The 48,780-nt window shown below is 38.2% G+C and carries 42 protein-coding genes and 1 pseudogene; 24 read left to right on the top strand and 19 right to left on the bottom strand.

Features of this window, described 5'->3' with window-relative positions; genetic code table 11:
* Positions 1 to 604: 604 nt before the first annotated feature.
* The gene (locus H6F39_RS13850; RefSeq protein WP_228036524.1) at positions 605 to 1,666 is read right to left on the bottom strand and encodes a LuxR C-terminal-related transcriptional regulator; all 1,062 of its coding nucleotides are present in this window, start codon (positions 1,664 to 1,666) and stop codon (positions 605 to 607) included.
* A gap of 351 nt (positions 1,667 to 2,017) precedes the next feature.
* Between H6F39_RS13850 and H6F39_RS13845 the strand changes: the two genes are divergently transcribed.
* From H6F39_RS13845 to H6F39_RS13835, 3 genes are all read left to right on the top strand, one after another.
* Positions 2,018 to 2,323 carry a hypothetical protein gene (locus H6F39_RS13845; RefSeq protein ID WP_137909645.1) on the top strand — a complete coding sequence of 102 codons (306 nt, stop codon included), beginning with the start codon at positions 2,018 to 2,020 and terminating at the stop codon, positions 2,321 to 2,323.
* 559 nt (positions 2,324 to 2,882) lie between these two features.
* Positions 2,883 to 3,194 (top strand): HetP family heterocyst commitment protein, encoded by a 312-nt coding sequence (locus tag H6F39_RS13840; RefSeq protein WP_137909646.1) that lies wholly within the window; start codon positions 2,883 to 2,885, stop codon positions 3,192 to 3,194.
* 23 nt (positions 3,195 to 3,217) lie between these two features.
* Positions 3,218 to 4,072 carry an indole-3-glycerol phosphate synthase TrpC gene (locus H6F39_RS13835; RefSeq protein ID WP_190396877.1) on the top strand — a complete coding sequence of 285 codons (855 nt, stop codon included), beginning with the start codon at positions 3,218 to 3,220 and terminating at the stop codon, positions 4,070 to 4,072.
* Positions 4,073 to 4,153: 81 nt separating this feature from the next.
* Here the strand turns inward: H6F39_RS13835 and rfbB are convergent, their stop codons facing one another.
* The 9 genes from rfbB to H6F39_RS13790 all read right to left on the bottom strand — a co-directional run bounded on the left by rfbB (position 4,154) and on the right by H6F39_RS13790 (position 13,247).
* Complete coding sequence (gene rfbB / locus H6F39_RS13830; protein WP_137909648.1) at positions 4,154 to 5,176, bottom strand: dTDP-glucose 4,6-dehydratase; 1,023 nt, start codon at positions 5,174 to 5,176, stop codon at positions 4,154 to 4,156.
* A gap of 17 nt (positions 5,177 to 5,193) precedes the next feature.
* The gene (locus H6F39_RS13825) at positions 5,194 to 6,195 is read right to left on the bottom strand and encodes a glycosyltransferase (RefSeq protein ID WP_137909649.1); all 1,002 of its coding nucleotides are present in this window, start codon (positions 6,193 to 6,195) and stop codon (positions 5,194 to 5,196) included.
* Positions 6,196 to 6,321: 126 nt separating this feature from the next.
* Positions 6,322 to 6,960 (bottom strand): DUF6391 domain-containing protein, encoded by a 639-nt coding sequence (locus H6F39_RS13820; protein WP_190396876.1) that lies wholly within the window; start codon positions 6,958 to 6,960, stop codon positions 6,322 to 6,324.
* A gap of 117 nt (positions 6,961 to 7,077) precedes the next feature.
* Positions 7,078 to 7,599: an FKBP-type peptidyl-prolyl cis-trans isomerase gene (locus H6F39_RS13815; protein ID WP_242028647.1), complete on the bottom strand. Its 522-nt coding sequence runs from the start codon at positions 7,597 to 7,599 to the stop codon at positions 7,078 to 7,080.
* Positions 7,600 to 7,677: 78 nt separating this feature from the next.
* Positions 7,678 to 8,001: a phasin family protein gene (locus H6F39_RS13810; RefSeq protein ID WP_137909651.1), complete on the bottom strand. Its 324-nt coding sequence runs from the start codon at positions 7,999 to 8,001 to the stop codon at positions 7,678 to 7,680.
* 148 nt (positions 8,002 to 8,149) lie between these two features.
* On the bottom strand, positions 8,150 to 8,704 hold the full coding sequence (locus H6F39_RS13805) for a methylmalonic aciduria and homocystinuria type D protein (RefSeq protein ID WP_137909652.1): 555 nt from the start codon (positions 8,702 to 8,704) through the stop codon (positions 8,150 to 8,152).
* 312 nt (positions 8,705 to 9,016) lie between these two features.
* Positions 9,017 to 11,359: a single-stranded-DNA-specific exonuclease RecJ gene (gene recJ / locus H6F39_RS13800; protein ID WP_190396874.1), complete on the bottom strand. Its 2,343-nt coding sequence runs from the start codon at positions 11,357 to 11,359 to the stop codon at positions 9,017 to 9,019.
* 55 nt (positions 11,360 to 11,414) lie between these two features.
* Entirely contained in the window at positions 11,415 to 12,227 is an 813-nt protein-coding gene (locus H6F39_RS13795; RefSeq protein ID WP_190396873.1) for a PD-(D/E)XK nuclease family protein, read from the bottom strand.
* Positions 12,228 to 12,266: 39 nt separating this feature from the next.
* Entirely contained in the window at positions 12,267 to 13,247 is a 981-nt protein-coding gene (locus H6F39_RS13790) for an aldo/keto reductase (RefSeq protein ID WP_190396872.1), read from the bottom strand.
* Between the two features lie 133 nt (positions 13,248 to 13,380).
* On the opposite strand from H6F39_RS13790, the gene H6F39_RS13785 reads away from it, so the two are divergent.
* From H6F39_RS13785 to rpsD, 9 genes are all read left to right on the top strand, one after another.
* Positions 13,381 to 13,953, top strand: a complete 573-nt coding sequence (locus H6F39_RS13785) for a hypothetical protein (protein ID WP_137909020.1) — start codon at positions 13,381 to 13,383, stop codon at positions 13,951 to 13,953.
* 147 nt (positions 13,954 to 14,100) lie between these two features.
* Positions 14,101 to 15,354 (top strand): MFS transporter, encoded by a 1,254-nt coding sequence (locus tag H6F39_RS13780; RefSeq protein WP_137909021.1) that lies wholly within the window; start codon positions 14,101 to 14,103, stop codon positions 15,352 to 15,354.
* Between the two features lie 126 nt (positions 15,355 to 15,480).
* Positions 15,481 to 17,373: a biosynthetic-type acetolactate synthase large subunit gene (gene ilvB / locus H6F39_RS13775; RefSeq protein ID WP_190396871.1), complete on the top strand. Its 1,893-nt coding sequence runs from the start codon at positions 15,481 to 15,483 to the stop codon at positions 17,371 to 17,373.
* A 370-nt stretch (positions 17,374 to 17,743) separates the two neighbouring features.
* A complete protein-coding gene (locus tag H6F39_RS13770) occupies positions 17,744 to 19,486 on the top strand; it encodes an FAD-dependent oxidoreductase (protein ID WP_137909023.1) in 1,743 nt (580 codons plus the stop codon).
* A 107-nt stretch (positions 19,487 to 19,593) separates the two neighbouring features.
* Positions 19,594 to 19,848, top strand: a complete 255-nt coding sequence (gene patX / locus H6F39_RS20775) for a heterocyst-inhibiting protein PatX (protein WP_137909024.1) — start codon at positions 19,594 to 19,596, stop codon at positions 19,846 to 19,848.
* A gap of 655 nt (positions 19,849 to 20,503) precedes the next feature.
* Entirely contained in the window at positions 20,504 to 21,736 is a 1,233-nt protein-coding gene (locus H6F39_RS13765) for an inorganic phosphate transporter (RefSeq protein WP_190372361.1), read from the top strand.
* Between the two features lie 380 nt (positions 21,737 to 22,116).
* Positions 22,117 to 24,456 carry an EamA family transporter gene (locus H6F39_RS13760; RefSeq protein WP_190396870.1) on the top strand — a complete coding sequence of 780 codons (2,340 nt, stop codon included), beginning with the start codon at positions 22,117 to 22,119 and terminating at the stop codon, positions 24,454 to 24,456.
* A gap of 494 nt (positions 24,457 to 24,950) precedes the next feature.
* Positions 24,951 to 25,850, top strand: a complete 900-nt coding sequence (gene hetR, locus H6F39_RS13755) for a heterocyst differentiation master regulator HetR (RefSeq protein ID WP_137909027.1) — start codon at positions 24,951 to 24,953, stop codon at positions 25,848 to 25,850.
* An 869-nt stretch (positions 25,851 to 26,719) separates the two neighbouring features.
* Complete coding sequence (gene rpsD / locus H6F39_RS13750; protein WP_028082312.1) at positions 26,720 to 27,328, top strand: 30S ribosomal protein S4; 609 nt, start codon at positions 26,720 to 26,722, stop codon at positions 27,326 to 27,328.
* 257 nt (positions 27,329 to 27,585) lie between these two features.
* Here rpsD and moaA read toward each other — a convergent pair whose 3' ends face one another.
* From moaA to rpe, 3 genes are all read right to left on the bottom strand, one after another.
* Positions 27,586 to 28,572, bottom strand: a complete 987-nt coding sequence (gene moaA / locus H6F39_RS13745; protein ID WP_168358868.1) for a GTP 3',8-cyclase MoaA — start codon at positions 28,570 to 28,572, stop codon at positions 27,586 to 27,588.
* Positions 28,573 to 29,050: 478 nt separating this feature from the next.
* Complete coding sequence (locus H6F39_RS13740) at positions 29,051 to 29,434, bottom strand: hypothetical protein (RefSeq protein ID WP_190396869.1); 384 nt, start codon at positions 29,432 to 29,434, stop codon at positions 29,051 to 29,053.
* 536 nt (positions 29,435 to 29,970) lie between these two features.
* On the bottom strand, positions 29,971 to 30,678 hold the full coding sequence (gene rpe / locus H6F39_RS13735) for a ribulose-phosphate 3-epimerase (RefSeq protein ID WP_137909028.1): 708 nt from the start codon (positions 30,676 to 30,678) through the stop codon (positions 29,971 to 29,973).
* A gap of 302 nt (positions 30,679 to 30,980) precedes the next feature.
* On the opposite strand from rpe, the gene H6F39_RS13730 reads away from it, so the two are divergent.
* Together H6F39_RS13730 and surE are read left to right on the top strand one after the other, a co-directional pair.
* Positions 30,981 to 32,573, top strand: a complete 1,593-nt coding sequence (locus H6F39_RS13730; protein ID WP_190396868.1) for a S8 family serine peptidase — start codon at positions 30,981 to 30,983, stop codon at positions 32,571 to 32,573.
* 403 nt (positions 32,574 to 32,976) lie between these two features.
* Positions 32,977 to 33,669, top strand: coding sequence for a 5'/3'-nucleotidase SurE (gene surE / locus H6F39_RS13725; protein WP_137909030.1), 693 nt, complete (start codon positions 32,977 to 32,979; stop codon positions 33,667 to 33,669).
* A 28-nt stretch (positions 33,670 to 33,697) separates the two neighbouring features.
* Here surE and H6F39_RS13720 read toward each other — a convergent pair whose 3' ends face one another.
* The 3 genes from H6F39_RS13720 to H6F39_RS13710 form a co-directional block, all read right to left on the bottom strand.
* Positions 33,698 to 34,030, bottom strand: a complete 333-nt coding sequence (locus tag H6F39_RS13720; protein ID WP_137909031.1) for a hypothetical protein — start codon at positions 34,028 to 34,030, stop codon at positions 33,698 to 33,700.
* 301 nt (positions 34,031 to 34,331) lie between these two features.
* Positions 34,332 to 36,089 (bottom strand): ABC transporter ATP-binding protein, encoded by a 1,758-nt coding sequence (locus H6F39_RS13715; protein ID WP_190396866.1) that lies wholly within the window; start codon positions 36,087 to 36,089, stop codon positions 34,332 to 34,334.
* Positions 36,090 to 36,162: 73 nt separating this feature from the next.
* On the bottom strand, positions 36,163 to 36,849 hold the full coding sequence (locus H6F39_RS13710) for a hypothetical protein (RefSeq protein WP_137909045.1): 687 nt from the start codon (positions 36,847 to 36,849) through the stop codon (positions 36,163 to 36,165).
* Positions 36,850 to 37,545: 696 nt separating this feature from the next.
* On the opposite strand from H6F39_RS13710, the gene H6F39_RS13705 reads away from it, so the two are divergent.
* From H6F39_RS13705 to H6F39_RS21180, 5 genes are all read left to right on the top strand, one after another.
* Positions 37,546 to 38,442, top strand: a complete 897-nt coding sequence (locus H6F39_RS13705) for a DUF2382 domain-containing protein (RefSeq protein WP_137909033.1) — start codon at positions 37,546 to 37,548, stop codon at positions 38,440 to 38,442.
* A gap of 66 nt (positions 38,443 to 38,508) precedes the next feature.
* The gene (locus H6F39_RS13700; RefSeq protein WP_190372365.1) at positions 38,509 to 38,691 is read left to right on the top strand and encodes a CsbD family protein; all 183 of its coding nucleotides are present in this window, start codon (positions 38,509 to 38,511) and stop codon (positions 38,689 to 38,691) included.
* 69 nt (positions 38,692 to 38,760) lie between these two features.
* Positions 38,761 to 39,357 carry a general stress protein gene (locus H6F39_RS13695; protein WP_190396865.1) on the top strand — a complete coding sequence of 199 codons (597 nt, stop codon included), beginning with the start codon at positions 38,761 to 38,763 and terminating at the stop codon, positions 39,355 to 39,357.
* Between the two features lie 289 nt (positions 39,358 to 39,646).
* Positions 39,647 to 40,108 carry a BON domain-containing protein gene (locus H6F39_RS13690; RefSeq protein ID WP_190372366.1) on the top strand — a complete coding sequence of 154 codons (462 nt, stop codon included), beginning with the start codon at positions 39,647 to 39,649 and terminating at the stop codon, positions 40,106 to 40,108.
* Positions 40,109 to 40,177: 69 nt separating this feature from the next.
* Positions 40,178 to 40,654, top strand: coding sequence for a CsbD family protein (locus tag H6F39_RS21180; RefSeq protein ID WP_137909037.1), 477 nt, complete (start codon positions 40,178 to 40,180; stop codon positions 40,652 to 40,654).
* A 251-nt stretch (positions 40,655 to 40,905) separates the two neighbouring features.
* On the opposite strand, the gene bchM is transcribed toward H6F39_RS21180, so the two are convergent.
* Both bchM and H6F39_RS13675 read right to left on the bottom strand, forming a co-directional pair.
* Positions 40,906 to 41,601, bottom strand: coding sequence for a magnesium protoporphyrin IX methyltransferase (gene bchM / locus H6F39_RS13680; RefSeq protein ID WP_137909038.1), 696 nt, complete (start codon positions 41,599 to 41,601; stop codon positions 40,906 to 40,908).
* A gap of 98 nt (positions 41,602 to 41,699) precedes the next feature.
* The gene (locus H6F39_RS13675) at positions 41,700 to 42,245 is read right to left on the bottom strand and encodes a hypothetical protein (protein WP_228036528.1); all 546 of its coding nucleotides are present in this window, start codon (positions 42,243 to 42,245) and stop codon (positions 41,700 to 41,702) included.
* A gap of 374 nt (positions 42,246 to 42,619) precedes the next feature.
* Here H6F39_RS13675 and H6F39_RS13670 point away from each other — a divergent pair, with 374 nt between their 5' ends.
* The 3 genes from H6F39_RS13670 to H6F39_RS13660 all read left to right on the top strand — a co-directional run bounded on the left by H6F39_RS13670 (position 42,620) and on the right by H6F39_RS13660 (position 46,353).
* A complete protein-coding gene (locus H6F39_RS13670) occupies positions 42,620 to 44,161 on the top strand; it encodes a YcjF family protein (RefSeq protein ID WP_137909039.1) in 1,542 nt (513 codons plus the stop codon).
* 364 nt (positions 44,162 to 44,525) lie between these two features.
* Positions 44,526 to 45,731, top strand: a complete 1,206-nt coding sequence (locus tag H6F39_RS13665) for a sulfite exporter TauE/SafE family protein (protein ID WP_190396864.1) — start codon at positions 44,526 to 44,528, stop codon at positions 45,729 to 45,731.
* The gene (locus H6F39_RS13660; protein ID WP_190396863.1) at positions 45,706 to 46,353 is read left to right on the top strand and encodes a hypothetical protein; all 648 of its coding nucleotides are present in this window, start codon (positions 45,706 to 45,708) and stop codon (positions 46,351 to 46,353) included. The genes H6F39_RS13665 and H6F39_RS13660 overlap by 26 nt, the downstream gene beginning before the upstream one ends.
* Before the next feature lie 64 nt (positions 46,354 to 46,417).
* Here H6F39_RS13660 and galE read toward each other — a convergent pair whose 3' ends face one another.
* Positions 46,418 to 47,416, bottom strand: a complete 999-nt coding sequence (gene galE, locus H6F39_RS13655) for a UDP-glucose 4-epimerase GalE (RefSeq protein ID WP_137909042.1) — start codon at positions 47,414 to 47,416, stop codon at positions 46,418 to 46,420.
* A gap of 126 nt (positions 47,417 to 47,542) precedes the next feature.
* Here galE and H6F39_RS13650 point away from each other — a divergent pair, with 126 nt between their 5' ends.
* Entirely contained in the window at positions 47,543 to 48,229 is a 687-nt protein-coding gene (locus H6F39_RS13650; RefSeq protein ID WP_190396862.1) for a Uma2 family endonuclease, read from the top strand.
* A 108-nt stretch (positions 48,230 to 48,337) separates the two neighbouring features.
* Positions 48,338 to 48,780 (top strand): annotated as a pseudogene (locus H6F39_RS13645) (type II restriction endonuclease); the annotation flags it as partial.

Genomic DNA, 48,780 nt, shown 5'->3' with positions numbered 1-48,780 from the left:
CTCTCATTTCTTGCTTTCTGAATAATAAATTTTTTAATCATCTTGAATTCGGACTCCTTAGGAAACTTTACTTTCTCACACCACCCCCCTTTTAATGATATGTATTCTCATTAAGCTTATTTCTCTTTAATTGATCGTTAGTTATTATGTACTACTATCTCTGCTTTTTTGATCTGTGACAGTTCAGGGTGCGGAATGTGGGTTTTATCATTACTGTACTTCATAATACCGGAAACTACTGAGGTACACTTTATGCGGGCAAGATGCCCGCACCACAAGAGTTTTATCATTACTGTACTTCATAATACCGGAAACTGCTGTATAGTCGGCTTGAGCCGACTTTTGCTATTAGACTGGGAATTTATTCCCAGATGAATGATTGCTTGATCATATTGATCATATTGATGTTGGGTAACATAGGTTAACCCAACCTCGACAGTAAATCACTCTTTATCGGAAGAATCTGGATCAATTCAATTCTGATACTTACAGCATTTCCCGGTGTTATGAGGTACATATCTAGCGGGCAAGATGCCCGCACCACAAGAGTTTCATGATTTAACTTTGTACCTCATCAGAGCGGAAAACGCTGTATCTCTTTGAATTACTCCCCTTGAGCATTAATAATTCTCATGGCTTCAAGTTTCCAAACTTCTAGTTCTGGTAATTGTCCACGAAATTTTTTTTCTTCCTGCTCATAGGCATAAAATTCTAGGAAAGTTTGCCATGATTCTCTGGAACTTTGATGATCTCCCTCTGCTGCTTGCACTTGTGCTAGTAAGCAATAAGCTGGAGTATAATTGCTTTCTAATTTCAAACAGATCAGTAAATTTTGTTTTGCTTTGTCAAAACAATTTTCCTGAAAATATGCCCAGCCAAGGTTTTTATACAATGTAACTTCTATGCTTTTATCTCTAACCTTGGGCAAAATTGATTCAATGATCTTCACCGCTGCTGCACTATTTCCTTGCAGAATTTGCAACCTAGCTAAATTATTCGCAGCAGCATCAGCAGCACGATTTTGATATTTACTCGCAATCTGATAGTGGTAACAAGCACCATCTAAATTCTCTAACTTTTCATAAGCTGCTCCTAAATTATAATGAGCCGCTCCATAGTTTGGGTTAAATTCAACTGCTAATTCTAAATAGGATGCTGCAATTGTAAAGTCGTTATTTAGGTAATTTTTATGCCCTATTTCATTTAGAGCTTTCGCAATTTGTTTCCTTTCTTGTTCATGAAACTTGATGCGATTTAGTATCTGTTGCAAATCCTCTGATATGGGCTGATTAAAGGATAACAAATGCAGGATATATTCAGTAATATTTGATTCATTTTCATCCGTCATTATTGTTAATTCTTTTGTCGAGCCAGTTTTACTTTCACTCAGTAATTCCGGTTTGTATTTGGCAAATAATGTCACCAACTCTGACCGTTTATAGCGACGGCTATCAGAAGGCTCATTATTCAGTCCAAATTCCAGACATATTCTTTCAACATATTTTCTTACGGACGATTCTCCAATCTTCATAGATTGAGCTATATCCGCATCTGTTTCGCCCGCTAGTATCTTCCTTAATACGTTTTTGCGTCGTTCTGTGAGATTGTCAAATACGCGCTCAAACTCTTGTTCATTCATTCTTGGTTTAAATTGCATCAGTTTCATATTCACTGCTGTGACTATTTTATTTCAGGGTTAGGTTGTTGATTTTGAGTCATAATTATGACTCGGATGAGAATGAAATCTACGTAAGTGTCAGAGAAATATAAATTTCTGGTTTGGGGTTGACACTTACAAGAAAATATGTCAGATTTATGATTATATTGTATATCACAAAATAAAATAAATTAAATTTTGTGACATACATGGGGGGGGAAAATGTTTCTATCACGAAAGTCAGTCAGATTCAAGATTCAGTAGAAGTTTTACTAGTATCGCAGATCAACTGGCTTTTGCATAGTCTCTAGCTTGAGATAATTTTCGTGTTTCAAATTGAAAATCAAGGTTGCCTACATCATGAATAAACACAAGTGCTTTTTAGGGTTAGCTATATTAGCTACTTTAGTCACGACTCCTGCTCAAGCGGAGTCAGTTTCTAGGAAAGCGGCCGACTTAATGGCTCAAAATTCTAACTCGACTGATTCAGTAGATCAAAACACTAATAATACTCAACCAGTCAACACCCCAGCATCCACATATAAGAGTAGTGATACTGATTCTAAGCTGTCTGCAAGTAACTATTTCGTAGCAGTTAATACATCGCTTGCTATAGAAAAAAATACTGTTTTTATTCCTCAGAATAGAACTATATCTCAGGATTAATCGGAGCTAGAGCCAAGGATGAATAACTACAGAAGCTGCTAATTTTTTCGATTCTTTTAGAATATATCCTAGTCGGATTATTAATGATAATTAGAGTGAGTATTGTCCTAGAATATCCTCATCAAAAATTAAGCAGACTTTACTCCTAAGTCCTGTAGAGAACTGTCGAAGAAATGTCTTGAGAAGCTGTTTTAAAATCCAAAGTATACATAAACCTCTCTTTACACTAGCATCTTTGATACCATTACCCACTCTATTCTTTCAATATTAAGCCTGTTGTTTAATTGTTAATAAAGATACAGGTAATGAATGGCTTGCTACGGTAATGGTGTATTTTATACCTTACTAAGTTGAAATTTGCTGTATATTTAAAAATCAAAATTCTGATAGTTAACAAAAATTCAAAAAAATAAGAGCAAAAAAATAGTCATGTTAATCAAAAAATAGTTTATGTATTGGGAACTTGGATTTGGATACTCTTAGTAAAGAAGCCGTTATTGATAAATGGCGGGAAAATCCTCAAAAACCATTGCATCGTTTGACAAACAGGAGCAAAATCATGAATCAAAATTTTACTGGGTATAATCCATCCATTAGCAAAAAGATCAAGACCGAGCAAATAGAACAAATAATTAAAGCGATTATAAGCGGAAAATATTCTTGGGCTTGTGTTTTGGTTTTACAATTTGCTGGCTACAACCCTACAGACTATATGCCCTATCGTACATATATCAGATTACTTAAAGATAACCGCTTGCTCGGTAATTCCCAGAAAAATCAGCCACCGGTGGAAAAAGTTGACAGGTTTGATGTCAAATCCTTGACTTTTTTTCAGACAAGAAAAGGGAAAGGTGAAATTTTACAAAAATAATTTATCACCCTCGTCCAGATTTTATTATCTATCCAATCACAATTTATCATCCTCAAATGCAAGAAATTCTCAAAGAAATTGTGTGGCATAAAAAACTGGAAGTTGTACAAATGCAACAAGATATGTCTTGGGCTTCCTTGCAACGTCAGTTAACTGCTGCTCCTACTGTGCGGGACTTTTTGACTGCTTTACAGCAGAGTGTTTATAAACCTAGTTTAATTGCAGAAGTGAGAAAAGTATCCCTTTATCAAGGTGTAATTAGACAAGATTTTGAACCAGTTACTATTGCTCAAGCTTATAAACGTGGAGGAGCATCTTGTATATCTGTTGTTACTGATCAAAAGTTTTTTCAAGGTGGTTTTGATCATTTGCGTGCTATCAGATATCGGGTAGCATTACCTTTACTCTGCAAAGATTTTATCATTGATCCTTGCCAAATTTATTTAGCGCGTTCTGCTGGTGCAGATGCGGTATTATTAATGGCTGCTATTCTTGCGGATAAAGACCTAAAAAACTTTTTACGAGTAATTCACTACTTAGGAATGAATGCCGTAATCCAAGTTCATAATTTAACTGATTTGGATAGAGTTCTCGAATTGGAAGATATACGGATAGTTTCCATTAATAATCAGAATTTAAGTGATTCAACCATCAATATTCACACCACTCAGGAACTATTAGCAGCGAGGAAATCCCAACTGCAAAAGTTAGGAATTTTAGTGATTAGTGAATCAGGAATAGAAACCCCTGATGATTTATCTTTAGTTGCTGAAGCTGGAGTGCAAACAGTAATTATGGGAGAATCTTTATTGAAAGAAAGTGATTTAGAAGTAGCTGTCAGAAATCTACTCCAATCTAAATTTCCCATTCATCATTAGGGTTTGCTAAGAGGTTGTTTTCAAAGCGGTCTAGGGGCGATGATAAATCGCTAATACACAAACTAAGTCCACTTGCGTGGACTATAACAAAGCTTTCCACCAATCACAATTACTAAGATACCATTCTACAGTTAAACGTAAACCTTGAGTAATGGTGACAGATGGATTCCAACCCAATTCTGTTTTTAACTTATTAGCATTAATAGCATATCTTCGATCATGTCCAGGTCTATCCTTAACAAAAGTAATTAATTTTTCCGCTGGATAGACTGGTAAATCTGGTGCTAACTCATTCATAATTTGACATAAATTTTGCACAAGGCTGATATTTTCAACTTCATTATTACCCCCAATATTGTAGTTTTCTCCTGGTTTTCCTTGATGAAGTACCAGATCTAAAGCTTGACAATGATCACCAACATATAACCAATCGCGGACATTTTTTCCATCCCCATAAACAGGTAATTTTTTACCAGTTAGAATATTAATACACATCAAAGGAATTAACTTTTCTGGAAATTGAAAAGCACCATAATTATTAGAGCAATTGGTGATAATTGTGGGTAATTTATAGGTATGATAATAAGCACGAACTAAATGATCACTTCCAGCTTTTGAAGCTGAATATGGACTATTGGGACTATAAGCTGTAGTTTCTGAAAATGCTGGTTCATCTGGGGTGAGACTACCATAAACTTCATCGGTAGAAACATGAAGAAATAGATAATTATGAGGTTGTGTTTTTGCTTCCCAATGTTGACGAAAAGCTTCCAAAAGAGTAAAAGTTCCCAGCACATTAGTTTGGACAAATGCAGCAGGTCCGGTAATTGAACGATCAACGTGAGATTCAGCCGCAAAATGAGCTATAGTATCTATATTTTCCTCTAAAAGTAGTTTTTCAACTAAAGAGCGATCGCATATATCTCCCTGGACAAAGCGGAAATTGTCTTTTGATGCAACCGAGGTCAAATTAGAGAGATTTCCAGCGTAGGTAAGAGCATCTAATACCACTAATCTATCATTTGGATAAGCTTGACACCAATGATGGACAAAATTCGTACCAATAAACCCAGCACCCCCAGTAACCAACAATCGTTTATTCATAAAATTTCCTAATTCCCTTATAAATACTTGCTTTTGACTTTAGCAAAAATTCTCTCTACAAATAATTTTGCTAATTGGATTTTTGTTAAATCTGGAATTTTAGTCGAGTAATTATTTTTATGATCAAAGAAATCATTGATTTCTGCTAAAATTACCTGTAAACGTTGAATAATATTGTCCTTTCTATATTCTGCTAAAACAGTTTCCGATAAAGTTGGTAATGTTGTTGCTTCTAGAACCTGTAAAATCTTGGCTAGATCATATTCTAAAGCATAACCAGCGATTTTATAACAATTAAAGCCCGGATCTAAATAATCAGATAATCCCCCATTGACACTAGAAAAGACGTGACAACCACAAGCTAAGGCTTCCATTGGTTGTAAACCAAATCCTTCACTAACTCCTTGTAATTGCCAATATTCCGCAGAATCATAAAGGTAAATTTTAGCACGATTAAATAAAACTGGTAAATTTTCCACATAACTATCAACAACCAAGACATCACATTTTTTTTTCAAAGCGGGAATTAACGACTTAATTAAATATTGAGAAGACTTCCGAGTTTGGACTAAAACATCAATATCTCGACTTTGATCTAAATTAGTAAATTCCTCACTAATTTGATTTGGTAAATAATAAATCAGAGAATTTGGTGATTTTTGTCCCCAATAACCCAGGGTATTTCTACTAACCGTAATGATCGGAATATTCGCTGGTAGATTCATCTTATAACCGGCACTATGAGCATGATAAATCACATTATACCTTTGCAACTTAGCAGCCAATTTAGCCACATCAAATCCCCAGCTAATCACAAAAATGACATCATCTAAATTTTTGAAAATTTTCTCCTCTAATAAATCATCTAAAAACAACTTACCAGATTCTTTCTGACGATAAGTAACCACTTCAGCAGAGCAAAATTGTCGAACCAAATTAACCGTTTTCAACTCTGCCCAAAGACCACCACAAGCAAAATTACCATCTGTTCCTGGAAGCAAAAAATAAAGCTTTCTCATAATACTAAATATCTAATTTTACATTTTATAAATAAGAGTGTAAGTCAAGAATTTTCTTCTTTCTTCTTGCTTCGTGTTCTTCATTCCTTCTTGGTTCATTAACTCCTAACTCCTAACTCTTAACTCCTATTCCTCCCAAGATACCTTAACAAAATGACCTTCCTTCCCCCAAAAATCACGAGCAATAGTGATATTTTCAACAGCTAAATTAAAAGGAATAGAAGTTGTAATATAACGCTGAGTAAGCATTCCCATATCTGGTGCAAGTTCCGTTGCTGCTGTTGCTGCTAAACCTAAACCAATAAGCTGTTCAATTGGTCGAAATGGTAGTAGAAAAGGTACAGATGCCGCCAAGACTAAATTTAAAAGCATAGTTACAGATAGATTTGTGCCGCAGCGGGGATGTACAGCTAAATCCCATTCTCCACTGATAAGACGATGTTGAGCTAATGTTACTGCGCGTCGTAAATCACTAATATTCACATCACCATAGAGAAAAAATCCCTGTTCGGTAGACAGGCCACCTAATAATTGATCATCTAATTGTACATTAGTAGTTATTCCTAATCGAGAATAGGAGTTTTTAGTTTCTCCTAATACCCAAACAGTAGCGTGTTCTAAAGCGTGAACTTGACGTAAAAGCAGGATTTCCTTCAACCCAGGGACAAAATATAGCAGTTGGAGTAAATCAGTGTCTTGACTGGGGTGAGGTGGGAGAAAATCAAAGCTAAAGGTAGAAGATTTGCCAAAATCAGAAGTATTCATCATCGAGTAATCTGAGTTTTTTTTTAGGACATTGACGGGACTGAATCCCACTTTGCAAAGGTGATAATCTATTGTAGATTCTGCCCGCCAATGTTATATTTAACTATCTCTACTTACTTATTTAATAGCTAACAATTCCACATCAAAAAGTAAAGTAGAGTGGGGGGGAATTACGTTACCAGCACCTCGCGCACCATAACCTAATTCTGAAGGGATGATTAATTGACGACGGCCACCTACTTTCATGGTGCTTAGTCCTTCGTCCCAACCTTTAATTACCTGTCCTATACCGATTTTAAAGCTAAAGGGTTGATTGCGATCGCGTGAGCTATCAAATTTAGTCCCATCTTCTAAAGTGCCAGTATAGTGAACTACAACGGTTTGTCCTGGTTGGGGAGTTGCACCAGTTCCCGCTTCTAGTTCAACATATTTTAGCCCAGAAGGGGTAGTAACAGCATTGGCTGGGGACATAGTATTTTTCGCTCCTGGAGTATTGTTTTCTTGAATGATAGTGGTGGTTGGTTGTGTTGAAGGCGATGCATTACCGATTGCAGCATTTTTTTGACCGCTAATTTGAGTAAATACTAAAACGCCAACACATACCAGCATTAACACCACACTGAGGAAAATTCCTTTCAAAATCAGCCCTCTCTGTTTTAATTACTGGTAATCAGATTACCGACAGAACACAAATTAGTGTAAATCACAAAGGACATTTTAGCGCCACAGTTTATTTTCCAAGTCCCGAACTTGACGCTCTAACCTGTCAATTCTACCCCGTAATTCGTCCACTTCTGACTGACGCGCAACTCCCAAATCCTGCATTACATTTCGCACTTGTCGTTGCATTTGCTCATCCCAACCGCCTTGTTCGGACTTTAACTGATGAACAAGATCATCCATGACGGCCTTAGCTTGATCAGGATTGAGTTTACCATCCTTTACCAGTTCATCACTAACTTGCTTAAGTTTATCTGCAACTAAAGAAGTTGTGCCAATACCCAACATCATTAGCTGTTCCAACCAATTGTTACTATCCATACTCCCTTCCTCTGACTTATTGCTAAATGAACTAACGGTTTGGAATTAACCAGGCCATGCTAAAAGCTTAGTAATTCTAGCCTACACATTTATTTTCGCAAATTTAGCAGCAGCAGCAATTAGGAGGATAAATACACAAGTCTCATTTTTAATTTTCTGTCCACCCGTGCATTGGTGCTACAGCTTTAGTTACTAACTCAATCATATCTGGGGGAGCTTCCGAAAGCATAACACTAGGATAAACAGCAGTTCCCCAATGAGGATGTACAAGGACATGGCATTTATTTTCAATTGCGGGATATTTTAGTAAGGCTTGTGCTGCTGCTGTATCATCATGGGGAAATAAACCGGAATGAGATAGTAATGGATAACCTGTGCGGGGATCTATCAAGTCCGTTAAATATCCGCGATCGCGCAAATTAAATGCTACATCGCAACCAAACCGCATAAATTTTTCCCGCAGTTTTTCTTTTTCTTTCTCCGTTTCTGCGGTCATTTCCTCCAGAGGATATCGTGATTGTTGCAAGACAAGCACCACCCACAAAAACTGTTGTTGTTTCCAGTCTGGTAATATCTGTTCACAGTTGGCACAGATATATGGACTGGGAGTATGAATCGAAATCTCTACAGCTTGTCCTGTTTTGCCAACTAAATGAATAGGACAGCTAGGTTGGGAAATACAAACTTTTGGAGAATACACCACATTAATTTGGGTTTATAAAAGTTTTTTAATTTATCTTTGCTAAAAATGATAACTCCTAAATCTACAGATAAATCATCTATTTTTGCGAATAAGTAGAAGACGACAATTATTTATTTTCCTATTTCTCTGATTTCTCAGTTTGAACATGAGTAATTTATTTTCATACCCATTTTAACTAATTTATACCAAAATCACAGGTCACGGCTGAGATTTTGGTCTCAATACATAATATAATGTTCATTTGATACTTGTTACTTGTATAACTGCAAACCCCACTCCTGACACGGAGATTGGGGTGCTGGGAAATCGTCATTAATTCACCCCTTTTTTTGAGACTGGGGAAAAATCAATGATCATGGCAACAATAATAGATAAAGGAACATGAAAAAAATAATCCCGTTGAAATTGTTCTTCTTTGACTGCTGCTAAAAATTGGTTAATCAGATGATCAGTAGGTTTTTGATCATATATAGAATCCCAGATTATTTGTAAATAATCATCTTTAATTTTGACAATAAACCCTAAATATTTTAAAGCTTGAAATCCTAAATATAGGCTTTGTTTACTAATACCCAGTCTGGCTAAGATTTGCATACAACTAACAGATTTATTTGTGCGACTCAGATATTTAGCAATACCTACCAAATTTAACCAAATATCTCTGGGTTCTTGATTATGGGTTTTTCTCCAAGCAATAACTAATTGTTGTTGATGATCAAGAGATTTTTTGAACCATAACCGTAAATCCTCCCAATTAGTAGGACAATCTTTCATAATTAATAATGATTTTTTATCTGTCATTTCCTGTAAATTTTCCAGATTTCTCGCGTCTAAAATTGCAGGAAAATTATGATTTTTTATTTCATATTCAACATGAGAACGAACCGCAATTAATCTAATTTCATAGCGTTTTTTAAAACTATTAAAATCAATTTCTGCAATACAATCACATCTACCAATAGGTAATTCTTCTTTATAATGTCCCCACCAAATACCTGGAAAAGCATTATTAGTAGAATCATCTCGAATACTAAAATCTGTTTTAATATATTGTACTTTCTTGCCTTGCAAATCCTGTTGATTTTTATGCCAAGAATTTTCAAACCAACAATTTTTAATTAATAATTTGGGAATAGGATTTCCCATACCACAAGGTTCTAAAAGTTTTAGTTCTAAAAATAAATCTTTACCTAAATCTGCAACTGTCACTACTAAATCAGCTTCTACCGTTACAGTCAGATTAATTCCTCCTAAAGATTGCCGTAATTTCTGATTAATTGCGGCCGTAAATAAAGGGATATTTTCTACTAATAAACTCAAACCTGCTGCGAAAGGATGTCCACCAAAACGATGTAATAAATGGGCTTGTTCTTGAACTAATTGATATAAATCAATGTTATTCACAGAACGTGCCGAACCTCGCGCTATAAATTGGCTAGAATCTGCCTCGCTTTCCTTTCCTTCTGTGCTTAACAAAATTGTCGGACGACCTGTTTCCTGGGCTATTTGTCCAGCCACCAGACCTAAAACTCCAGCAGACCATTGAGAATCTTCTAAAACAATAACACTAGTAGTTGATAAGTCTAATTGTGCGAGTTTTTTAGTAACTTGTGCTTGGACATCTTTTTGTAAAGACTTGCGACGGGAATTAGCTAATTCCGTTTCTTCTGCAAGTTTTTGACAACGTTCAATATCTTTACTCGTCAATAATTCCACACAAAAACTAGCGTCACCATGAATGCGACTAATAGCATTAATTCGCGGTCCCAAACCAAAGGAAATATCTGTAGGGCGATCGCCATTTTTCTGGCATAATTCTAGTAATTTACCCACTCCTGGCCTTCTTCTGTCCGTTGGTAATTTTTGATAATCTGTGTGTAATTGTTTAATTCCCAATTGTGCTAAATAACGACAATCTCCACTTAATTGCACCAAATCTGCAATTAATCCTATTGCTACTAAATCTAATAAATCAGTTAAGGGATTTTCGGCAATATCTGGTAAACTTGCATATAAAGCCTCCACCAATTTATAAGCAACCGCGACACCAGAAAGATGAAACAAAGGATGTTCCTGTGGTAAATAACGAGGATTGATAATTGCGACTACTGGAGGACGTTCTGAAGGTAATGTATGATGGTCTGTAATAATAACATCTATCCCTAAACTTTGGGCATAAATAACTTCTGAAATATTCGTACTTCCCGTATCACAAGTAACAATTAACTTACAACCTGCCTTGGCTAAAATATCAATTCCCGACTTATTTAAACCATGAGATTCTGTGAAACGATTGGGAATATAATAACTTAATTGACGATGTTGTAGAAAAAATTCACCCAAACCATCCCATAATACCGCAGTGGAAGTAATTCCGTCCGCATCAAAATCTCCCCAAATAGCAATTTTTTCTCCTTTTTTTCCCGCAGTTATTAACCGTTGCACAGCCAAATTTATTTCCTGTCCAAATTCCCGAAAATCAGCACTTTGATAACCTTGATAATCAATAAAAGCCGCCAATTTTTCCTCAGATTTAATATCCCGTTGCCAAAATAATTGAGCAGCAAAATTACCATTTATTCCCGGTGCGGAGCGTTTCACCAATTCAATAAACCAACCAGGGGGTTTTTCCGTTGTTTTTAAAATCCATTCCATTTTGGTGCTAAGATGCAAATAAGAATTAAGTATTAAATTAAGTATTAAATTAAGTTTAAAGTGATACTTCTGCAATATTTTCTAAGTTAGGAAAATGCTGGTTAATATTCATAGTTATTTCCTTGTTTTTTTGACGGTGACAACGCACAGCAAATTGACAAGATTCACAGATTTGATCAGATTCTTGAAGCGGTAATGGTGTATTATCTTCATAATCTTTGACCCATTTTGTCAGGTTGTTTAATAATTGATTCAATTCCTGTGCTGTTTTTCGATGTTGTTGTGCATTATAAGTGAATTTGATATTTTTAGTTTGCCTTTTTGATTGTACAAACCAGTAAGTCATGGAAATATTTTCTGATAGATAGTTACTAGTTTCTGCTAATATATACATATACAGTTTTGTTTGCCAATTTTGGGCTAATATTTCTGGTTTTGGTGGTTGGGGATAGGTTTTCCAGTCGAGAATTTGGGCTTGATTTTCATCAGTAATTAATAAATCATAAATAACTGTGAGTAGGTAGTCTCCAATTTGCAAAGTTCGATAATGTTCACTTTCTCGAAAAGTTTGATTATGATGATTATTAATATTAGTTGTAAATATTTCCGGGGCAATTTTCGTAAAATCAGTCATCCAATTTTGTAATTGAGGATTTGCGTTTAACAAATTATCAATGGATAAACCCATTTCTCGCTGCTGCATAAGTAAGTGGAAACGACTACCCAAAATTTGATATTCTTCCTTTTGAGGGTCTATGGGTGTGTTAAGTTGTTCTAAATAGCTATATTGGAATTTGCGAGGACAAACTGTGAGTAAATTCAAATGTCCTTGGGAAAGACGGAATATAAAAGTAGAAGTTTTTAGCATGATTCTTTTGTTATGTATTATGGGGTTGAATATTACTTATTACTTAGTTTGAAAAATATTCTGCACCATTTTCTTCTCCACCCTATTAGCAGCAGCATCTAATTCTATCACCTCACTATCAGTCAAAAACCAACCTAAAGCCCCGATATTCTCTTTTGCTTGTTCCACATTTTTAGCCCCAGGAATAGGAATTGTGCCTTTACTAATACACCAATTAATAGCCACTTGAGACATAGTTTTATCTCTCATATTTGCTATTTCTTGCAAACAGCCCAAAAGCGGTTTCATTCCTGGTAATAACTGCTTGCATAAAAATCCCCGAATACCTTTAGGAAAACTCCCATTTTCTGAAAACTTACCTGTTAATAAACCCAACCCTAAAGGACTATAAGCAATTAATCTAATTCCCAAATCATCACAAACTTCCTTTAAACCTAATTCCGTGACTGGATAAGTAGATAAAAGTGAATATTGTACCTGCAAAGTTTTAATAGGTATTCCTCTTTCCTGAAATCTTTTATGCACCCATTTAAGTCTTTTTGTGCCATAATTAGACAAACCCACACCTTTAACTGAACCTTGCTCATATAAATCTGCTAAACCATCTAATAAACCCACTTCTTGCCAAGGTGCATAATTAGCTGTAGACCAGTGCATTTGCACCAAATCAACATTTTTACCTAATCTTTTTGCCGAGCTATGACAAGCTGATATAATCGAGTTTCTAGTCCACCTCCAAGGGTATGCAGCCAACTTAGTCGCAATGCAAATATTCTCTTTATTTATTCCTGGATATGCTTGGGAAAATCTGCCTAAAAGTAACTCACTGCGTCCTTTTAATTTGCCAGTACCGTAGGAATCACCTGTATCAAATAATGTGACACCACTGCTAACACAGAGATTAAATACCTCTTGCAACTGGTTATCCATGCTCTGATTATATCCCCAAAGTAATTGATTTCCCCAAGCCCAAGTTCCGCAACCCATGGGAGGTAGATTTAGTAAATAGTCGGTTTGCATAATTTAATTAAGATAGGAAAATTTTTGTATTTATTATAAAACTAATTATTCACGAATCACGCCAATTTTTTACACAGTAAATTTTTATTTTAATTTAGTATAAAATTCTGACAGATCCGAAAATAAAAAACCAATGACCATTATTATTTGTCCGGGAATTCATGCACCAGAATTAACTAAAAGTTTTATCCAAGAGTGCTTAAATAAAGACCAAGAAAGTTTGGATATGGGAAAGCCCACAGATATACTAATTTTTCCGGGAGAAGGTTATTTAACTTTATCAACATTTCATATTTTACATTTTTTGCGCGATCGCCTCCGTGATAAACTAGAATCTCCTCTTATATTCTTATGCTTTAGTGCTGGTGTAATTGGGGGTATAGGTGCCGCTACAGGGTGGCAACTTTTGGGAGGTCACGTTCAGGCTTTTATTGCCATTGACGGTTGGGGAGTCCCTCTAGGGGGCAACTTTCCCATTCATCGTTTAAGTCATGATCATTACACCCATTGGACTTCAGCTTATCTCGGTATAAGAGAAAATAACTTTTACGCAGATCCAGCAGTTGACCATCTATCAATGTGGCACTCCCCCCAAACAGTCCCAGGGAAATGGGTAAACCCCCCCGCTGGGTTCTCTCCACCCAAAAACTACCTTACCGCCTCTGAATTTCTCAATTTCATATTACAACAGTATCACAATAAATAGTGATTATTTGAGGAATTACGAAAAATGCGACCGAAGAGCTTATTGTTAATCAAGAGTAATTCATCTGGACATATCCCTTTTTTTTGCCCATAGCCTTGATTATGTTATGCGTAATTACATCAATTGTTCTCCAAATTTAAGTATCTAATGCTGCCCACTAAATCTACTACTATTAATCACGGATTTGCCGCACTGGTAAAAAATAGGGGCTTTATGCTCCTGTGGATTGGGCAACTGATTTCCCAATTGGCAGATAAGGTATTCTTTGTATTAATGATTGCCTTACTCAAACTCTATTTGCCCGTTAATGGTGGAGGAGAAGACGGACGTTTTTATTTGTATATGGCATTTACCGTCCCTGCCATGTTGTTTGGTTCTGCTGGTGGTATTATCGTTGACCGTGTACCAAAAAAACTGATTATGGTCGCTTCAGATGCGGTGCGTGGGGTGTTAATGCTCTTAATTCCCTTCCTACCGCGAGAATTTGCCATTCTCCTATTCTTCACCTTTTCTATCTCCACCGTTACCCAGTTTTTTGCCCCCGCAGAACAGGCTGCTATTCCGCTTTTGGTCAAAAAAGAAGGTTTAATGGCTGCCAATGCCCTATTCAGCAGCACAATGATGGCTGCGTTAATTATTGGCAATGCCGTGGCCACTCCTATGTTAAATTGGTTTGAAAGTTTTAACAAGGGTTTTGGTAAAGAATTGGTAGTTGGCTGCTTATACCTGCTTTCTGCCCTGATCATGATGCCCATTCATTTTCGAGAACACAGACCTAACCAGGAAACAGCCCCAATTAATCCCTGGGCTGAATTTATGTTAGGACTACGCTATCTCAAACAAAATCGGCTGGTATGGAATGCTATGCTGCAAATTGTCACCTTATACTGCGTATTTGCCGCCCTGATAGAATTAGCCATTGGCATGGCAGCCAGGTTACATTTAGCACCGGAAGAATTTAGCTCTTTTGTGGCTGCCGCTGGGGTGGGTATGGTTATAGGTGCGGCTATTTTAGGGCATTTCGGCCATCGTTTACATCATAAACCCTTGCCTTTAATTGGGTTTATAATTATGGCATTCTCTTTAGGCTTATTCATTTTTATTGACAACCAACCCTTAGCATTAGGACTGTGTATTTTCTTAGGTGTAGGTGCTGCTTTTGTTAACGTGCCAATGCAAACCTTAATTCAACAACAAACACCACCAGAAATGCACGGTAAGGTCTTTGGCTTTCAAAATCATGCCATTAATATCGCCCTGACCGCACCTCTATTAATTACAACCAAGTTAGTTAATGCCTTTGGTTTATCTGTTGTATTATTGGGAATGAGTGTAGTTGTGGGAGCTATCGGTATCTGGTCCTGGCAAAATACTCGCAAAGTATTGCAAGATGTAATCTAAAGTTGTACAATCTTAATCTATTCTCATCGCATCTCAATTTATGATCTGTGAGAATTTTTAAATTAAAATCAAGTCTTAAATACAAAATCTAAGCGTTAATTTTAGTTATACCTTGAGGCCTAAACCGTGCTTTCGTCTTCTTCAATCAGCCCCCCAAAATCTGAAAATCACAACCAGTCTCCTGTCTCCCCAAATTCCCCAGTTTACCCCCAACGGACTTCTGGAGGTTTCGCGCTCATAGATAGTCTTATTCGTCATGGTGTTGAGCATATTTTTGGTTATCCCGGTGGCGCAATTCTACCTATTTATGATGACCTCTATAAAATAGAAGCAGCGGGTACTATTAAGCACATCTTGGTCAGACACGAACAAGGAGCATCCCACGCGGCTGATGGTTACGCCCGTGCTACTGGTAAGGTAGGAGTATGTTTTGGTACTTCTGGACCAGGGGCAACCAACTTAGTGACAGGTATCGCTACAGCTTACATGGATTCTATACCCATGATTGTAGTCACAGGACAAGTACCACGAGCCGCAATTGGTACAGATGCTTTTCAGGAAACAGATATTTATGGGATTACTTTACCCATTGTTAAGCATTCTTACGTAGTCCGCGATGCTAAAGATATGGCGCGGATTGTAGCTGAAGCTTTCCACATTGCCAGCACAGGTAGACCGGGACCTGTTTTAATTGATGTGCCAAAAGATGTAGCGTTAGAAGAATTTGATTATGTTCCTGTAGCACCAGGTTCGATTAAATTACCGGGTTATCGTCCCACAGTCAAGGGAAATCCCCGCCAAATTAATGCCGCCATTCAATTAATTCGAGAAAGTCGTCGCCCTTTGTTGTATGTTGGAGGAGGAGCGATCGCTGCCAATGCCCACGAAGAAGTTAAAGAACTGGCAGAATTATTTAATATCCCCGTCACCACTACCTTAATGGGTATCGGTGCATTTGATGAACATCATCCCCTCTCCTTAGGAATGTTGGGAATGCACGGCACGGCCTACGCAAATTTTGCTGTTACAGATTGTGATTTATTAATTTGCGTTGGTGCGAGATTTGATGACCGAGTTACAGGTAAATTAGACGAATTTGCCTCTTTAGCCAAAGTCATTCACATTGATATTGACCCCGCAGAAGTCGGTAAAAACCGCGTTCCCGAAGTCCCCATTGTGGGGGATGTTAAAAACGTCTTAAAAGACTTATTACGGCGATGTCAAGACGCAAATAGGAAAGCCACACCTAACCAAAATCAAGAATGGTTAAACCTAATTAACCGTTGGCGACAAGATTACCCTTTAATTGTCCCCCATCACGCCGATAGTATTTCTCCCCAAGAAGTAATTGTCGAAGTTGGTAGCCAAGCCCCTAACGCATTTTATACCACAGATGTCGGTCAACATCAAATGTGGGCAGCCCAATTCCTCAAAAATGGTCCAAGACGCTGGATTTCTAGTGCCGGTTTAGGCACAATGGGGTTTGGTGTCCCTGCGGCCATGGGTGTGAAGGTGGCATTCCCGGACGAACAAGTGATCTGTATTAGTGGTGATGCCAGTTTCCAAATGTGTTTACAAGAATTGGGGACTTTAGCACAATATGGAATTAATGTCAAGACCCTAATTTTAAATAACGGTTGGCAGGGAATGGTGCGACAATGGCAAGAAGCCTTCTATGGTCAACGTTATTCGTCTTCCAACATGGAAGTAGGAATGCCTGATATTGAGCTTTTAGCCCAGGCTTATGGGATCAAGGGGATGGTAATTAGTCAGCGGGAAGAGTTGGCAGATAAAATTGCCGAAATGCTGGCACACAATGGACCTGTCATTGTCAATGTTCATGTAACCAGAGATGAAAACTGCTATCCCATGGTAGCCCCTGGTAAGAATAACTCCCAAATGGTTGGTTTACCTCAACAAACACCAAAAACCGCTGTGGAATCAATTTCTTGCAGCAATTGTGGTACACAAAACCAAGCTAATCATAATTTCTGTTCTGAGTGCGGGACTAAATTGTAATTAGATAAATTGTAATTAGATTTTATAGAACGGTAAAGCACATTGCGCTTTACCCTGTTCTAGTCCTGACAAGTAGAAAATTATCTGCGGTGAACTTCCCTATTCCTGTACATAACTAGGACGGGAAGTGGTGGTTAATAGACTCTAGACATATTTTGCCTAAGTTCTAATTGGGCAGCTTTTCATGTATTGAATGGATCTTCTAATATATAAGAGAATAATTGCTGTAATTTTATAGATGTAGGTTGGGTTAACCTAAGCAAACCTAACATTATCAAAGTTTTTGTTGGGTTGCACTAGCGATTAAGCAAACACACAGTTTTTTATCATCTGTGGTAAATGTCTTTTAAATTAATATTATGAATATAACATGAATCAAATTTATACAACGGATGTGTTAGTTGTCGGTGGTGGCACAGGTGGAACTGTGGCCGCTATCCAAGCAGCGCGGAAAGGTGTAAAAACCATCCTAGTGAGTGAATTTGCCTGGTTAGGAGGAATGCTTACCTCTGCGGGGGTATCTGCACCCGACGGCAACGAATTACAAGCCTTTCAAACAGGTTTATGGGGTGCTTTTTTACAAGAATTGCAACATAGGCAACCAGGAGGATTAGATCATAGTTGGGTCAGCTTTTTTAGTTATGATCCGCGCATAGGTGCAGAAATATTTGCCGACTGGGTGCGAGAATTACCTAATCTTCAATGGATTTCCAGAAAAGTTCCTTTAGAGGTTTTGCGAACAAAGGACTGTATTACAGGTGTACGCTTTGCTGACTTCACCGTCAACGCCAAAATTATTCTTGACGGCACAGAATTAGGAGATTTATTAGCTTTAGGAGAAATACCATTACGTTGGGGTTGGGAATTACAGTCAGAATGGGGAGAACCCAGCGCACCCGCAAATTTTAACTCCCTGACCCAAACCTATCCAGTGCAAGCACCCACTTGGGTAGTAGTAATGCAAGATTTTGGGAACAATATCGCCCCAGAAATTTCTCCAGCCCCTAACTATGATCCATCCCAGTTTACAGGAGCTTGGGATGACTATGGTCCAGAAAAATTTTTGAACTATGGACGCTTGCCCGGCAGTCGATTTATGATTAATTGGCCTATTGCGGGCAACGACTACTGCCAAAATGCCAATCGGTTGCTAGATGCAGGGGTGAAAAAGCAGGAATTTGTGCGAGAATGTTGCTGGCACAGTCAGAATTTCGCTCATTTCATTCAAACTCAGTTTGGTAGGCGTTACGGATTAGCTGCAAACCTTTTTCCTCATGCTAATTCCGCTTTTGCCCTTCATCCCTATTATCGGGAAAGTCGCCGCTTAGTAGGCTTAACAACTGTTTGTGAACAAGATATTCTGCCTTTAGCTAACAGTAAAACCGCACCACCATTTCATGATGCCATCGCTGTCGCTAACTATGCCAACGATCACCATTATCCAGGTGTTGAGTTTTTATTGCAACCTAAATCTATCCGTTGGGGTGGAAGATGGACAGGAACACCCTTTACTATCCCCTATTCCGCGCTCATCCCCGCCAATACAGATGGTTTTCTGGTTTGCGAAAAGAACATTTCCGTTTCCCATATTGCTAATGGGGCCACCAGACTCCAACCTGTGGTCATGGGAATTGGTCAAGCCGCCGGTATGGCAGCTGCTATGAGTGTTGTGCTAGGATGTCAGCCCAGAGATTTACCAGTGAAGAGTTTGCAGGCTGCATTATTGACGGATGACTATGCACCAGTCTTAATTGTTCCCCTGTTTAACTTATCAACTGATCATCCTGATTGGTTACACTGGCAAACTTATTATTTAGACCACCCAGAAGCTTATCCTGCTGATGGTAATTGTCCTTGTATTTTGGACCAGACCGATAATAAATTCAACCTCAACTGCTTTACAGGGAAATTTAAACGGCTGGACGAGCAAAACTACCAATTCAATATCACAGAAAAAACCAATTTAACGACGACAAATTGGCAGCTTGTGGCATTGCGATCGCATATAGACCAGCAATTACAAACTCTTCCCTCAGCAAAAATACTCAAGATTTGGGGGCGGCCAAATCCCTCTGGGAATTGGTTACTTGTTGAGCATCTTGAAGAAGTATAAAATTAACTTTTATTCAGTAAAATACAATACTTTTTTGCAAATTTTCCGGATAGACATATAAATATCAAGGATTAATGAAGTAGAGAGTTCTAAAATAGACATCTACTATGCGTGCTGCCATTTCACTTTTAGTATCGAGTCTGGTATTTGGCTCCTTAGCTTTTAACTGCGAAGCAGTACAGACTCGTTTTTCCACTCTGTCTAGGCTCAAGTCCGATTACCAGCCTTCACCTTTGACCAACGAGAGTTTCACTTTTGGTGAAACGAAGTTCAACCTGGCTGATAACTCTAAACCTAGTCCTAATGACCCACAAACGCCCAATCCTCATCGAGGTAGTGGTCGCAGAAGTCTAGATGGATAACTGGGAGTATTGTCAGTTCTGTTATTTAACAGGTAGTTAGATATTAATACCTGCCAACGATCAAGATGATATTACCGGATTATCAGACAATTAATTCTGCCTACCACTTCTTGTATTGAGACGACATAGACATTTACAGCACTACACTTGTGGGATTCTATCGTCGATAAGTTTCTCTTGTACTGACACTAGATATAGCTAGTTACAAGCACTATATCTTTGATCAGTTATATAGCTCTTCAGCACCTAAGCTATAAGTATTTCAATTTCTCTGCTAAAAACATAGACAGTTACAGCACTTCATATCGACAGAAAATTGTTCACTATTTCATCAAAACATCCGGTAATTACTTACCCTCTTAACCTGTATTCCTCTTAATCAGGAATATAGTTAATCCTTGTCTCTTACAAGAATGTCTCATTAACTTTAGTTTTTGTCCAGCACCACAGGCAACATCTAGACTCGAGAGTTGTACTTGGTGCATAAGGTTAAAAGCTATCAGTCGTGAAAGGAGACATTCCCCTCAAGTGATGGATAGATCAAGTTATTTTGTCGAGCTTACTAACTCGCCTGAATTTTGACAGCCAAAAAAATGGAAAATGTAAATCATTCATCAAAATCTTTACCTGTTAACCGGGGCGCATAGTTTATTTTATGGCAATACTTGTAATAGTCGCCCTTTTAGCCTTCTATATGGCCTGGAATCTGGGTGCAAATGATGTCGCTAATGCCATGGGAACTTCTGTGGGTTCTAAAGCGATTACACTCACACAGGCAATCATTATGGCTGGGGTGTTAGAGTTTCTTGGTGCTGTCTTATTTGGACAAGAGGTAACATCTACCTTGGGAACAAAAATTGCTGATCCAGCTTTATTTGCTACGACACCACAAACTTTAGTCATGGGCATGATCTCGGTACTCCTGTCGGGTGGAATATGGCTACAAGTTGCCACATCCAGGGGTTTACCTGTATCGTCGTCTCATGCCATTGTCGGGGCGATCGCTGGCTTTAGTTGGGTATCATTAGGAATAGAGGCAATAGATTGGTCGTCTGTCGGTTTAATTACCATTGGCTGGATTTTAACACCCATAATTAGTGGTGCAATCTCCGCTGGTTTATATGGTCTAATTCGACACTGGATTTTTAATCAACTTCATCCCCTGTCCCAGTTACAAGAATGGACTCCCTGGTTAAGTACATTGCTATTGAGTATATTTGGTGTTATTGTTCTCCCCACAATTACTCAACCTTTCAGCCAGTTTTTACTTACAGAGAGAAAATTGAATATTCCTCCTCACGATATTACCCTATTCATCACTGGAATGGCTGCAATAGCCCTGACTTTGATCAGTTGGCGAGAATTAGCAAATAGTCAAATTGACAATCAAATTCAAGGTTTATTTGCCAAATTTCAAGTTATCAGTGCTTGCTTTGTCGCATTTGCTCACGGTTCTAACGATGTTGGTAATGCGATCGCTCCCCTGGCAGTAATTTACTACATCAATCAACAAGGTAAAGTCCCTAATGATCAACTCACTATTCCCCTTTGGATTCTGCTTTTAGGTGCTGTGGGAATTGTGGCAGGTTTAGCAGTTTGGGGAGAAAAAGTTATTACCACCATTGGCAAAAATATTATTTCCTTAGAACCTAGCAGTGGATTTTGCGCCGAACTGGCCACAGCAATGACAATTTTACTAGCTTCCCGTTTAGGTTTACCCGTTTCCACTTCCCACGCCCTTGTCGGTGGAGTTGTCGGTATTGGACTGGTACAAAATCTTCAAGCTATCAAACTTTCCACTATCCAAAATATTGCCGCCGCCTGGTTAATTACAGTCCCCATCAGCGCCGCCATGAGCGCTATTATCTTCACTATCGCTAATAGATAATAGATAATAGGTAATAAGTAATAAGTTAATAAATAGGAAAATTCTTCCTCCTCGACTTCAGACCCCACCTGTAAATTCTTGAATTTTGCCACACCCTCTGGAAAAGAGAGAAGATTTTTCCACAATTTCTGCCCATTAATCACTATAATTAAAAGGAATAGACACATATCAGACACTCTTTTAGCTAAGAGATGCCGACCTGTTCACAACTATAATTCCGTAATCATAAGATGGGTACTAATCTTGTATAAGTTAAGTAAATTTATAAATCTAGTGAAATTGTTCAGTTTCCTCTATTTTCTGAAGGAAACTTAATATAAGTGTTGATTCGGTATTCGGAGCAGCTACTTAATCATCAAGGTGTTAGAGGCTAGAAACTGATGGGGCGATTTGAGAAGCGACCAGAAAACCCACGCATTAGAGGTGAGCTATCCAGAGCCGCAGAAAATGCTCTGTGGGATGTAGTTGAGGATTTAGAAAATCTTCAACAAAATCTCTTGAGGACGTTACAGGAAGATGTAAAACGGCTAGAAGCGGAAAAAAACCGATTATCTCAAGATATTCAAAAATTAATTGAGGAAAAAGAACAGTTACAGCAATCACGACAAATTACTGAACAGCAGGTGTTAATTCGTCAGTTAGCAGAAGTTTTAGCTAAACACATCTCTTCCCAATTACAATCCTCATTGAAAACTTTAGCTACGCAAACCCTAGAGCATAACCCCTCTAACCAACTTTCACTTAAAAATACTCAATTTAATGATAGTGCAGTTAATGAGAACGGACAGAATGTTAGTACCATGATAGACAGTCTTGATCATACTGTCACTAATGCCTTTAGTTCACTATCACAAGAACTCAAAAACTATCAAAGTGATCTTTCTCAACAGTTGGCGCGGATGTATAGTCAACAGCAGCAAGGAGAAACAATATTAGCAGAGTTTGTTAACAGGCTACGCAATGAACTAGAAAAAAATAGAGACACAAACTCTCTAAATATAGCCATGGGAGGCGCGCCAACAGTTTTACAATTGGCTGATAGTCTACGTGGCGAAACCATAACTCATCAAAATGGTAATGGGGAAAAATCTACAAAAAAAATCATTATTGAACCGGTTGCTTTGATTCCTCATGAATTACCACAGGGTGATTCTACATCAGCAGCAACAATCGCTATATTATCTCCATCGGCAGCGAAAAACCCTGAAACCGGTTCTTTGATAAATCCAGATTTACCAACTACTTCACCAGAAGATGAAAACCCTGAAACCGGTTCTTTGATAAATCCAGATTTACCAACCACTTCACCAGAAGATGAAAACCCTGAAACCGGTTCTTTGATAAATCCAGATTTACCAACTACTTCACCAGAAGATGAAAACCCTGAAACCGGTTCTTTGATAAATCCAGATTTACCAACTACTTCACCAGAAGATGAAAACCCTGAAACCGTTTCTTTGATAAATCCAGATTTACCAACTACTTCACCAGAAGATGAAAACCCTGAACTTACTGCTGTCTTGACTTCTAAAGTATTAACAGCACCAGCACTAGGAAATACACCACCTGAACTTAGTTCTGTCTTAACTGCTAATTTATCAACCAGACGACCTCCTGCACCAAAATTAAGGCGGGAAATAACACCCAAACAACAAACAACTCCGAGACAACAAAGACAACGAACATCTCCCAACTCGTCAGAGTTGCAGATAGGTTTTTTCTTGATTTCCTTGTATACAGTGGTTTCGTCTCTTTACAATGTGGCCATTAAGGCAATCTTCTTTACGGGTTCTAATTTTAATTCTTCGGGAGGATTGGAAACACAGCAGTTGATCTTGCCTACATTGGGTAATATTTTCTTAATTTTAATGCTACGTTTATTAGTGGTTGTGCCATTAATGTTATTGCTGTCGCCTATATTACATCCCCCAATTTGGCAAGACTTAGAAAATTTATTTGCTTCCTTACGGGGGAAAGCAATTCCCAGCCAGAACAACACTAAACAGGCTTTATTTTTATCAGTAATTAGCGGTTTCTTGTTATTTTTATCGCAGGTACTTGTTTATCTGGCTATTGGTGAAGTAACCACGTCCATGGCGATCGCTCTTTTCTTTATCTATCCGGTTATGAGTGTTTTTCTGTCGTGGTTTTTGTTTCAGGAGCGTCCTAATTTATTTATCACTGGTGCAATGGCGGCAATTTTCGCTGGTGAATTGTTAATTTTGGGTGGTCAGGTAGTGGTGAACAATACCTCATTAGGAAGCACTACAGCCATTCTATCCGGGCTAGTATTTGCAATTTACGTCATTGTTACTAGAATATGCGCCACCAAACTCAAATTACATCCCGTATCTTTGACACTAATTAACTTTACTACCATGCTGTTATTAAGTTTTACGTGCTTAATCATACCTTTACCAAGTAATTTAGGTTTAGTAATTAACTCATCTAATGTACTCGAACTGGTTTTAAGTGCTTTTATATTAGGTGTTTTAACCTTGTGCGGTTACTTATTCAATAATTTTGGCATTCGTAAACTAGGCGCTCCTCTCTCCTCTTTAATTGGGGCTACAGTCCCAATTTTTACGGTAATTTTCGCCGGTTTAATGCTGCAAGAATCCCTGGATATTGTACAGATTATGGGAGTTATATTAGTTACTGTGGGTGCGGCCTGTATTAGCTGGAGAAAAACACCAAATCAGCCACAACCTTCTAAATAGTCAGTTCTCAGTGGCTACTGGTAATGGTAAAATTCCTATTACCTATTACCTGTCCTCCCTTTAGAACTTATTCAGTCCAGATTAACGAGTATCAAAAATCATACGTAAGAAAAGACTGGAAGAAATTTTTTTGCAAAATATATAGATATTTAAGAAAGAGAAAGTTATACTGGGTTCTAATAGAAAAAATGCAAATCATTCTACTTTACCCGTCCTCCTCTGTAACCCTGCATCCCAAAACCCTCGATATTTAAAGTTTCCGAGTCATACCAGAGGGAGGGGTTAGTTAGTCTGAGGCAAAAAATTGCCAATTTGCTCCCTGAACATTTACTACCTAAAAATTTCCGAGTCAACCAGTAATTTTAGGTTTGAAGTTGAGAGATCATTTTTTTTAGGTTTGAAGTTGAGAGATCATTTTTTCAAAATGGGTGTATAATCAGTAATTTAATTTGAACATCATACTTGTAACCGAGCCATTAAACCGTCTGTAGAATATGACCAACGACATAGATCTGATTAAGCGTCTTGGACCTAGTGCTATGGATCAGATCATGCTTTATCTAGCCTTCAGTGCCATGCGGACAGGTGGACACAGGCATGGAGCATTTTTAGATGCAGCCGCAACAGCAGCCAAGTGTGCAATTTACATGACCTATTTAGAGCAGGGACAAAACCTGCGAATGACCGGACATTTGCACCACCTTGAGCCAAAGCGAGTTAAAATAATTGTTGAAGAAGTAAGACAAGCTTTAACTGAGGGCAAACTGCTAAAAATGCTAGGTTCCCAAGAACCTCGCTATCTGATTCAACTTCCTTATGTCTGGATGGAAAAATATCCTTGGCAACCAGGAAGATCCCGTGTTCCTGGTACGAGTCTAACCAGCGAAGAGAAAAAACAAATTGAGCAAAAGCTACCGAAAAATCTTCCTGATGCTAAGTTAGTCACCTCATTTGAATTTATGGAGTTAATTGACTTTCTTCATAAGCGATCGCAGGAGGACTTACCCCCTAGTCACCAAATGCCCTTGAGTGAAGCATTAGCAGAACATATCAAGCGTCGGCTCTTGTATTCAGGAACAGTAACACGCATTGATTCTCCTTGGGGTATGCCCTTTTATGCTCTAACTCGTCCTTTTTATTCTCCTGCTGATGATCAAGAGCGCACATACACGATGGTAGAGGATACAGCCCGATATTTCCGGATGATGAAATATTGGGCAGATCGGAAACCAAACACGATGCGGGCTGTGGAAGAACTGGATATTCCGGCTGATCAAATCGAGCAAGCAATAGACGAATTAGACGAAGTTATTCGTTCTTGGGGGGATAAATATCACCAGGAGGGGGGAGTACCAATGATCTTACAAATGGTTTTTGGTCATAAGGATGAATAGAAGACACTATTTGTATCTTGCGTAGGGTGGCACACTTACCAGGAGTACAGTGATAAATCTATTTATTCATGGGAACTGATGGGCTTGCCTATATTCTCTTATTTGGATTGTAACCCAATATATTGGTAGATAATCCGCCAAAACTCTATATCCTTCACTGGCATCAATACAAGTATCTCATGCCTAGGTGGGACACAAATCAATTTGCCGACGTAAACCGGGGACACACTTAACAAAAGTGTCTAAATTTGTTGATATCTGATCACTGTGACTAATCCTATCTACACAGGTTGCTAAATCCTGTGGATATTGTGGTGACAGAAATCAAGGGCAACCACAGGTGTAATTTGTGTAGGCTGATAAATTCTGACTACATAATCAGGATCACTCCCGTGGTTGAAGTGTTGGGGCAAAAATTTGAGATGCTGGTTTAGCTGTGGTACTTATACTCAATGAGCTAGTAGGTACAAACCTGATGGTCGTCTCGATAGGAATCGGTAACAGTCATAGTCGCTAAACTACTGGTTAACAATCACCTATAATTATCAATGATGCTGTAAATACAGTGAAGCAATAATTTGTTGATTTGTTCCCAAAGTTACTAATTTTTTTGCTTTCTTTCGATAACTATTCTCCAATTAACCAAGGTTATGCTACCTGAGAATCTGATTCCCCATCTTCTCCCATTCAGTCAGGTCGGTGTAATCACCAAAAATACGCCAAAAGTTGGTGGATTTAACTGATTGATTGCTGTGAATATTATCTGTAAATAGAAGACAATTTACCTATAAAATGTCTATTATGATTGGGAACTATGTCATAATAGTAGGTCTGAATAAAATTTTAGAAGGATTAAATTAAGGAAACTCATGTCCCGATATAGAGGACCCCGCCTCAGAATTGTCCGTCGTTTAGGCGAATTACCAGGCTTAACTCGGAAGAGTGCTAGACGCGCTTATCCCCCAGGACAACATGGTCAAAACCGTAAAAAGCGATCTGAGTATGCTATCCGTTTAGAGGAAAAGCAAAAACTCCGCATGAACTACGGTTTGACCGAAAAACAAATGCTGCGCTATGTCCGTAAAGCTAGACGAGTAGCTGGTTCTACTGGACAGGTATTACTGCAATTGTTAGAAATGCGCTTGGATAATACCGTTTTCCGTATGGGTATGGCTCCGACAATCCCGGCCGCTCGTCAATTGGTGAATCATGGTCACGTAACTGTTAATGGTCGAGTAGTAAATATTGCCAGCTATCAATGCCGTGCCGGTGAGGAAGTTGCTGTGAGAAACAGAGAAGCTTCTAAGAAGTTAGTGGAAGCTAACCTGCAATATCCCGGTTTAGCTAATCTTCCTAGTCATTTAGAGTTTGATAAAACTAAATTGGCTGGTAAGGTCAATAGTATAATTGAACGGGAATGGGTGGCACTACAAGTTAATGAACTACTTGTGGTGGAATACTACTCACGTCAAGCCTAGGACAATTTTGGATTTTGGATTTTGGATTTTGGATTTTGGATGGGAATTGTTTTTCTTGGCATTGACAATCCAAAATCTAAAACAGAACTTGCTGGCATAATACCCTAAATCGTAGTGAGGACTTTAGTCCTCTCTTCGAGAGTCTACGAGAACAATCATCAGAGCTAAATCTCTAGCTAAAAACAGAAGATTATAATTTATTTTTTGTGACAATTGTGTCAGCCCTATAAAATCTAAGATTCCCTGATATTAACTGACTAACCACCAATCTGGGACATAGTACGGGCATAAGTGCCGAGAGTACCAGAGTCACGTTGTTTAAAGTTTATTTCTGATTTGATATTTAAAATTTGTCTCACTTGTGTTTGTAGATCTGTGGTACTAATACCAGCGCGTAAAGATGATTTTAAGTCAATTTGACCGGTTTCATTTAATAAGCAAGGACGTAGCCAACCATCGGCGCTAAGACGCATCCGGTTACAGCGATCGCAAAAACATTCTGACATTTGGCTAATAAATCCTAGTGTGCCTTTAGCCCCAGGAATTTGAAATATATCCGCAGGTCCATTACCACAAACTTGCGATTCTGTCAAGCCCCAACGCTCATAAATGGATTGACGTAAATCTGCTGAAGATACCCAACCGCGATCGCTAAATAGGTCTTTGTTCCCAATAGGCATAAATTCAATAAATCTAACGTGCCATTGTTTATCAATAGTTAAAGCAGCCAAGTCTAAAATTTCATGGTCATTAACGCCAGGAATTACCACTACATTTAATTTCAACGGGTTAAATCCCACCCTATAAGCAGCTTGGATACCTTCCCACACTTGTTGCCAGCGTCCACGTCCATGATTACCGACAATTTCTGCAAATATATGTGGATCTAAAGAATCTAAACTAATATTAATTCTTTTTAAACCTGCATCATAGAGATTTTGGGCTATGGGAGCGAGTAGAAATCCATTTGTAGTCATTCCTAGATCTTCAGTTTGGGGAAGATGAGCAATTTTCTCAACTAAATCAACTACATGAGGACGGAGTAAAGGTTCACCACCCGTTAAACGAAAGCGGGTAAAACCAACGGGGATAAATACCTCTTGAATGAGGGTAAGCAGTTCCTCATCAGTTAATAATTGCTGTTTGACGATATAATCAAGTTCTGCACCTTCGGGCATACAGTATTGACAACGAAAGTTGCAGCGATCAATTAAACTGATGCGGAGGTAGTCCACCTTGTTTATAGTTGCGCTGGTTGTCATATTAGGGAAGTCAATTACTTAGAGCGGTTGTACCAACATCATCTTAACTGATTTTTCAAAGGAATAAAACAAAGGTAAATGATCAGTTAGCGATCGCGCTATTGTCTCTCCATCCATAAATTCAAAGAGATATTAAAGTATTAGTATTACTTTCCAATTATATAGACTTAAGTGCAAGTTCAAAAGCTAATTGATAACCATAAAAACACACATCAAACTCCTGAAAAAAGAGGAGGTAAAGTTAATACTGCTCCAAAAATTTCATCGTAAGTAATGTTAGCAATACAGAAAACTCCTTACAGAGTGTGGTTACTGTATTTTAGCATAAATGCGGTTAATTCACCCTACGGACTAATGGTAATAGTTAAGCGTGTGTCAATATATCACCATCAGAGACTCACGCAAATGGTAAGTCTCATAAGGGAGAATATGAAGCAAAATCAAGCTTCAAAAATATGCTTTAGACATCTAACCGCAACTGCTGAGGTTGTTGTTGCAAGATTAAGTTCATGACTTCTGGACTCCATTTGAGAACTCGACTACTGAAGTCTGCAAACTGCTTACCTTTAATAGTGGGTTCCCATTGCCAATAATGCTTGTGCTGGTAATTCATATCTTCCAGCATTTCATTAACACGGTGAGGAGTCCATTTATCTCCAGTCCTTTGACTAAGATGGTAGGTAAGATGGTAGGCTATCTCTGTAACAGTGAGAGATTTTTTGGGAAGAGTTTGTTTAATAAGTCCCAAATTTACCTTGACTGTAATTTCTAGATGTTCGGAAACTCCAAAGTTGCTGATTGCAAAATGAAGTGGTTGCAAATATTCGGTATTTTGTGGCATCATGAAATAGACTCCTCTGTTTTAAACAAAAAAGAAATTGAGTGACTGATATAGACCATCAGTTAAGTTTTGGCAGAATATGTGTCAGCATAAGCTCGCCAAAGCTTTGCTGACATTTAATTTATGGGTGTTAAAGGTCAAACTTTTAGACCCATGCTTTAATTATACCAACAAGCATGGGCTTTTGTCAAGAAAATATATATAGCATTTTTATTATAGTCTATCCACTAATAAGATGTCAATAGGTAGTAATAATATGTCAATAGGTAGTTAACAATAAAAAAATACACTGATTACTAATCTGAGATCCCCGACTTCTTTGATCAATTGATAATTTATTGACAAGTTTAAAAAAGAGGTCAGGGATCTTATGTTAATCGTTTTGGTTGTAAGATTTGCGATTACCACTGCCTAACCTTCACTCTGACACCTGATTGCTTGATTAGGTAATCTAAAACTCTGTCAATTCGTTAAAAATAAATCCCCGACTTCTCAAAGAAATCGAGGATCTAAGTTGTACTTGATCAGAAGTATTTAAATTAAACAGCAGCTAATTCTGGAGTTGGACGCTTACTGTTACGGATATTGTGAATCGCGTCAGCATAATCAGGAGCATTGAATACAGCCGAACCTGCTACAATAGCATTAGCACCAGCTTCCAAAACTTGCCAAGTATTATTAGCTTTCAGACCCCCGTCAACTTCAATCCAAGGATCTAAACCGCGTTCATCACACATTTGACGCAATTTGCGAATTTTAGGAACTACGCTAGGAATGAAGCTTTGACCACCAAAACCGGGGTTAACGCTCATAATTAGCACTAAATCGCACAATTCCAGCACATATTCAATTAACTCCAAAGGTGTACCAGGATTTAGTACAACTCCAGCCTGCTTACCAAGTTCTCTGATTTGTCCCAAAGTGCGGTGTAAGTGAGGAGATGCGTTATGTTCAGCATGGACGGATATAATATCAGCACCAGCCTTAGCAAAACCTTCTACATACTTTTCTGGTTCAACAATCATCAAGTGGACATCTAGGGGTTTAGTTGTAACCGGACGAATCGCCTCCACAATCAGAGGACCTATTGTAATATTAGGGACAAAACGTCCGTCCATTACATCAACGTGAATCCAATCTGCTCCCGCCTTGTCTACGGCGCGAATATCGTCACCCAGACGGCTAAAATCTGCTGATAGGATAGATGGAGCAATAACTATGGGCTTTTGAGATGAATTTTGGGTCATGGTTAGTGGGTTTTAAGCGTCTTCGTCTGTAGGTATTGTAACAAAATATGGATAAATTATTAATTAAGGCAAGAGTAAAAAAGTTTTTTAGTGAAAATCAGGAGTCAGAAGTCGGGACTCAGGAGAAGAAAGAAAAGATAAAAATCATATCTTTCTGATACCCTATACATTGCCTTTTGCATTTTTTCTTTTACCTTTGGCATTGTATACATTGCCTTTTGCATCTTCTCTTTCACTTCTTAGATTTTATACATTGCCTTTTGTACCATATCTTTTAAGTCTTGTATTTTACTTAGTAGCTCATGAACAAAAATTGGATAATTTTTTGGGGTTTAGGTTTTTCCTGCTTAACTCTACCAACCTTTGCAGGTATAACAGGAGCAACTTTTTTAGGGAAGAATGGTATTGATGCTTTAAAACTACATCAAGCTCCTTATAATTTAACTGGAAGAAAAATTGCTATTGGTCAAGTAGAAATCGGTCGTCCAGGAATGTTTGGCTGGGACAAAGCCGTGTCTAAAAATCGTGCTGTATCACCAACAGCGGTTTTTATCCGCAATCTTGTAGCTAAGTCAAATTTTAATGTTGAGTCTCATGCCTATAATGTTTCTGCTGTCATGGTAAGTCAAGATAAAGCTTTTCCTGGTGTAGCACCCAATGCACGATTATATTCTTCCGCTGTGGGGTCTATGAGAAAAAATGGTCAACCGGAGGAGTGTTTATCAGCGCAACACATCGCTTTACAAAATAGTGGTGATGTTCGAGCTATTAATTTTAGTTTTGGTGAACCATTAAATCGTGATTCTAGACCAGAAGCTATTTTAGATGGAAATGCTTTACTCACATTATGTATTGACTGGTCTAGTCGTGTGCATGATGTTGTGTATACTATTGCGGGAAATCAAGGTAAAGGCGGGATTCCTATTCCTACAGACAATTTTAACGCAATTAATGTGGCTTTTTCCTCAGAACGAAACGGAATTTTTGATAAAGTTCACGTTTCTAATTTGACTAATAACAGTCAAGAAATAAAAGATCGTTTAACTGGAAAGGAATTTAATATTGGTAATAGAAGAGCAATTAGTTTAGTTGCTCCTGGTACTAATATTTCTTTACTTAATCCCGATGGTAAAATTAATAAATCTACAGGTACTAGTTTTGCTGCACCACAGGTTACTGCTACTGTAGCATTATTGCAAGAGTTTACTGATAGACAATTGCGAAATAAACAACTAAATTGGAGCATTGATGCTCGTCGTCATCAAGTGATGAAAGCTATATTACTCAATGCAGCAGATAAAATTCAAGATAGTGGTGATGGTTTACGGTTAGGAATGACGAGAACATTAGTTGATAAACAAAATCAAGATTGGTTAGTAACGGAAGCTTATCAAGATGTAAAAATTCCCTTAGATGCTCAAATGGGAGCAGGTCATCTAAATGCTTTTCGAGCTTATCAACAATTAAATGGTGGTCAATGGAAAGCTAATGCGCCTATACCATCAATTGGTTGGAATTATGATAGAGTTAATGCTAATACTGCTCAGGAATATGTTTTTAAAAGCGGTTTAAAAGCAAATAATTTTGTAGCTATTACTTTAAGTTGGGATCGTTTGGTAGAGTTAAATGATAAAAATAATAATCAACAATATGATCTGGGGGAAACATTTAAAGATCAGGGATTAAATAATCTTGATGTTTATTTAGTTAAGGAAAATGGGAAGAACAATGAAGTTGTTATGTGTGCTTCTGTGAGTGAAGTGGATAATATTGAACATATCTTTTGTCCAGTTTCTACTAATGGTAATTATAAAATTCGGGTAGAATTTAAGAAGCAGGTTAATGAAGCTGTTCAACCTTATGCTTTAGCTTGGTGGACTGTAGGTGAAAAGTGATCTATTTTTTTATAATTGCAATAATGAAGATGAACCACTAAAAAACGCGCTATCAGCTATGTTACACCACAAGTATAATTGTCACATACTGCATACTGCTAACCCAGACAAGTTATGAGTGTTTGCACCATGTAAAGAAGCGGTGATACCAATACCAAAGGTAAAAGCACTAACTAGCAGCCAGTTTGGGAACTGTCCCATCTTGACACCTTAACCATTTCTATACTAAACTACTCAAGTAATTTCATTAAATCACAATTATAAACAACAAATATAAACAACAAAGATGTTAAAATTACTCAAGTTATGTTACATTTATATGGCGGTGAATTAAAATAACTTCCGGTAGTATCACCCACCAAACCATATTCCAGATTGACAAGTGACCACTCACTAACGAATAATGACTATAATTTTAACCAATGACGACGGTATTGATGCCCCAGGTATTGCAGCTTTATTCAAAGCCGTAAGCACTAAATATGACAAGACTAAACTGATTATTGCGGCACCACAATTACATCAATCAGGCTGTGGACATCAAGTGACTACCCATCAGCCAATTAACGTCGAACGTCGTTCTGATTTGGAGTATGCAGTAGGAGGAACTCCTGCTGATTGTGTGAGAGTTGCAATATCACATCTTGATCCAAATGTCAAGTACGTAATCTCAGGTATTAATGCTGGTGGAAACTTAGGAGTTGATCAATATATTTCCGGTACTGTCGCTGCTGCGAGAGAAGCAGCAATACACGGTATTCCAGGAATTGCTGTTTCTCACTATCGTCGCGGCAATCTCGATTATAATTGGGATGCAGCTAGTAAATGGACTTCCCAATTATTAGAGAATTTAATTCAACTTCCTCTAGAACCCGGATGTTTTTGGAATGTCAATTTACCCCATTTGTCACCAGAGGCGGCATTTCCAGAGGTAATATTTTGTCAACCTTGTACAAAGCCTTTACCTGTTAATTATCGCATACAAGATGATGGTTTTTGCTACATAGGAGAATACGGGCAACGAGAGCGAACTCCTAATAGTGATGTTGATATATGTTTTTCTGGAAAAATTGCGGTGACAAAGTTAAGAGTTTAACATTAGCTTTTAACATCAACTGTGGTAATTATTCATCTGAATTTTGCAGTAAAGATAGGAGTCCATCTAAAGTTTGTGACAATTGAGTGATTTGTCGTATTGACTCCTTATGAGAGTCCGCCAGACTTTGGACAGCGTCACACAAGGCAAAAATCTGATAACTTTGCTGCTGTACTTGTTTTCCTTGGATTTCTAGTTGTAAACTCAGGGAATCTACTCTTTGACCAAGACGTTCAATTGTTTCAGTTGTAGACAGTACAGCGTCTCCAATTTGTTCAACAATAGATTCTAACCTGCTGACTTTCGTTTCTACTCCAATTGCAATCATTTCTGGCTTGCTCCAATTTTGAGAAAAAATCATTACAGTGATATTCCTATATATTCAGCCAACAGTGAAATCATCAGCATTATTAGGACTTAAACAGGATATAGCTAACAGTCCGGTATAGCCATACACTAGATTATTATCTAGGGGTCATGAATTACCCTTACTTTCCTTCCGTTTTGCGTAAGTGCTGATTATTAAGAGATTATTAAGAGAATGTTTAGGAATTTATAAAATAAACCCAAAATATCTCTCCAAACCCTGAGTATTTCTTTTTCTGGAGTTCTCTTATTAGTAAGATAACCACTAATTATTCACAAAATCAAGCTATTTTACTTTAATGGAGTAGTTCTTCTACAAGATGTTGATTCCATAAAATCTTGTAAAGTCCAGGTTGTTCTACAAGTTCTGAGTGGTTACCGCTTTGGACGATTTTACCCTGCTCCATGACCAAAATTCGGTCAGCGGTAGCGGCTGCGGAAAGTTGGTGAGTAATGAAAATCACAGTTTTTCTTTTTGTACCTGTGGAGAGATTAGCCAGAATTTGTGTAGCAGTTTGATTATCTACACTGGAAAGGGCATCATCTAAAAGCAAAATTGGGGCATCAATTAACATAGCTCTTGCTAAAGCTGTGCGTTGTCGTTGTCCACCAGAAAGGGTAATACCGCGCTCTCCCACAATGGTTTCGTATTTTTTGGGAAATTTACCGATTTCTGAATCAATTTGCGCCATTTTGCCCGCGTAAATTACATTTTCTTCTGGGGCTAGGGGGTCGCCATAACGGATATTATTTTTGATGGTGGTACTGAATAAAAAGCTATCTTGAGGTACGTAAGCAATGGCTTTTCTTAAATCACTCACAGCGAGTTGAGTAATATCCCAGCCATCTAAAAATAATTGTCCGGGCTGAATATCTAATAATCTAGGGATAGCATTGGCTAAAGTTGATTTTCCACAACCCACAGGACCGATAATGGCGACTATTTCCCCAGGGGCAATGGTAAAATTGAGATGATCTAAAGCTGGGGTATTGACACCAGGGTAAGTGTAATTAAAATTTACTGCTGTTAGTTCTCCTTGGATATTACGGATTTCAATATGTTGACTATTAGCTGTGTCCTGAATTTTGGGGGTTACACTGAGAATAGTCTCTAATCGGTCAATACTAACTTCACCTCGTTGATAAGCTGTAATGGTAAATCCTAATAAAGCCGTGGGGAAAACCAAACGCTCTACATAAATTAGTAGCGCCAAAAAATCCCCAATTGCTAGAGAACCAGTAGATATTCGTGCTGTACCTAACCAGATGATTATTAAAGAACTGAGACTAGCTAAACCACCAATGAGAGGAAATAGAGTGTTACGAGTTTTAGCTAATTGCAGATTAGCAGTTAATAGCTGTTGATTTTCTCGATTAAAAGCCTGACGCTCATTTTTTTCTTGGGCGTAAATTTTAATGAGAGTAATACCACTAATATCTTCCCGGACAAGTTCGCTGATATTTGCAAGTTTTTCCTGGACAGCGGTTTGTTCGTCACGCAGGCGATCGCTAAAAAAATGCACCACGAGAAACATCAGGGGATAAACTGCTAATGATGCCAATGTCAGGTCTACACTCAAGGATAACATGACTGGTAATGTTAGAGCATAGGCGAACATGGTATTTGCCAAACTCAAGACAGCAAAGCCTAATAATCGTCGAATATTATCTACATCACTAGTAGCGCGACTAATTAAATCCCCAGGGGTATTAACGTTAAAATAAGCAGGTTCTAATCGGAGTAAATGTTCAAAAATCCGCTGTTTGAGGTCAAATTCCACCTGTCTTCCCACACCAAATATGCAAATACGGGAAGCCATTCGTACCATCCACATGGCGGAACTGAGTAGAGTAATGATCACCACGTAATGTATTACCTGGTGAAAACTCACATTCGTGGAAATTGAAAGTGTATCTACTCCAGAACGAATTAACAAAGGAATATACACCCCCAGTCCATTGACGAGTAATAAGGCGATAATACCTGATATAGTTTCCCGCCAATAGGGACGTAAATAGTGAGCGATTTTAGCAAGTCTGTGCGATTTGGCCATGCCAGCAATTGATGATTAATGATTAATCTGTTCCCACCTTCATCCCCTAACCCCAGTCACATTTTAAACATGATCACGGGCGACCACGCAAGAAAACATAAATTTGGTTGAGATAACTTTCCCATACTTGGGTAGTAAGTTGCAGCGTTTCTGCACTAGGGACAAAATCCTCTACCCGTAACCCACGGTTTCTGATTTCTTGGGGATTTTGGAGTAGATAGGAGGGAATGTTCCTATTCATACTATTGAAAGCTATAATGGGAGAATTGATCTCTTCCTGATGTAGGATGATATCTTGCTGTATATCTGAGATACTAGGACTAGTATTGACTGGAGCTAAGGCTACTAAAGCAGATGAAGAAGATTGGTAATTGAGATTATTACCCTCCACTGTAGCAATTGGTGATCTAACTAAGAAATAAGCGATCGCTGGTGTACTAGATAAAAGTAAAATACCTAAAGCCCATCCTAGTAAGTAACCGCCCGGTTTGTCTATACCACCTCCTTTGATTTTTTGAGCAGCGAAACACAACATTAAAACCGAAGCACCCAAGGGCTTGAGGGGAAAGGAGATAAACCGCCACAAAGAAGATACTGCTGGTTCATTGGGATTAAGAAAAGCCAAGGCTAAAACAACAATTACCAGCCCTAAAATGAATCTACCGACAAAAGTTCCTGTGGGATAGAATCTTTGAAACAAGGAATAGGCTACAACACCAATTAAGAGCCATAGCAAGACCCGGCTTAACAACTGAAACATCATAAGTAAGTTAACTCTCTAATTTTTTAGGGACGTAAGCCCATAGGCTACAGATAGTGGATTAATTTTATCGTCAAGCTGACTTCAAAATACCCCATACCTGACACCCAAAGATTACCGTCGTAGTGATTTTAGTGCAATTTTTTGACACTGGGTGTATTATTGCCAATTTTCCTGAAGGAATTTTTGGAAAAATATCCGTGTATTAAGTTTGGATAGTGTTACTAATGTCTAGTGATAAGGAATGCTCACCCCACAGGAGTTAAACTGATTGCGTTTATACAATCAATTTAAGTGATCATAAATACTCATAATTTATTTAAATTTATTTACAACAAATATTTACTATTTACAACAAAAAAGAGGTGGGGTATCTTTATTAGTTTAAGTGAAAATTGTATTGATTTTTATAAACTTACTTAATTGAGAATATCTATCTAATGACATACAAACATAATCAGGCCTTTGATGGAAGGTCTTAATCATAAAAATATCTAATATGAATCTATTAGAACAGAACAACTAAGAACTAAAAATTCAATTTTACCAGGTTCTAATGTTGAGAATAATCAATTGAACTTGAACTTAATCGCTTTCCGGGTAGTCAATGACCTCAGATCATGATTCATGATGAAATTTGCACACAATAGGAATTTAAACCTGGAAACAAGCTAATAAATTGGAGAGGAAAAAATTATGACTCTTTTAAAAATCAAAGAATTTGATCCAAATTATCGTGATAGTTTTGAAGGCAAAGACATCAAAGGCATGGGTGTCTATGTAAGTGTAGATGAAAAGATTGGTACAGTCAGTGACATTTTAGTAGATGAAAAAGGACATTTCCGGTATTTTGTTGTTGATTTAGGCTTGTGGATTTTCGGTAAAAAAGTTTTATTACCGGTTGGTCGTTCACGAGTTGATCATACCTCTGGACGGATTTATACAGTGGGAATGACCAAGCAACAAGCGGAGAATTTACCTGAATTTAACGAACACAAAGAAATTGATTATAACTATGAAGAACAAGTAAGAGGAGTATATCGTTCGGAAGCATTCTTAGAAAGTTCTGGTTCTATGGATACAGCTGCCTCTAGAACTGCTGGAGCTACCATGGTAGCGCCTATAGCCCCACCTCAGAAGTCTGGTAATGGCAGTGGCTATGACTATCAACAAGAACCAGCTTTATATGCCCTGAATGAGCAAGATCATCAAACATTCAAACTATATCAAGAAAGATTAATTGCCAATAAAATCCGCACGAAGACGGGAGAAGTTATTGTTGGTAAACATACAGAAACAGAAAAAGCGCGGGTTTCTGTACCAATAGATAAAGAACGAGTTGTAATTGAAAAAATAACTCCTACAAATGCGGGAGAAGCAGTTACTTTAGGGGCTGATAGCTTTGGGACAACAGAAGTAACTCATATAAATCTTTATGAAGAAACTGCGGACATTCATAAAGAAGCCTTCTTACGTGAAGAAGTCAGAGTTGATAAAGTTGTAGATCACGAAACCATTGAAGCCGAAGAAACTCTGCGTCGAGAAGAGTTAGATATTAACACCCAAGAACATCCGAATGTGGAAAGGAGATAAAACCCAGATTTCACATCATTTCATATCAATTAATTAATTTTCATCATTTTCTATCAGGAGCAGATTATGAGTATGCAAAATAGAGCCAAGGCAACTGCTAAAAACATTGAAGGTAAGATTCAAGAAGTAGTAGGTGATGTAACTGGAGATCCAAAAACTCAAGCAGAAGGTAAAGAAAAACAAGCAGAAGCCAAAATTCGCCACGCAGTTGAAGATGTAAAAGATGAAGCCAAAAAACTGATTGACTAGCATAAACAGGCAGGGCGGGGGTTTTCCCTGATTACCTGCCACTTGTTCACTTTTTGAGAGGAGAAAAAAATGACTTTGATTTCTCATAAACGAGCGGTAGGAGTGTTTTCTAGTCACCAACAGGCAGAGAATGCTCTGAGTGAATTGCGAGATAACGGATTTGCCATGAATCAGGTATCTGTAATTGCCAAAGACAATGAAAAGTTGAGTCAGAGTTACCGGATTGGTGACACACGGATTAGAGACGTAACCGAAACCACTCATGTTGACGAAGGAGCGAAAACTGGATTGGAAGCAGGAGGAGTAGTTGGGGGACTAACCGGTTTGCTGGTGGGGTTAGGAACTCTAGCTATCCCTGGAGTCGGTCCGGTAATGTTAGCAGGGGCAGCAGCTACGGCGATCGCTACAACCCTAACTGGTGGTGTAATTGGCGCAGCAGTTGGGGGTTTGCTTGGTGGACTGGTGGGTTTAGGAATTCCTGAACACCGGGCCCAGGTCTATCACGATTATGTGGTTGATGGCAATTATTTGGTGATTGTAGATGGTACAGAGGCGGAAATCTTGCGGGCAGAAACGATTCTCAAGAGTAAAGGACTGCATGAATGGGAAGTTTACAATCCCCCAGCGACTAGTCGTTATACCGATACTGCTGTCTCTCGTTCCTAATGTACAGCTAAAGAATGTTTTTGAATTTCTCCACCGGAAAGAACCCAGTTTTAAGGGGTAATAACGGGACATTGACATACTCACCGACCTGAAGGTGCGATGATTCTTGACACTTCACTGGAACACGCCACAAGTGGTCTTATCGTCCCTCCATGTCCGTTTAAAGTCTCCCAATGCCCTATGGCGACTATAACCAAATTTTAACATAAAGCCGTCCTAAAAGCGATGCACTGAGCTTGCCGAAGTGGACGGGGCTTGTATCCCAGATTTTTGGTCAAGGATTTGAACCATGAAAAAAATCATGCCTTTAGTTCTCGGCGGGATTCTACTTCTGGGAACCGTTGCCTGCGACAATAAGGCTAAAACTAGCAGCAGTGCGCCCAACTCGACGGAGGAAACTGGTGAAGTTCCCACAGATAAAACAGTCGAAAGTAACCAAAAAGATGCAACTAGCAAAGTCCGTCGAGATCAACTTAATGCAGATATTCGCGCTCGTGAGGAACGTCATAACATCACTGGGGGAAGTTCAGATCGGGCTAATGCCGATATTGCCAGTGAGGTGCGCTCTAAACTGGAAGCCAATATTCCCTCTGGTCAACTAACAGTTACTTCTAAAAATGGGGAAGTTGTCGTAGCTGGAACTGTACAAACTCAAGAACAATTAAACAAAATCGATCCTCTTGCTAAGGAAATCAGAGGCGTTAAAAGTGTGAAAGTTGTCGTTAAAATTGCCCCGGCTGTGCGAAATTGACCATGATCAGGCCTTTAATAAATTAATTACCAACTAATTACCAATCTATAAATGAGGGAGCAAAATTCAATGATATTACTTCAAGCATTTCGCAAATTTTTTCTCACCATTACTTTAGTTTTATTTTTGGTAACTTCTACAGCCTTTGCTGCTGAGGATAGTTTGGCTACAACTTTGTTGACTCAACCAAATAGCCTAACTCAAATTGCAAGCATGAATCGAGTGGAAGCAACAACTAAGAATATTGAAGGTAAAATCCAGGAAGCTATTGGTAATGTTAGAGGAAACAAAAAAGATCAATTTATGGGAAAAGCAAAGCAAGCGGAAAGCAAGGTTCGTAATGCAGTTGAAGATATAAAAGATGGGATTTGGAAACAAAAGTCAAAGTCGGTGACAAAAGATATTGAAGCTAAAACTGAAAGGGCAATAGACAATAGTATTGTTAATCCTAATTACCTACCTGGGGGAAAAACTAAGGATACGAAAAGCGAATCTCGTCACCCCGCAGATAAAATGAAAGATCAAATCCGCGATACTTTTAAGTAGTTCTTGATTAAGATTTATAGTTTGGGTTAACCTATGTTACCCAACAATTTTAGGATTTGGTTGGGTTGCTTGCGCTGTTGCTGCACCCAGCCTCCAGTTATTTTTATTTTTAATATTTTTCATATTATAAGAATGGTTAGTTTATGACGCTACAGACTTTGAAAATCTTGTTTTTACCTTCCCCTTCCCCAGTAGGGAAGGAGTTAGGGGTTAGGTTTTTAGAGTTTTTATGTTGAACATAATACTTTTGATTACTCAGCAGGTATACGAGTTGCTTCTAGTAAGCGAGAAAAGTAGAAGCGTGTACGAGTCATAGCCTGTCTTTGCACTGAAAAGCCATTTTTTTGTAGGACTTTAATGACATCAGATTCACGGTGTAAATAGGCACGAGTGGCTTTACTCGGTCCAGGAAAGAAACTACCGATTTTTTTGAGGATAGTCAGAAAGCAGGTTTTGGGCGCGAAACTGAGAATAATTCTTGATTGTGCTAAAGAACACAGGTGAGAAATCATTTCATCGGCTTTGTCTTGGGGGTAATGAATCAGAACATCTAAACAGATGATGGTGTGATAATTACCACTCAAAGATTCTAAATCCTGTACCGCAAAGGAGGGATTTATGGTATTGGAAAAAGCCTTTACAGCCCTATCTTGGGCTTCTGATACCATTTTAGCAGAAATATCACTGGCATAGACTTTAGCGCCTTCCATAGCCAAGGGAATACTTAAACTACCCACACCACAGCCAGCATCACAAATTGATAATTCTGGTAAATTGTTGTCAGCTTTTAGCCAGCCAATGACATTATCTACAGTTTGCTGATGTCCAGTGCGAATATCTAACTGGACTTTGTTGACTTCACCATCACCATAGATGCGTCGCCACCGATCAAAGCCTGTGGAGTTAAAGTATTCGCGGACTATTGTTTTATCCTCGGCTGCATTCATAAACTCAATTGTTAACGGTTTACAATTCTTAAAGTTATCATTTGTCGGTGGATTCCCTGCTATAATGTTTGAACAAATGCAGTCGGGATGAATCAGGATTAAATTCTTAAAAAGCGACTAGCTAATTTAAGTAAATCAGCAATATCAACATTACCATCACCATCAATATCTAGAAATTTATTTAAGAACGGATTGCCACTAGATTGCAAGAAACTCAAGATTAAAGGCACTAAACTGGGTAATAGTTCTTGAATTTTCTCAACATTTAAGCCGGCGACCTGGGCGGCGTTTTCAGTGACTTTTGCTTGAATATCTGGAGAAAATAGGGTATTTACCGCTTCAGAATTAGGTGAAGTTCCTGCAAATTGATTGACAAAATCCTGTACGGATTCAGTTCCGTCGGTAGCTTGCTTCACCTGCAAAGATGATTGTACTTCTTTACCAACAACTGATAAAATTGATTGGATTGTCGAGGAGTCTGCACCAACGTTATTACCTAATTGTTTAACTGTATTGGCAATATTTAGCAAGTCATCCAAACCACCACCTTGAGTGGAATTACTAACAACATTTAGTAAGTCATTTAAGCCACCGACTTGAGTGGAACTATTAACAGCCCCAAGAATTTGATCAAACAGTCCCATTGATTTTTACCCGTTATTTTTAATGTTTCTCATGATCAATTCTATAGCAGAATTGAGGATTAAGTAGTGGAATTATATGATTCTACAGCATATTTCAGGTAAATGAAAGACTATTTTTCTCTACTCTCCAAGCCGGAGAATCATCTTTGCCCAGATCGGATTTACATAGATGTCACAAAAATTATATTTTTTATATTTTTTTCTTTGTTGTCTGGGCTTTATCCCTGATTTTGTGGCGGTAGGGTTGGAAAAACAGGACTAAAGTTCTGACTACAGGCTAGGATATGGAAAAAAAGTGCTTTGTACTTGATACCTGGTACTTTATACTTGAGAAAATTAAACAACCCATTATACAAGTAATAAATTTATCATTCATGCCTTTGTCTCGCGTAGTAACACTGATTGTTGGCCTAATCGTCATTTTGGCGTTAACCTTATGGCTGATTGATTCTCTCTCTCGGCTGTACTGGCAGTTGTCCTATTCACCATTGTTGGGTAATTTACTATTATTACTGCTAATTTTCTTGATTGGTGGTTTAATCGCCGCCTTTGTCTATTATGTACTAGTGCTGCGAAAAGGAGAGGAAAAATCCCGACGACAACGCCAAAGAGTGACTCCAGCCCAAATTCCTGCGGCTAAATCTGATGCTGCTTCTTCCACTTTACAAGCAGTGCGTCAACAAGTAGCCCAAATTCAAGATGAGGTGACACGCCAAGCTTTACTCAGTCGCACTAGGGACATTGAGGCTAATTTAGCTAGGGGAGAAATTCAAGTTGTTGTCTTTGGTACAGGAAGCGCCGGCAAAACGTCCTTAGTTAATGCCATTATGGGGCGGATAGTGGGTGAAGTCAACGCGCCTATGGGGACAACTCAGGTGGGAGAAACCTATTGTTTACGGTTGAAGGGTTTGGAACGGAAGATATTAATTACCGATACTCCAGGGATTTTAGAACCAGGGGTGGAGGGTACGGAACGGGAACAACTGGCTAGGGCTTTGGCTACGGAAGCGGATTTACTGCTATTTGTGGTAGATAATGATTTACGCCGTTCTGAATATGAACCACTGCGGGGGTTGGCGGAAATTGGTAAGCGATCGCTTTTAGTGCTAAATAAAACGGATTTATATACTGATACTGATAGGGATGTGATTTTGGGGAGATTGCGGGAGAGAGTACGTAGTTTTATTGCTACTAATGATGTGGTAGCGATCGCTGCTAACCCGCAAATAGCTAAGTTAGAAACCGGCGAAACCTGCCAACCAGAACCGGATATTATCCCCCTGTTGCGGCGCATGGCTTCTATCTTACGGGCTGAAGGTGAGGATTTAATTGCGGATAATATTCTCTTACAATCTCTGCGCTTAGGAGAAGAAGCCCGCAAACTCATAGACTCCCAGCGTCGTCGTCAAGCTGATAAAGTCATCGTCCGTTACCAATGGATTGGGGCAGGTGTGGTTTCTGTAACACCATTACCAGTAGTAGATTTACTGGCAACTGCTGCCGTTAATGCCCAAATGGTAGTAGAAATTGGTAAGATATACGGTTGCGATTTAAACATGGAAAGGGGTAAAGAATTAGCCCTATCTTTAGGAAAAACTATCGCTGGTTTAGGTATCGTCAAAGGGGCAATTCAATTATTATCAACAGCTTTACAACTCAATGTAACTACTTTTATTGTCGGTAGAGCAATTCAAGGTGTAACAGCCGCTTATTTAACCCGCATTGCTGGGAAAAGCTTTATTGAGTATTTTCGTCATGATCAAGATTGGGGTGACGGGGGAATGACAGAAGTAGTACAACAGCAGTTTCAGATTAATCGTCGAGATGAGTTTATCAAAGTTTTTGTTCAAGAAGCGATCGCTAAAGTCGTTAAACCTTTAACTGATAGCTTTACAGACAAAGAAGAATATAAGTAAAAATATTGACGTTATAAATTACATATAATTACATATAATTACATATAATTACATATAAATTACATATAAATTACATTTTTAGATTTTGGCATTTTGGCATTTTGGCATTGTTTTGAGTTGTTGCTTTGCTATGTTAGGTACGCGAATGTCTTTGTGCGATAATTCCGACTTGCAGAATCCCTCGGTTTCTAACCGGGGGTCTTTTTTAGTATATATGTGTCTTTATACAGTAATTTTTAGTCCCTCTACCGGAATCCGAGTCTGGCAACACTAAGACTAAGTTTGACAGCTTGTCTTTTGACATGGACATCATAGTAAGAGATGAAAAATAGAATACTTCCCCAGTTTCCATAATTTAATTAATATGCTAGACTTGTCACTTATAATCCTGCTAGGTTTTCTGGGCAGTTTTGGACATTGCTTTGGAATGTGTGGACCATTAACAGTGGCCTTTTCCCTTTCTAAGCAGCCAGAAAATCCGAGTTGGCAACAACAATTAAAATTTCATACTTTACTGAACTTGGGGCGAATGTTGAGTTATACTTTAGTCGGTGCTGGCATTGGCTCACTAGGTTCAGTATTAGTAGAAGGTGGACAACTAGCGGGAATTGGTAGCGATTTGCGGCATTGGGTAGCCATAATTACGGGTACGATGCTGATTTGGTTTGGTTTAGGACAAATTAAACCGGGTTTTTTACCGCATATTCCCCTTTTACACCCTATATTAAAAGGTAACTTACACAACCGCCTCAGTGCGGGCATGATGAAGTTATCTTCACAAACTCAATGGTGGACACCGGCACTTTTGGGCATGACATGGGGACTAATGCCCTGTGGTTTTTTATACGCTGCCCAAATCAAAGCAGCGGCTACAGGGAATTTGTGGCAAGGTGCAGGGACAATGTTAGCTTTTGGGATTGGCACACTACCCATCATGGTGGGTGTAAGTGTTTCTACGGCATTAATTAGTAAAGATCGCCGTAGTCAATTATTCCAGTTGGGGGGGTGGGTAACTTTGATTATTGGTGTTATTACCCTACTGCGGACGGGAGACACCATGACAGACTATAACGGCCACGCCGCCCTAATCTGTTTAATTCTTTCATTGATTGCTCGGCCTGTCAATAGTTTTTGGTCTGCACCACTGCGTTACCGTCGGGCTTTGGGAGTTGGGGCTTTTATGCTATCTGGGGTACATACTATTCATCATCTTGAACACTCCCTCAAATGGAATTTCAGCGCTTTTTGGTTTTTACCGTTAGAATTTCAATGGGGAATAGGTGCTGGGGCTGTAGCATTAGTATTAATAACTCCTGCTGCTTGTACAAGTTTTGATTTTCTGCAAAAGTCATTAGGTAAATATTGGCGGCAAATTCATCTTTTTAGTGTACCAGCTTTATTATTAAGTGCTATTCATACGGTTTTAATGGGTTCTCATTACTTCCAAAACCAATTAACCGTCATTTTGTTGGGGATAATTACTTTTGGTGTTTTATTGGTACGTTCTCGATATTTTTGGATATGTTTAGGGTTAGAAAAGTTTTATGTTCCTCCTAAGAAATCGCGGTAGATTAAATATCTTCACTATTTTTAATCGTCACAAAATCAAAATAAAGTATCTATTATTATTAGTTTTATCTAGTTTAATAGTAGCTGAAAATACTCAAGTTTTAGCCCATACAGTAAAAATATCAGCAGACGTGGGTGGTACTGTCCACTTAGAACCTAATGATAATCCCCGCGCTGGAGAAGTTACTCAAGCTTGGTTTCTCCTGACCCGTAAAGGTGGTCAGGTAATTCCTTTAAAAGATTGTGATTGTCAATTAGCTGTTTATGCTGAACCTCATGTCACAGGAGAACCGGCATTAATTCAACCTCTATTAAAACCCATTCGGGCTGAACGGTATCAAGACATACCAGGAACAGAATTTATTTTTCCTAAACCAGGTGCTTATCAGTTGCAATTAAGTGGTACACCTGTGACTGTCGGGAGTTTTCTACCTTTTGAGTTAAAGTTTCTTGTGACTGTGGCTACGGGAAAGGTTGTTAATAGTCCTCAAGAGGTGGAAAATGCAATTTCAAAGCAGCAAGGGAGAAAAATTGGGTTAACACAACCTTTGATTTGGTTAGGAATTTTGTTGATATTTGGAGGAATTGTCATTTTTTTGGTGCAAATTAAGAAGAAAAACTAGGGAAAAGGAGAAAATTAGCGTTTCAAAACCCAATTATCCCTGTGCTGATTAATTACAGCAAAAGTTATTTATGCCTTTTTTGATGCCATTGCCAAGCGTGAGAGACAATATCTTTAATATCTGGATATTGAGGTTGCCAATTCAAGATTTTTCGAGCTTTTTCGCTTGTACCAATTAATGCGGGAGGATCTCCGGCACGACGATCGCATTCTTTGACTGATATTATCATACCTGTAACATCTTCGGCTGCGGCAATTACTTCTCTAACTGAAAAACCGTTACCATTTCCTAAGTTAAAAACCTCACTTTTACCACCATTTAATAGATATTCTAGTCCTAAAATATGGGCATCTGCTAAATCATTGACATGAATATAATCGCGGATACAAGTACCATCAGGAGTAGGATAATCAGTACCAAAAATACTAATAGCTTCCCGTTGACCTAATGCTGTTTGCAATATTAAAGGGATTAAATGGGTTTCGGGATGATGATCTTCTCCTAATAATCCTTGGGGGTTAGCACCAGCAGCATTAAAATACCGAAAACGCACCGATTTAAAATCGTATGCTACATCAAAATCAGTTAATATTCTTTCTACCATTAATTTGGTTGCACCATAGGGATTAATGGGATTTTGGGGATGATCTTCGGTAATGGGAATAAAATCCGGCACACCATAGGTAGCACAGGTGGAAGAAAAGACAAATTTATGAATAGAAGCTGCTAACATTGATTCTAATAATGTCAATGTTCCTAAAACATTATTCCGGTAATATTTAGCAGGATCGGTAACAGATTCTCCTACATAAGCATAGGCGGAAAAGTGCATAACTGCGGCAAAATTGCGAGTCTGAAAGAGATTATCTAATAAAGTGCGATCGCTTGTATCTCCTTGGATCAATTCTACTTGTAAAACCTGTTCTACCAAATCCCGATGTCCATACACCAGATTATCTAGAATTACCACCTCATAACCGGCTTGCTTGAGTGCTAATACCGTATGAGAACCAATATATCCTGCTCCCCCCGTTACCAAAATACTAGGTTTTACCACTGACATAGTTTCTCCTGGATGATGATTTGATTAATCTAATTTAGCGTGAGTTTTAATGATTATAGAAAATAGTCAACTGATAATTATATAGTTTATATTAAGTTTAACCCGAATTGATTTGAGGGAATAACCATGACAGTATCCGTAGAATATATACCTGTTACTCCTATTGAATACCCGGAAGAGGACGGTAAACCAATGGCTGAAGGTGATCTACAATGTAGTTATTTGACCTATGCGAGAAATGTCCTCCGGATTTATTTTCAAAATCGTTCAGATGTGTATGTAGCTGGTAACTTATTCATCTATTATGAAAAAGGTTATCCTGGGTCAGTTGTCGCACCAGATGTATTTGTGGTATTTGGTGTGGAGAAACATGATCGAGGTAGTTATAAAACCTGGGAGGAAAATGATCAAACTCCTGGTTTTGTCTTAGAAATTACCTCAAGAAGTACCCGCAGTCAAGATCAAGGAGCAAAAAAAGGAATTTACGCTTTTTTAGGTGTCAGTGAATATTTTCAATATGATCCTACAGGGGATTATCTTAGTCCTCAATTGCAAGGTTTACATTTAGTTGATGGTAATTATTTACCGATTTTACAACAGGGTGTAAATGATCATATCATCTCTTTAAAAAGTGAAGTATTAGGTTTAGAGTTGCGACTAGAAGAGGGAAAATTACGTTTTTACAACCCTGTTACAAATCAAATTCTTCTCACTCATGAAGAGGAAGTAACTGCTAGACAGGAATCTGAAACAAAAGCGCGGAAGTTAGCTGCTAAATTACGCGAGTTGAATATTGATCCTGATAGTTTATAATGAATAAGATATATCCCCAACTTTTTTAATAATTCGGGGATATGAAAATTACGTTTCTAATTACGTTTCTAATTACGTTTTTAATTACATTTTCTGCGTGAAAAACAAATGAACTCACAGAAACTACAACCCAGAGAATCATTAAATAAAGCATTTCTGAAAATCAATCCTTTTAGAAAGGATATTGAAACTTTCAAAAAACATCTAAAAAACCTAATTGCAAAAATTAACGAATCTGAATCAGAGGAATTTCATAAAAACCTGATTGCTGACTTTTTCAAGAACACATATTACAGTTATCATCACTTTATTAATACTAAAGGACGAAATGACCTGGTTATTCATAATGGTCAAGACCCTAAAACCAGTGTTGGTGTAATTTTAGAAGTTAAAAAGCCAACAAATAAAAGCGAAATGCTCAAAATTGATAATTTAAATACTAAAGCATTTCAGGAATTAGTTTTATATTTTCTCAGAGAACGTTTAACAGAGAAAAATCTAGAACTGAAATATTTAATAGCAACTAATATTTACGAATGGTTTATTTTTGA

It is taken from the genome of Dolichospermum sp. FACHB-1250, from assembly GCF_014696335.1.
In the GTDB taxonomy this organism is placed as follows: domain Bacteria; phylum Cyanobacteriota; class Cyanobacteriia; order Cyanobacteriales; family Nostocaceae; genus Dolichospermum; species Dolichospermum planctonicum.
Note: the sequence above shows the minus strand (reverse complement) of the source record. Positions and strands in the feature narration are given on the sequence as shown.

Bases quoted from the DNA above. Each gene is read 5' to 3' on its own strand.
- H6F39_RS13850 (WP_228036524.1), bottom strand. From the start codon at position 1,666: ATGAAACTGATGCAATTTAAACCAAGAATGAATGAACAAGAGTTTGAG.
- H6F39_RS13845 (WP_137909645.1), top strand. From the start codon at position 2,018: ATGAATAAACACAAGTGCTTTTTAGGGTTAGCTATATTAGCTACTTTA.
- H6F39_RS13840 (WP_137909646.1), top strand. From the start codon at position 2,883: ATGAATCAAAATTTTACTGGGTATAATCCATCCATTAGCAAAAAGATC.
- rfbB (WP_137909648.1), bottom strand. From the start codon at position 5,176: ATGAATAAACGATTGTTGGTTACTGGGGGTGCTGGGTTTATTGGTACG.
- H6F39_RS13825 (WP_137909649.1), bottom strand. From the start codon at position 6,195: ATGAGAAAGCTTTATTTTTTGCTTCCAGGAACAGATGGTAATTTTGCT.
- H6F39_RS13820 (WP_190396876.1), bottom strand. From the start codon at position 6,960: ATGAATACTTCTGATTTTGGCAAATCTTCTACCTTTAGCTTTGATTTT.
- H6F39_RS13810 (WP_137909651.1), bottom strand. From the start codon at position 8,001: ATGGATAGTAACAATTGGTTGGAACAGCTAATGATGTTGGGTATTGGC.
- recJ (WP_190396874.1), bottom strand. From the start codon at position 11,359: ATGGAATGGATTTTAAAAACAACGGAAAAACCCCCTGGTTGGTTTATT.
- H6F39_RS13795 (WP_190396873.1), bottom strand. From the start codon at position 12,227: ATGCTAAAAACTTCTACTTTTATATTCCGTCTTTCCCAAGGACATTTG.
- H6F39_RS13790 (WP_190396872.1), bottom strand. From the start codon at position 13,247: ATGCAAACCGACTATTTACTAAATCTACCTCCCATGGGTTGCGGAACT.
- H6F39_RS13785 (WP_137909020.1), top strand. From the start codon at position 13,381: ATGACCATTATTATTTGTCCGGGAATTCATGCACCAGAATTAACTAAA.
- H6F39_RS13780 (WP_137909021.1), top strand. From the start codon at position 14,101: ATGCTGCCCACTAAATCTACTACTATTAATCACGGATTTGCCGCACTG.
- H6F39_RS13770 (WP_137909023.1), top strand. From the start codon at position 17,744: ATGAATCAAATTTATACAACGGATGTGTTAGTTGTCGGTGGTGGCACA.
- patX (WP_137909024.1), top strand. From the start codon at position 19,594: ATGCGTGCTGCCATTTCACTTTTAGTATCGAGTCTGGTATTTGGCTCC.
- H6F39_RS13765 (WP_190372361.1), top strand. From the start codon at position 20,504: ATGGCAATACTTGTAATAGTCGCCCTTTTAGCCTTCTATATGGCCTGG.
- H6F39_RS13760 (WP_190396870.1), top strand. From the start codon at position 22,117: ATGGGGCGATTTGAGAAGCGACCAGAAAACCCACGCATTAGAGGTGAG.
- hetR (WP_137909027.1), top strand. From the start codon at position 24,951: ATGACCAACGACATAGATCTGATTAAGCGTCTTGGACCTAGTGCTATG.
- rpsD (WP_028082312.1), top strand. From the start codon at position 26,720: ATGTCCCGATATAGAGGACCCCGCCTCAGAATTGTCCGTCGTTTAGGC.
- H6F39_RS13740 (WP_190396869.1), bottom strand. From the start codon at position 29,434: ATGATGCCACAAAATACCGAATATTTGCAACCACTTCATTTTGCAATC.
- rpe (WP_137909028.1), bottom strand. From the start codon at position 30,678: ATGACCCAAAATTCATCTCAAAAGCCCATAGTTATTGCTCCATCTATC.
- H6F39_RS13730 (WP_190396868.1), top strand. From the start codon at position 30,981: ATGAACAAAAATTGGATAATTTTTTGGGGTTTAGGTTTTTCCTGCTTA.
- surE (WP_137909030.1), top strand. From the start codon at position 32,977: ATGACTATAATTTTAACCAATGACGACGGTATTGATGCCCCAGGTATT.
- H6F39_RS13720 (WP_137909031.1), bottom strand. From the start codon at position 34,030: ATGATTTTTTCTCAAAATTGGAGCAAGCCAGAAATGATTGCAATTGGA.
- H6F39_RS13715 (WP_190396866.1), bottom strand. From the start codon at position 36,089: ATGGCCAAATCGCACAGACTTGCTAAAATCGCTCACTATTTACGTCCC.
- H6F39_RS13710 (WP_137909045.1), bottom strand. From the start codon at position 36,849: ATGTTTCAGTTGTTAAGCCGGGTCTTGCTATGGCTCTTAATTGGTGTT.
- H6F39_RS13705 (WP_137909033.1), top strand. From the start codon at position 37,546: ATGACTCTTTTAAAAATCAAAGAATTTGATCCAAATTATCGTGATAGT.
- H6F39_RS13700 (WP_190372365.1), top strand. From the start codon at position 38,509: ATGAGTATGCAAAATAGAGCCAAGGCAACTGCTAAAAACATTGAAGGT.
- H6F39_RS13695 (WP_190396865.1), top strand. From the start codon at position 38,761: ATGACTTTGATTTCTCATAAACGAGCGGTAGGAGTGTTTTCTAGTCAC.
- H6F39_RS13690 (WP_190372366.1), top strand. From the start codon at position 39,647: ATGAAAAAAATCATGCCTTTAGTTCTCGGCGGGATTCTACTTCTGGGA.
- H6F39_RS21180 (WP_137909037.1), top strand. From the start codon at position 40,178: ATGATATTACTTCAAGCATTTCGCAAATTTTTTCTCACCATTACTTTA.
- bchM (WP_137909038.1), bottom strand. From the start codon at position 41,601: ATGAATGCAGCCGAGGATAAAACAATAGTCCGCGAATACTTTAACTCC.
- H6F39_RS13675 (WP_228036528.1), bottom strand. From the start codon at position 42,245: ATGGGACTGTTTGATCAAATTCTTGGGGCTGTTAATAGTTCCACTCAA.
- H6F39_RS13670 (WP_137909039.1), top strand. From the start codon at position 42,620: ATGCCTTTGTCTCGCGTAGTAACACTGATTGTTGGCCTAATCGTCATT.
- H6F39_RS13665 (WP_190396864.1), top strand. From the start codon at position 44,526: ATGCTAGACTTGTCACTTATAATCCTGCTAGGTTTTCTGGGCAGTTTT.
- H6F39_RS13660 (WP_190396863.1), top strand. From the start codon at position 45,706: ATGTTCCTCCTAAGAAATCGCGGTAGATTAAATATCTTCACTATTTTT.
- galE (WP_137909042.1), bottom strand. From the start codon at position 47,416: ATGTCAGTGGTAAAACCTAGTATTTTGGTAACGGGGGGAGCAGGATAT.
- H6F39_RS13650 (WP_190396862.1), top strand. From the start codon at position 47,543: ATGACAGTATCCGTAGAATATATACCTGTTACTCCTATTGAATACCCG.